Raw genomic sequence first — 57671 nt, forward strand, 5'->3', positions numbered from 1 at the left:
TTTGTGGGCTAGCAACACTTTGGATGAAAGGTATTTTTTCCGTACGAATGACATGAACAACCAGTGTTTGCGTAAATAATCCAACTAAAAACCAACCAGATTGAAACACACTTTGCTGTGCAACTGTATTCGCACTTATCACAAACCACATCACAGCAAAGGTGATAATATCAAAAACACTACTGATTGGCCCAATGAAGAGAGTAAAATGCAACAGATTTTTTATATCAAATCTTACTGGTTTCATGATTTGCTCTTCATCGACATTATCCCATGGCATAGCAAGTTGCGAAATATCATACACTAAATTTTGAATCAACAATTGAATCGATAGCATAGGTAAGAATGGTAGAAACGCACTAGCAACTAAAACGGAAAAAACATTCCCAAAGTTAGAACTAATCGTAATCATGATATACTTCATCATATTTTTAAATACTTTACGTCCTTCTAACACACCATCTTCCAATACAACTAAACTTTTTTCAAGAAGAATGATGGAACTTGCTTCTTTTGTAATATCAGCCGCAGTATCAACTGAAATCCCAACATCTGCCGCTCTTAACGCTGGAGCATCATTGATTCCATCTCCCATAAACCCAACTGTTTCACCTTGATCTTTTAACGTATTAATAATTCTTGCTTTTTGCATTGGGTTTAACTTCGCAAATAGTTGCACGTCATTCACTGCTTGTTTTAATTCGTCATCCTCCATAGCGTCTATATCTGTCCCTATATAGGATTTACCGACTTCAATGCCGACATCACGACACACTTTTCGGGACACAATTTCATTATCTCCTGTTAATACTTTTACGTTAACTCCATGTTGATGCAAGGAAGAAATCGCTGTAACGGCTGATTGTTTTGCTGGATCTAAAAACCCAACAAACCCAACTAGTATCATATCAGATTCATCACTAACAGCATAAGTCGGTGTGTCATGGACGTCTCGTTTATAAGCGACCGTAATCACACGCATCCCTTGTTCATTCATTCGTCTGTTTACATCTGACATTTGTTCAATCAACTCATCAGTGAGTGGAACAATTTCGTCATCAATTTCAACATATGAACAAATGGCCGACATCTCTTCAACGGCTCCTTTAGTTATCATCAATTGATGGCCATCCCTTTTTAGTGCCACTGTCAAACGACGCCTAGAAAAATCAAATGGAATCTCATCTATTTTTTCAATTTTATCTGTTATCATTTTATCTGGATTGGTTTCATAATAATTAATAATGGCATGATCCATTAAATTTTTCCAACCTGTTTGATAGTTTGAATTGAGATAGGCCATGTCTAATACTTTTTGATTTGAATCCCCTAAAGGACTAACATGTTCTACTAATACCACTCGATCTTCTGTAATAGTTCCTGTCTTATCAGTACAAAGAACGGTCATTGACCCTAAGTTTTGAATAGCATTTAATTCTTTTACAATTACTTTTTTCTTAGCTAGTGTTTGTGACCCTTTGGCTAAGTTACTAGTCACAATCATCGGTAACATTTCTGGTGTTAACCCAACTGCAACTGCTATCGCAAAGAAGAACGCCTGTGTCCAATCCCCTTTTGATAAACCATTTATCAAAAATACGACTGGGAACAATACTGTTACCATTTTTAATAATAATTTACTGATACGATTTAGATCACGGTCAAAACTTGTTAACGCGCGGGCCGTACTAGCAGATTCCGCAATATCGCCAAAGAATGTATCTTGACCTGTTCTTAAAATAATGACTTCACCTTGACCACTCAAGATATCTGTCCCCATAAATACTAAATTATTTAGATCAATCGCTGAGGTATCTTCATCCACTTTTACATCGACCTTATCTGACTCAAATTTTTCAACAGGCATTGACTCCCCTGTTAAAGAAGACTGATTAACGAACAAGTCTTTCGTCCAAATAAGAACCCCATCAGCTGGTATCATATCTCCAGCTGATAAGTATACAATGTCTCCAGGTACCACATCTTCCATTGGTCTTTCTTTTATTTCGCCATCTCTTTTAACCGCACTAGTATGTTTCACCAAATTTTGTAATGACAGTGACTCTTTTTGTGCTTTGAAATCTTGAGCAAATCGAATAAATGCACTGATTAAAATCATCGTACTCATCACAAGAACCGCTTCAAAATCTTTTGTCAAAGCAGACACAACCAATAAAGCTGCTAAAACATAAATAAATGGATCCATAAAAGACTCCAGTAATACACGATACCAAGGTTTAGGCTTTTGTACATTTACCTTATTCTCGCCAAATTCATCTAGCCGTTTTTCAGCATCTTCAGAGCTAAGTCCATCAGGTGAAGTGCGAAACTCCATCATTAATTCCCTAGCACTTAAGTTAGATAACTTTTTTAACTCGTCATTCTTTTTATTTACTGATTCTTCTTTTGCCATGTGCATTCCTCCTACAACTAAAGTCTCTCCTTTATCATAACATGCATGAGAATTCTTTTCATTTAATCTGAGTTTTTATAAATAAAGTGTACATTATTTATAAAATAACAATAAAAAAACTTCATAATAAACAATTTATTGTACAAACACTCCTTATAGTATAACGTTTCAATCTATTTCCCCCTTCATATTGTAGCGTTATTAGTATTTTTATTATGTCATACACCTCGTTATTAAATCGTTGTTTATTTGTTGTATAAAAAAACAACCACAATCAATTGACTGTGGGTGTTGGTATTATCTATTCTTCTGTTTGTAATAATGTTTTTGCAATCACTGCAGAGATTAAACCACCTACTAATGGTGCTAAAATGTATAACCATAGTTGACTCATCGCGTCACCTCCAACAAATATTGCTGGCGATAAACTTCTCACAGGGTTTACTGACATGCCTGTTAAAGGAACCCCAATAAAATGTAACATTGTTAAAGTTAAACCAATTGCTAAACCATTATAAGAGGTTTCACCTTTTTTACTTGTCACAGACATAATAACAAATACTAAAATGGCTGTTAGCGTCATTTCAATGATAAATGCGCCTGTTGTTGAAATACCTTGATAAGTTGTTTGAGCTAGGTTATCTACACCTAAATCAGTCATTCCTAAAATCAATCTTAGTAACCCAGTACCAAGTATCGCTCCAATAATTTGTCCAACAACATAAACAATAAAATCTTGGACACCAAGACGTTTATTTACTAAAAAAGCTAGTGTTACAGCTGGATTCAAATGTGCCCCAGAAATTTGTCCGATTGTATTAGCAGCAACCATAATCGCTAAACCAAACCCTAGACCAATCCCCAACGTTCCAACAACATTACCACTTAATACTGCAGTACCTGTACCAATAAAGACTAAAAAGAATGTCCCTATTACTTCTGCTAACCCTTTTTTTATCAAAATACTTCCCCCTATATTTTACACTTACCTTATAATTCTCTCTCTGGACCTCTCCAAAGTGTCAATCATTTCTTTTCCTTCATTGTCCCACTGAATCATTCGATAAAAGGCATCATGATAGAAAATAAATTTATAGTTGTTTTCATAAGCTTCTTTTAATAATTTTTCTTTATTTGCTATCGATGTCATTGGGTAATCATCATAAGCTAGAACCCATAAAGGATTTTGATGAGCATGTGTTGGCATAATATCTGCCATATGAATCATCGTCTCACCTTGTTGTTCAAATTTTATCACAGCATGTCCATTACTATGCCCACCTGTATGAATTATTGTCAAACCTTCTGCTACTTCAATTGATTTGTCATAAGTAACCACTTGATCAACGATTGGTTCCCAATTATAGGCCCAATAAGTACTCTTCGAGCGTATATTAGGATGTTGCATTTCTTCCCACTCAATGGCTTGAACATATATTTTTGCATTTGGAAAGACAGATACATAACCACCATCGTCAGTTGGTTTAGTTAATCCAGTTGCATGGTCAAAGTGCATGTGAGTCATTAACAGAAAGTCAATGTCTTCAAAAGTCAATCCTAATTCTTTTAAAGATGACTCAACTTCAGACTCCCAAGCAACACCGAAAATCTTCTTTTGTTTATCCGTAAATTTTCCATTTCCTACACCAGCGTCAATCAAGTAATTTTTACCTTGATATTGAATTAATATAGGGTCTGTCGGTAACTCAATCTGATTTTTTTCGTTCACTGGATATTTTCTTGTCCAGACTGGTTTTGGTACAACACCAAACATCGCTCCACCATCCAAACAAGTCATTCCACCTTCTAACCAGGTTAATGTCATATCATGAAACGTTAATGTATCCATCTGATTTCCTCCTAGTAGTTGATTACATATAGTTCATTTCTTTAGCTTTTGCTTTTAATTCATCTCTAAATTTAGGATGAGCAATATTGATTAATCTTTCAGTTCGTTCAAAAATTGTACTACCCTTTAATTCTGCACTACCATATTCAGTTACAACTGTATCAATATCATTTTTTGATGTTGCAACAGGAGCACCTTCGAATAAAGTTGGTACGATTGTCGAAATCTCATCATTTTTAGCTGTCGAGTATAAACAAATAATTCCAGTACCACTCTCTGTTAAACGTACCCCTTTCATAAAATCAGATTGGCCGCCTGTCGACGAATAGTAAAGCCCTTTCACTCTTTCTGAATTACATTGACCAAGGAAATCAACTTCAATAGCAGAATTAATCGCAAATAAGTGTTTCATCTGACTAATTGTGTCAAAACTATTTGTGTAGTCACACGGTAACATTAAAATGTCTGGGTTATTATCCATGAATTCATAAAGTCGCTTGCTTCCGATGGCAAAAGTCGCAACTGACTTACCATTATGAATTTCTTTTGCACTATTGTCAATAACACCTTTTTCAGTTAAGTCAACTAATTTTTCAGGAAGCATTTCTGTATGCAATCCTAAATGTTTTTTCTCTGTCAAATATTCCATTACAGCATTAGGCATTGCACCAAAACCAATTTGCAATGTGTCACCATCTTTTACTTTTTTCGCAATTTCACGACCAACAGCTAAATCTTTTTCATTTGGTGTTGGACTAACAAGTTCTGGTAACTCAACATTATTTTCAATTAAAGCATCGACTTGGCTGATGTGAATTGTATTTTTTTCACCAAATGTTCTTGGCATATTTTCGTTCACTTCTAAAACAATTCGTTTAGCACCTTCGACTAATGAGGCAACGTAAGATGGACTAGTACCTAATGAAAAGTTTCCATCTTTATCCATTGGCGATACTGTTGCCATGATGACTAATTTGTCACCTTCACGTTTTTTCAAAATAGAAGGGATGTCAGAAAAATGATTTGGTAGCAAATCAATGTTTCCCGCATTCATTCCTTTTCTATCCATGCCTGATAAAAAGATTGAAATTTGGCGTAATTTTGATTTTTCTACATCAACTATTGGAAAACTAGGTAGCATACGATATAAAGAGTTACCCTCTAATGTATCCATTTCACGAATAGCATCTAATAATGCGGGTGGTTCACCTGGCATAATTGGAAAAATAATAGCATCTCCTGGTTCAATCACGCTGACTGCATCTTTTGCTGACTTAATTTTTTCATTATATAAGTTATCGTAATTCATAGTTAAACTCTCCTTATTATTGTCAGTATTTTCTGAATTTTCAGTTTTTTTCAAACTTGGGTTTACGTTTATTGACGAATGCATCCATACCTTCTGTTTGATCATTCGTTGAAAATAATGAGCCAAATACTTCTGCTTCAAGTCTTACTCCATTAGCTAAACTCATTTCAATACCCGAATCAATTGCTTCTTTACTTAGTTCTACCGCAAGTAGAGCATTTTTTCTAATTTGATTAGCTAAATCCATTGCTTCTGTTTGTAAATCATCAAAACTAACCACTTTATTTACTAATCCTATTCTTAAAGCATCATCAGCTGACACAATTTTACCTGTGAAAATTAATTCTTTTGCTATACCTATTCCCACAAGTCTTGTTAATCGTTGCGTGCCACCAAATCCTGGTATAATCCCTAATCCAACTTCTGGTTGACCGAATTTTGCATTGTCTGAAGCAATTCTCATATCACACGCTAAAGCTAATTCACAACCGCCACCTAAAGCAAATCCATTCACACAAGCAATCGTTGGTTGTCTTAATGTGCTTAGTTTTAAAAAGACATTATTCCCAATTTCTGAAAATGCACGTCCTTCAAACACTGTTTTATCTTTCATCTCTGAAATATCTGCTCCAGCAACAAAAGCTCTTTCACCTGTTCCTGTTACTAATAACACATCGATGTCTTGTCTAGAGCTCACTTCATCAATGGCTTTATCTATTTCTTCTAAAACTCCTGTGCTTAGAGCATTCAACATTTTAGGTCGTTCGATTTTTAATGTCCCAACACCATTTTCAGCAGATAAACTTAAGTATTTATATGTTTTCATTCATGATTCCTCCATTATTTTTTGTAGTTATAAAAACCTTTTCCTGTTTTATTTCCTAACCATCCTGCTTCTACATATTTTTTAAGTAGTGGTGCTGGACGATATTTAGAATCATTAAATCCGTCATATAACACGTTCATAATAGCTAAACACGTATCTAGTCCAATATAGTCTGCTAATGCTAAGGGTCCCATCGGATGGTTTGCGCCGAGTGTCATTGACTCATCAATTTCTTCAGCTGTAGCAACGCCTTCACCTAAAACAAATATTGCTTCATTAATCATTGGAATTAAAATACGGTTTACTGCAAATCCTGGTGAGTCTTTAATATCAATTGATACTTTTCTCATTTTACTTGCTACATCTAAAATAGATTTTGCTGTTTCATCACTTGTTGCCATACCATGGTTAATCTCAACTAATTTCATCAGTGGTACTGGATTAAAGAAATGCATTCCGACTACTTTTTCTGGTCTACTTGTTACTGAAGCGATTTCAGTAATTGATAAAGAAGATGTGTTTGTGGCTAAAATTGTATGTTCTGGTGCAATCGCGTCTAACTGTTTAAAAATATCTAATTTAATTCTTTTATTTTCTGTTGCAGCTTCAATAATCAAATCAACGTGTTTTGCATCATCATAAGATGTTGATAGTGTGATTCTATCTAAAATTTTTGTTACTTCATCTTCTGTTTTAGAGCCACGTTTAACTGATTTTGCTAAAAACCCTTTAATTTTTTCCAAACCGTTTTGTGTTGCTTCTTCCGTTATGTCATTCATATAAACATCGTAGCCAACTGTTGCTAAGACTTGAACAATACCATTTCCCATTTGTCCTGCGCCGACAACCATTACCTTTTTAATCTCCATTTTTATACGTCCTTTACTTTACATTTTATTATCTATCCACGGTTTTGCTATGATACGTCTTAATCGATTAGATGATGATCCATATATCGCTGTAATTTTTGCATCTCGTACAAATCTCTCGATATCATTGTTTCGCATATAACCATAACCACCACTCATATTTATAATACTTTCTGTTGCATCAATTGCTAAGTTAGATGCAGTTAATTTGGTCATCGCGACCATGCGTTCATCTTGTTCTTGCTCAGAATTAATTACCTGTATCAGTAAAGACCTAGCAGAATAAATTCCTGTTTCAATATCTGCTAGCTTAAATTGTGTAGAGGTCATATCGATTAAGCGTTTTCCTAAATTTCTATCATAAGACACATATTTCAATCCTCTATCAAGTGCTCCTCCTGCGATTCCTAAGGATTGTGCTGCAACTGCTAGACGGTTTCGATTTAAAATAGATTGAATCTGAACTAATCCATCTGTTACGCCACCTAATAACTGCTTATCTGATACTTCAACATTTTGTAAGGTCACACTGGCAACAGGGAGTGCTTTAATCCCCATCTTTTCTTCAAGTTCACCGACTTTTATGCCATTGGTCTTTTTATCAATGACAAACACAGCATAGCCTTCATCGCCATCAAGACTCATAGTTTTAGCCGCAATCAGTAACACACTGGCAATAGGAGAATTTGAAATATAATCTTTGTTTCCTGATAATACCCAACCTGTTTCTGTTTGTCTGGCAATCGTATTCATTTCTTCAATTTCGCTACCTGTAATAGGTTCATTTAAAGCAAAACAGCCATAAAACTCACCAGTTAATGCTTTATCTAAGTACTGTTTCTTTTGTTCTTCTGTTCCAAATTGTGAAATAGGCCAAGCACAATGACTTTCTTGTGTGAGCAGAATACTACCAAGTGCTGGAAAATTTTTAGAGACTAGCCGAATAACGCTTAAGTAATCATGATAGGTAAGATTATTTAACTGTTTATATAAACTTGGCAAAATATTCATTTGAAATAAATGTTTCATCTGTTCTTCTGGAAATTTATCTACCGTATCGTAATATCTTGCTACTTTTGCTAATTCTTTATGAGAGTAATTCATCACTTGTTGCACTAGCTCATGTCTTTTTTCCATTGTGCTTACCCCTTTACTTCACTTAATTAACCACGCTTAACAACTAAAGCGATACCTTGTCCGCCACCGATACATAGAGTTGCTAATCCATTTTTCGCATCACGTTTTTTCATTTCATGTAGTAATGTTACTAAGATACGTGCACCACTTGCTCCAATTGGATGTCCTAGAGCAATTGCGCCACCATTAACGTTTGTAATGTCTTCATTTAATCCTAATTCTTGCATCACACTCATTGCTTGAGATGCAAACGCTTCATTTGATTCCACTAAATCTAAATCTTCCACTGTTAAACCAGCTTTTTCTAATGCTTTTTTAGTTGCAGGGATAGGACCTGTTCCCATAATTGTTGGATCAACACCTGCTGAGGCATATGATTCGATTGAAGCTAAAACTTCTAGGCCTAACTCATCTGCTTTTTCACGTGACATTAATACTAGGATTGCTGCACCATCATTCACGCCAGATGCGTTACCCGCTGTAACAGTGCCATCTTTTTTGAAGGCTGGACGTAAGTTTGATAATTTTTCTACAGTAGAACCAAAACGTGGGAATTCATCATCTTTAAAGATAACTGGTTCACCTTTACGTTGTGGAATTTCAATTTCAACGATTTCTTCTTTAAAGCGTCCTGATGTAACAGCTGCTTCTGCTTTATTTTGACTTTTTGCAGCAAATTCATCTTGTTGTTCTCTTGTAAAGCCAAATTTTTCTGCAATGTTTTCTGCAGTGATTCCCATGTGGATTCCGTGGAAAGCATCTACTAAACCATCTGATAACATTGTATCGATTACTTTAGCATCTCCCATACGTTTACCCCAACGTTCACTTTCTAAAACATAAGGTGCTTGACTCATACTTTCAGTCCCACCAGCAACAACAATCTCATTGTCACCTAACATGATAGATTGAGCAGCAAGAACAACTGTTTTTAATCCTGAACCACAAACTTTATTAATAGTGAAGGCTGATTTTTCTTGAGGAATGCCAGCGTTTATTGCGACTTGACGTGAAACGTTTTGTCCTAACCCACCTGATAAAACATTTCCTAAAATCACTTCGTCAACTAATGATGGATCTAAATTAATATCTTTTAAAGATGCTTCTAATACTTTTTTTCCTAATTCAACGGCTGACATATTTTTAAGACTTCCACCAAAACTTCCAATTGGACTTCTTCTAGCTGATACGATTACTACTTCTTTCACTTATATTTCCTCCTATAGCGCCAATTAATAAAGCGCTTCATTTACACTTATTATTTTATATCGAAACATAACAAAAATCTAACAAGTAAATATAATTTATACTATTAGTTAAACTAATAGACTTTAAAAATCTTATTAAACAAGGTTTTTATAGACTCTTTCATTAAATATTAGCATAATAAGTATAATTTTCTTTTAACATTTGATAATTTTATATTTTAATAAAAAAAACATGAATCAAAAAGAGTCATGTTTCTACAAAATTAAATCATTGGTTGATAAAAGTAACTAAGAATGGATTCATATACTTTACTTTCAACTTCAGAATAAGTCGCTTTTATCGGTCTACAAAGTAATACATTAAACGGAATTGGATCCTTAAATGGAATCTCCTTAAACAACGTTTTATCCATTGTTCTCTCAATTGGAGAAGGTAGAATTGTAACAATTTTAGATTCTTGAGTTGCTTCTACTAAATAGTCCCATGAAGAGGATTGAAACATAATTTTTGCTTTACTTTTTATTTTTGCTAATTTATTTCTAACCAATTCATTTGTGGTAAAACTCTCATTGAAAGTTCCAATCGGATAAGGTTCTAAATCTTCCCAGTTCAACATTTTTTTATAAGCAAGCGGATGATCATGATACACAAATGCCGTCATTTCATCAATCTGAATGACATGTTCTTCAAATGCTTTAGGATCTAAACTTGTTGGCTCAATTAAAATAGCATAGTCTAAATCATTTTGAAATAGCATTTTTCTTAATTGGTTACTCCCACCTTCAATGATTTCAATTTGAATATCTGGATTGGCTAGAGTGAATTTCGGGAAAAACGAAGAAAAGAAAATACGTAAAATCAGCGAAGGAAGCCCTATACGAATCGTTCCTTTTTGTTTTGCTGCTTCTTTTCTTACCATATCATTCATTTGCTCATGTAACTTAGTAATTTGTTGAGCGTAAGCATATAATTTCTCTCCACTTGGCGTAAGAGAATCTAAACGACCGTTTTTTCGATAAAACAAAACCAATTCCTCATTGGCTTCAAAATTTATAATCAACTGACTCAATGCAGATTGTGTAATATGAATTTTTTTTGCTGCTAAAGACAAATTACAACCACACTCGACAATATTCATAAAATAATATAACTGTTGAATATCCATGCTGTTAACCCCTTCTAGCTTCTTTCTTTTAAGAATACTCATACGCTAAATAAAAATCAACATAAAAGCGTTTGTCCGACAAAAAAAGCTACTAAATCCATGACTAATTTAGCAGCTTATACTCTATTTAATTCAAAAGTTTGTGATAATTGGAAAATTAATAATTAAAAATTAAACGAAAGCTCCTTGTCCAGTTAAGTAACGCCCAACAATTAGTGCGTTAATTTCGTGAGTTCCTTCATAAGAGTAAATTGCTTCACCATCAGCGAAGAATCGAGCTACGTCAGTTTCTAATGTAATCCCGTTACCACCACATACTTCACGACCTAAAGCAACTGTTTCTCTCATTCTTAAAGCATTATGCATTTTAGCCAATGCAGAGTTTTCTTCTAAGAATTCACCTTGTTCTTGTAAGTTAGCTAATTGTGCAGAGTAAGCTAATGTTGCGACAACGTTTGCTTCCATACGAGCTAATTTTTCTTGAACTAATTGGAATGAAGAAACTTTTTTACCAAATTGGTCACGCTCTTTAACATATTTAAGTGCAGCTTCTAATGAACCATAAGTCATACCCATTGCTAAATGAGCGATGTCCGCACGTGTTGCGCGTAAAATACGAGCAACATCTTTAAATCCATTAACATTTTCTAAGCGAGTGCTGTCGTCAACTTCAACGTTATCTAAATAGATATGACCATTTTGTACTTCTCTTAAAGCAACTTTATTTTGGATAACATCAACTCTAAGTCCTTTTGAACCACCAGGTACGATGAAACACTTAATTTTGTTATCAGCTGTATCACGAGCAAAAATTGGTAAGATATCAGCAGTGTTTGCTCCACCAATCCAACGTTTTTCTCCGTTGATAACCCATTTGTCGCCTTTTTTCTCAGCAGTTGTTGCAAGTCCACCAGCAATATCTGACCCATGATCTGGTTCAGTTAAACCAAAACATCCTTGCCATTCAAATGACGCCACTTTTGGTGCGTAATGAGCGATTTGTTCTTCACTACCACCCATTAAGATTGTGTTGTAGCATAATCCACCATGAACTGTATAGAATGTTGCGATTGAAGCGTCTAATTTAGCAAGTTCTAAATATAAAAAGGCATTATATAATTCACTTGGTTTACGTTTTCCTTCACGTCCTTCAAATAATAATGGACTGTTCATTACACCAACTTTAGCAATTTCACCAAATGCTTCAAATGGGAATTCAGCTTTTTCCCAGTGCTCATTAATAACTGGTTTTACTTTTTCTTCTAGAACTTTTCGTAAATTTTTAAGAACAGTGAATTCACCTTCAGTCAACCCTCTTGAAAAGGCATACAAATCTAACGGATAAAACTCTTTCAATTCTTCTAAATATGACATGTTGTGTTCCTCCAAAAATTTATTTTTTGTTATTTCCTACTTACAATCAAATAATAATCCGTTTTCACGAACATTGCTACTTAACAAAAATTATGTAAACTATTAGTTTTATTAATACTTTTATAAAGCCTTTACATTATTTAGTTTTTGCTCTTTATTCTATGATAAGAGTTGCCTTTTTTTTAGATTATAATAATTATCAAATAATAACAATTAATTGTAAACGGATTATTTTATGTTATGATAGACATATAAAATAGCATTGGAGGAATAGATAATGAGTTTTGATTTTACAGACAGAGGACAAAAACCAGTAGTAGAAAACGTTGAAGAATGGACCTTGGCAAATGACAATTACCGTACAACTGTATGGACAGGCAAAAAAATGCAAATGACTTTAATGTCCATTCTACCTGGGGATGATATTGGTTTAGAAGTCCACCATGGTATTGACCAATTTTTACGTATTGAAGAAGGAAAAGGGTTATGCAAAATGGGAGATACTGAAGATAATTTAACATTTGTTAAAGAAGTTTCTGATGATGATGCCATTTTTGTTCCAGCAGATATGTGGCATAATGTTGAAAACATTGGTGATAAACCATTAAAACTTTATACTTTATACGCTGGTCCAGATCATTTACCTGGAACCGTTCATCCAACTCATCAAGATGCTATTGATGACCCTAATGAAGACTAAATAATATAAAACAAATGCCACAGCGAGCAACTCACTGTGGCGTGTTTTTTATTAATTTTAAGCAAAAAAAAATAGGCTTAACACCTATATAAAATCAGACACATGGTGGCACCAACTTAGTGCTGCTTCCTTCCAGATCTGACACGCTTCATCGGTCCACCATTGTCCTAGCCATAACGGCATGTATTATTGTACAACATTTTTTAATAGATTACTAGTCTTTTTTGCTTCTTTCTTTCTTTTTCTTATTTCTTTAAAAAAATGGGTTAATATTGTACTACATTCCTCTTCTAAAATTCCTTGTTCGACGTAACACTCATGATTAAAGCGACTATCTTGCAATAAATTCATCAAAGAACCTACTGTGCCACCTTTTGGATCCATCGCTCCAAAATAAACGTTTTCTATCCTCGATAAAAGAATTGCTCCGCTACACATTGGGCAAGGTTCAAGAGTGACAAACAAGTGAGCTTTTTCTAATCGCCAGCTCTCCACTTGTCTGTTTGCTTCTCTTATAGCAATCATTTCGGCATGTGTTGTAGCATCTTGTGAAAATTCACGTACATTATGTCCACGCCCTATGATTTTCCCATCCAAAATAACTACCGCTCCAATAGGAACTTCCCCCATCATATTAGCTTTTTTAGCCTCTAATAAGGCTTCATTCATATAATATTTTTTTTCTTGTTCTGATAATTTATTTAACTTCTCTAACATTTTTTAACCCCTCTATAAAAGATGTTTTTAAACTTTAGTTTTATGTTAGAATAACTTTAACATAAAATAAAGGATGATTTAATTTGAATAGACAACTACTTCAAACTCTTTTTCCTAATGGTTATTTCAACTCAGCGTATCACAAAGAATCAACTAAGTTGATAATTCCTATTGATAATGAATTCTTTTACATTTCAAAACAAGACATCTCACCTAGGGAAGAAACCCTACTAACTGAACTATTAATCAAACAACCCTTAACAAAAAAAATTGGCGGTCATCTTTGGTATGATTATTTATTTAATCAAGCTGAAATCCCTACTTCACCTGACTATTATCGTATCATTCAGATTAAAATAAGAAAAGATTCAGTTAATAAAAAATCTTGGCTTACTCATTTGTCAAAGCTATTTGATTCTATCGTTGATTCGTTTTTTATTGATGAAACGTCCGCTATTTTAATTGAAAAACGAACCTCTGTTTCCTATTCTTTTCAAGATATTAAAGCTATGCTTCTAACTTTGGAAAGTGAATTTTTGATACAAACAACAGCTTTTATTGGTCAATTTTATCAGATCTCTCCAGAATTCATTACCTATTTTAAAGAAGAAAAAATAATTTTTAATAAATTTGTTTATAATTATCATCCAAATGATGTTTTCAGTTTTGAAGATGTCGCATTAGAATATCTAACCAAAAAAGCCATTAAGGAAAGCCCCTTAATGACTAAATTATACACATCGACTATTTTTGATAAAGATACTATTCTAATGATTAAAACATTATGGAATGAAAAAGGTAATATTACCTCCAGTGCCAAGAAGCTCTATACTCATCGAAATACTTTACAATATAAACTTGATAAGTTTTCGGAACAAACAGGTATTTCTCTCAAAAATATGACTGAACTAACGCTATGTTACTTATGGATACTGTCGCTCTAGTTTCTATTATTATTTCCAAATAATAAAAATAGACGTAATACTTGTAAGAGTGATGCTACAGCTGCTGCGACATAAGTTAATGCAGCGGCCGTTAGTACTTTTTTTGCCATAACTAATTCATCATCTTCTAAAATATGATTTTCACTCAATATAGCTAATGCTCGCCGTGAAGCATTGAACTCTACCGGTAAGGTCACAACTTGAAAAAGAAAAGTTAAAGCAAAACACCATAACCCTATCGTCACTAATGCTGGTGTGGCACTAAAAAATATGGCACCAATTAAAATTAATGGAATAGATAGTTTAGCGCCAAAGTTAACGACTGGAACCATCGCAATCCTTAATTTTAATGGAGCATAATGTTTTTGATCTTGAACAGCGTGTCCACATTCATGGGCGGCGACACCAATCGCTGCAACTGACCTTGAATCTGCTACAGTTTGTGATAAACTAAGTATTTTCGTACTTGAATTGTAATTATCCGTCAAGTCTCCTGATATCTGTTGTACACCAACATTATGGATACCAGAGTCTTGTAAAATCAAACGAGCAACATCTGTTGCTGTGTACCCTTTTCTATTCATCACTTTGTCAAATTTTCGGTAAGTGCTATTCACATAACTAGATGCTACCATTGATAATAACATACCAATAATCACCAATATATAGGTGCTATCAAAAAATGGATAAAACATATTTCTATACCCCCTTATTATTGTCTCAATAACATTGTAACAGATTTTATAAAAAACATTTATAAAATAAATCAAATTTAGTAGTAGAAATCCTCTACTTAACAGTGTTTTAATAAATTCTTAATATTCTACATGGGTATTTTTGTTAAGTAGATTTTTTATACAAAATAAGGTATCTTTATAAGGTAAGGTTATTTTGAATCCTAATAACCACGTGACTATTATAAATAAAACTCATATGAAAGGAATACATCTATGCGTGAACTTCTAGATACTCCCACTCAGAGACGACTTCACATACTTGAACAACTTAATGAAGTCTCTAATTGGATTAGCTCTAATGAACTGGCAAAAAGTAATAATGCCTCATTAAGAACGATAAATAATGATGTGAGTTATTTAAAAGAAAATTGGTACCCACATCTACTCATTGAAACATCTAAAAAAAATGGGGTGCGTTTACAAACACAACCCAGTAGTCATATTGAGGTAGTTTATCGATACGTCCTAAAAAATTCAGAAGCTTTTCGTTTAATCGAATCTGTTTTTTTTGACACCACACTTAGTATAGAAAAATGGGGTGAAAAGCTATTTATCAGTGAATCTTCCTTGTATAGAATCACAGGGGATGTTTCAAAATCATTAAAAAAATATGGACTTACTCTCGAAAAAAAACCGTGTCGCGTGATTGGGAAAGATGAGTTTTTTGTTCGATTTTTCTATACAAATTATTTTTTCGAAGCATATCAAATTAATGAGTGGCCTTTTCCTTCTGATAAGAAAAAAACCATTCAATTTGTGAAAGATATTGTAGAGTATTTTAATGAAGAGGTCTCCGAAAAAGACCTGCTACTTATTAGTTATCTTCTTTGCATATCACTAACTCGTCAAAGCCAAGAATTTTTTATCGAAGGATATGACAAAAATATCTTTACAAAAGAGATGTATCACTCACTCAATCGCAATGCAAACGACTTAGCTAATATTGCTAAAGACTATGGCTTATTAATTAACGATCAACTCATCTATGATTTGATGTTTTCCTTGTATTACCATTTAATTAATTGGCATTCTGAAGAGGAATATCTACACGTTACAAAAGAAATTAAGCACTTAATGAAAAATATTCGAAATGTGTTTGATTTCACTCTAACCAATCAGTTATCTGATAAAATTGAGAATTCAATGAAACATACTTATTTAAAACATACAATCTATCCCTATCCAAATTATATTATTTTTAATAAAAAATTTTATAACGCTATAGCGATAAAAAAATTATTTCCTACCATGGCACTCGTGATTGAACAAGAATTAATCAAATTAGAAAAATCAACTGACTTCCCATGGTATACTGATTATTTTTATGAAGTACTTTGTACAATTATGATTCAATGGACGGACTTACCAACATTATTAGAAAATAAAAAACAAAAAGCTAAAATTCTTGTTATGAGTAGCCTAGGGTATGACCATTCAGACTTCTTATCTAAAATGATTCAAAAAAACTTTGTTAACAAAGCTATCATTGAAGCATATACACAATCTGTTATTTTTATTGATGATATTCCAAAAGAATATTTTCAATCTTACGATATTATTATTAGTACATTTGACTCTGAAATATTGCCGCAAGATAAATTAGTTGTTATTGATGATATTCCATCAAATTCCGATTGGGGGACAATCCGGCGAGCAATTAACAATACTCATCAACTAGATGAAAAAGTAGTCACTTACTTAAATAATAATTATTACTAGGAGTTTTATACATGTTAGATTTTGTTAATGCTATTTTAATCAACTTGTCTATCATCGTTAGTACTGCATTGACTCTTTATTTCCTATCTGTTAGACAATCTTTGACAGATAATCAAGTTGATTCAGATTTTATGAATCATACCGGTCACCTTTTGCTATCTAAAAACCATCAGATTTTTTTAGGAATCATTGTAGGCATACTCTGTTTTTTTATTTCATTAAACAAAATACCCGTTCCTTTATATGGTGGAATCAGCGTTGATGTTAGATATTTGCCCATCTTTTTTTCTATTTATTATGGTTCAACATTAATAGGAGTATTTAACGGTGGCACACTGATTATTTTAAAACTAATCCAATACAGCCTTAGAAGTGCACATATGTATGAAATTTTTAATAATATTTTTCTGACTATTTCACTCGTTATTTTAGCTACTATCATAAAGAAACAACATTTTTCACAAAAAAAATCAGTATTAATTTTTCTTGTCGTAGCCTTGTCAATTCGATTAGGGACATTTTGTATCCTTTTTTCTCCACCTACGTCGATTAAAGTATTAATTAATGTTTTATCATACATTATGATTTTTTCATTAGTCTTTTTATTTACAGCATGGTTAATTGATTCATCTATCTCAATTTCCAAAACAATTCATGTTTATCGAACGTCATCAATTTATGACCATCTTACAAAGTTATACAATAAAGAATCATTCTATTTTTTCTTAGATCATGTTTACCATGATTTAATTATGAACCAAGCAACTTGTGGAGTTGCCATATTAGATATTGATAATTTTAAACAAATCAACGATCACCATGGTCACTTAGCTGGAGACCAGGTTTTAATTCATATTGCTAATCTATTAACACTAGATAAGCCATCTTTAGAATCTCCTAGAATTTGTCGAATCGGAGGAGATGAATTCGCGATGATCTTTAAATCACCTATAATTCAGCCTGAAGAGTTTATCGAAAAAAAATTAATACAAATAAACCAAACTCCTTGTATTTATGAAAACTTAACGATTCCAATAGAAATATCTTGTGGTTTAGCTATTATTAAAAAAACAAGTATTAAAAATAAAAATTTTAGTACTGAAGATATGTTCAAATTAGCTGATAGCATGCTTTATAAAGCAAAAAAAATTGGAAAAAACCAACTCGTTACAACTTATCGAACTATTTAAAAAGCTTTAAAAATGGGTACTCCAATTTTAAAGCTTTTATATTAACTTAAAAGAGGGAAATTGTATGAATTATTATGACCAACATTTACATACTCATCATTCATTTGACTCGGAAGAATCATTTGAAAATTATTTAAACACTTACTCACCTGACTTTTTCGTTACAACTGAACACCTAGATTTAAAGAACCCCTGTGTCAATGGCAAAGACAGTATTCCTGATTACCACCTATACAATGAAGAAATTAATCGCCTGTCTCTTAACACTCATACCAATCTTCTCAAAGGAATAGAAATAGGTTATGTCAATACTCAAGCTACATTACTTAACGATTTTCTAAAAGGCAAAGAATACGACGTTATTTTACTTAGTATTCACCAAAATGGCGTATTTGATTATATGGATGACGATGTTTTAACATTAGATACAGATGTTTTAATCAGTGATTACTATTCTAGAATGTTAGATGCTGTTAAATCAGCTAAATTTGGTAATATCTTGACACACTTTGATTATGGTGTGAGGCGACTTAATTTATCCGTTAATGAGTTTAGACTAATAGCTGAACCTTATTTAGTTAATATTTTTAAAAACATCATAGAAAAAAATATTGCCTTTGAACTAAATGCTAAAAGTTTTATCAAATATGGTAACAAAGAGCTTTATGAATATGCGATTCCTTTATACATCTCTTTAGGAGGAAAATTATTCACTTTAGGATCTGACGCCCATGTTGCAGAAGATTATGAATTAGGATTTAAAGAAATGAAAAACTTATTAATTAAAAACGGCATCTTTGAATTAGCTGTCTATCAAAAGCAACAACTAATTATGGTAAACATATAAAAAACGGCAAACATTCAAGAACCATATGAATGTTTGCCGTTTCTTCTATTTGTCTTTTCTTGCTCTTAATGCTGATAAAATAGACACAGTATCCACTACTTCTTGCAACATGGCACCGATTAGTGTCGGAATAATTCCTAAACTAGCAATAAGCATCAAGATAACACAAATAAAAATACCAATCAACACTGATTGCTTTGCTATCTTCATTGTGTTTTTGGATATGTCTATCGCATCTGTCACTTTGGACAAATCATCTTTTAAAATAACAGCATCTGCACTTTCACTAGCAGCGCTTGAACCATGAGCCCCCATTGCTATTCCAACATCTGCCATTGCAAGGGCTGGTGCATCATTCATCCCATCTCCTACCATAATAGCTGGAGAATTGGTTTGCGTTAATTCTTTAATAATGTCTATTTTTTCTTGTGGTAAACATTTTGCATGAATTTCTATGATACCCACGATATCCCCAATTTTTTTTGCTATTTGTAGATTATCTCCTGTAATCATTAAAATACGATTGATGCCTAATTGTCTTAATCGTTTAATTGTTTTTTGTGATTCAGGCCGAACAATATCTTCAAATTCGATGTTTCCAACGTATTTATCATCAATAGATACATAAACTGCCGTATTCTCAGTTGTAGAGTGTATAGTGTCAGCTACATAGTTAGCTTTTCCCACTTTAACTAATTGATCCTTTATCTTTCCTTGTACACCTTCACCCGTCACTTCTTTCAATTCTGTCACATCCAACAAATCAATTCCCTGTGATAAAGCATATAATACTAAAGAACGTGCTAAGATATGAGTTGATTCTTGTTCAATACTCGCTGCCAATTGGATAAGTACTTTATCTGATAAAGTATCTTTAATACTTGTAATCCTATAAACATCTAAACTTCCTTCGGTTAATGTCCCAGTTTTATCAAAAGCAATACTTTGCGCATCAGATAATTTTTCAATTGTTGTTCCTGTTTTAACTACAACGCCATGTCGACTTGATCGACTCATACCTGCTACAAGTGCTATAGGTGCTGCTAAAATCAATGGACAAGGTGATGCAACAACCAATACTTGAGCAAATCTTACAGGATCTTTTGAAATAAACCATGCTACACCACCAATTAAATAAGAAATAATTGTAAAAGGAACAGCATATCTATCAGCCAAACGGACAAAATTTGCTGGCTTAGATTCAGATTCTTTGACTAATTTTACAATCGTTTGATACTGACTATCAGCAGCAATCTTTGTCACTTTAAATTTAATTGCCACGTCCCCATTAACAGAACCCGACATAACACTATCATTCACTTTTTTTTCAATGAATCTTGACTCACCTGTCAATGAGGATTCATCAAAAGAGGAGATTCCCTCGATAATTGTTCCATCTACTGGAACAATTTCTCCAGGTTTTACTAAAATCACATCCCCTACCTTCACTTCTTCCACGCGATAATCTACCAACTTATTATTTTCTACTTTATGAGCAATTTGAGGCGTATTATCAAGTAGTGTTTTTAGTTCTTTCCCAGCTTGACCTGCTGCATAATCTTCCAAACTATCCCCACCAGTTAACATCACTAAAACCATTAAACTTGCCCAATATTGCCCAACGGCCAGAGTAGCAACAATAGCAGTAATAGCTAAAATATCCACACCATATTTTCCTGATTTTAGGGTTTTAATCATGCCAATAAACATAGAAATAGTTGTCATACCACCAATAACTATAACAATCCAATATGCTACCATAGACTGATGACATACAAATTCAGCAATCAACGCTATGACACCTGCAAAAATAGTTAATAAAAACTTCCTCAAATTTGTCATATTAATTCTCCTATCATTAGTCTTTTATCATATTTTATCACTAATGTCTTTAATCAAATAAAAATAATACTTAAATGAGAAAAGTAATCATTTAAATGTTGAAAAGCCATAGAATCTTCTTATTTTTTTAGTGATTGAGTGATAATTTTCTTATACAATAACGACTGACTATAAAAAGGAAGTGACACAATGTTAACAAGCTATTCAACCATTCTCGTTCTATTCATCATTATCTCATTAGGTTATTTTCTATCAAAAAAGGGAATTTTTACCAAACAAGTTGGAACAGCCTTATCATTTTTTGTTATTAATTTTGCCTTACCTTTAGAAATATTTCTTCGTATCACTCGTGATTTTACCAAACAAAGACTCCTTTTATTATTCAAAGACTCCTTTTTTCCAGTATTAACGATTAGTTTAGTATTTGTTATCGGATATTTGATTGCTCACCTATTAAACATTGCTAAACATCAAATTGGAGCCTTTACTCTGTGCTTTTCATCTCCTAGTGCAGCATTTATTGGTTTACCAATTATTTTAGGCTTATACGGTGATAAAGGTCTACCTTATGCTTTATTAGCCTATATTGTGACTAGCGTATCTACCTGGACAATTGGCGTGATGTTGCTTAACCACGATAGTAATCTTACCTCGAGTAAACATAATGCTTTTGATATCAAACGAACAGTAAAAGAATTATGCAGTCCTCCAATAATAGCCTTTTTAATCGCCAGTATGTTTGTTTACTTTAATATTCCAATTCCTTCAATCGCTACCTCTTTATTTGGCTATATTGGGGAAACAACTTCTACCTTGGCAATGCTATACATTGGGACAACCATCTATGAAACCGGAATAAAAAATTTAACTTTTTCAAAAGAAACTGTTGGAATTTTAATAGGACGTTTTGTCGTTTCCCCATTAGTAGTCATACTACTAGCAACTTTCTTTCATCTTCCCCCAATAGTGGGAGCAGTTTATTTGATTCAATTTAGTATTCCTGTATCAAATACCGTGGCAATACTAGCTGGTGAAAAACAAATAGATGTCAGTTTTACAGATGCCTCATTAACCTATTCTTTATTTGCTTATCTTTTAGCATTTCCTATCTTAATGAAGTTAGTATCTATCTTTTTTTAATCAAAAAACCAGCTACTTTTATTATAAGTAACTGGTTTTTTATTATTTTTGTACGTATATCGCTAAAGATTGATAGGGCTGAATATCTAACTCTTTTTCTATTGTTTCACATGCCACATTACTAATTAAAATATTTCCAGAAAAAAATTCATCTGGGATAGTCACGTTAATTGGGGCATCAGAAAAATTATTTAGCACAAGCAATGAATCCGTTTCGTAACGACGAATGTATCCATAAATACGACTATTTTCAACCTCAAATGGTTCATAATTTCCCATTGAGATAACCTGATATTCTTTCCTTAATTGAATCAGTTGTTGGTAAAAGGAAAAGATACTGCCATTTTTCAATTCATTTTCAACTGTAATATCATCATATTTACCTATAGATAACCAGGGCTCTTGTTTGCTAAATCCAGCATAGTCCGTACTATCCCACTGCATAGGTGTTCTAGAGTTATCTCTAGACTTATGTTGAATGACTTCGATGGCTTCATCATGACTTAATCCATCTTCTAATAACTGAGTATACGCATTATGGGTTTCAACATCTTGATAAGAAGTCAACTTATCAAATTGAGGATCTAGCATACCAATTTCTTCTCCCATATAAACATAAGGTGTCCCTCGGTTTAAATGAATTGCTGCTGCTAACATTTTTGATCCACGTACACGATATTTTTCCCAATCAACAAAACGATTAATAGCGCGCGGTTGATCATGATTATTCCAAAACAAGGCATTCCAACCATTACCTTTACTCATACCTGTTCCCCATTCATGAAGCGTTGATTTTAGTTCGTTAAAATCATATGGCATGATAGTCCATTTTTTTCCATCTTTATAATCAACTTTCAAATGATGGAAATTGAAAATCATACTTAACTCTTCTCTTTCAGGTACAGTATATAAAATGCCGTTTTCAATAGTAGTTGAACTCATTTCCCCTACAGTAATAATAGATGGATCTTTTCCAAACGTTTCGCGGTTCATTTCATGAATAAAAGTATGCGCGATTGGTTTGTCCGTGTACTCAGCTTTTCCAATCATATCAGTCGCATCTTTTAATACATCATCTTTTCCAATGACATTAATAACATCAAATCGTAACCCTTTTACACCTAAATTTGTCCAGAAATCAACGACTTTATATAATTCTTTTCTAACATTTGGATTTCGCCAATTTAAATCAGCTTGTGTTTTATCATATAAATGTAAAAAGTAATCATCGGTCTGACCAAATCGCGACCAGGCATTTCCACCAAATTTTGACTCCCAATTTGTCGGTTCACTTCTTAATATAAAGAAATCTTGATAATAAGTATCACCATTCACTGCTTTTTTAAACCACTCATGTTCAATTGAAACATGATTTAGTACCATATCAAGCATGATTTCTATATTTCGTTCACGTGCTTTTTTTACTAATTCTTTAAAATCATCTTCTGTTCCAAAAACAGGATCAATCGCAATGTAATTGGAAATGTCATAGCCATTATCCTTTTGTGGACTTGGATAAATAGGGTTCAACCAAATCATATCTATTCCTAACGTTTCTAGATAGGGTAATTTTTCAATAATTCCTTGTAAATCACCCACTCCATCACCATTTTTATCATAAAATGATTTTGGATAAATTTGATAAATTACTTTATCCTTAAAACTCAATGAGGCCACTTCCTTTACTAAATCGATTTTACTTGTAAAATACTGGTGTCTTTATTTACGTAACCATCTTTTATAATTGGATCTACTTGATAACTATCTGAATTTGTAATCACAATTTGTGTTTGGGTTAAGAATCCTGATTCTTTAATGCCCTCAATATCAAAATCTAATAATAAATCACCGACAGTCACTCTATCACCTTGTTTGACATGTGTTTCAAAATATTGACCATTTAAATTGACAGTATCTAATCCCACATGAATTAACATGTCAATGCCATGATCATCTGTAATCCCAATGGCATGTTTACTTGGAAAGACTAAACTAATTGTTCCGCTCATTGGAGCATAAACATGACCTTCACTTGGTTCAATCACAACACCTTGTCCCATCGTACCTTGTGAGAATACTGGATCTTTTGATTCAGTAATTGGTGCCATATCTCCTATCAATGGCGCATAAACTGTTACGACTTCACTGACTACTTTTTCAGGAGCAACCGGCCCACTTAAACTAACGTCTATTGGTGAAATCGCTTCTCCTACTCTATCCAACTGATTAAAAATACCTGCTCTTCTAAAGAACAAGGTTAAGACGAATGGGACTGCCACAGCGATGATCATTCCGATAAAGAATACACCGTAATATTTTGGCACAATCGCTAAAATACCTGGTAATCCACCCACTCCAATTGATAGGGCTCTAACACCAAATAACGTCACAAACAAACCAGCAATTCCACTACCAATCATTGCCGCAACAAATGGGTACATATATTTTAAATTAATCCCAAACATCGCAGGTTCTGTTACACCTAACCAAGCTGAAATAACTGATGGAACAGATACTTGTTCTTCTTTTTTATTTCCTCTATGAGCATAAACAACAGCTAAAACAGCTGCCCCTTGAGCAATATTTGATAAACAAATCATTGGCCAAAGATTGGTTGAGCCAAAATCTGCTACTAGTTGTTGATCAATTGCTAAGGTTGTATGGTGTAATCCTGTAATAACAAGTGGGGCATAAAAAGTACCAAACACCGCTGCAAACAGCCAATTTAATGATGATGTTAAACCTGTATTAACCACTGTTGAAATAGCTGAACCTATTTTCCAACCAATTGGCCCTAAAATTAAATGAGCTGCTAAAATAGTTGGTAATAAAGCAAAAAACGGAACAAATATCATTGAAACAGCTTCTGGAATATGTTTTCTTAAAAATCGTTCCAGATATACTAACATAAATCCTGCTAACATCGCTGGAATAACTTGTGCTTGATACCCAATTTTATCCATTGTAAAGAAACCAAAATCCCAACTCCAATTAGCTGCAATATCTGCCGCACTTGTTGAGTTTACTGCATAGGCATTTAAAAGTTGTGGAGAAACCAATGTAATCCCTAAAACAATCCCTAATATTTCAGTTCCTTTCATTTTTTTAGCAATACTCCATGTAATTCCTACTGGTAAGAAATGGAAAATCGCTTCACCTGGTAACCATAAAAATCCATTAACTCCATTCCAAAAAGTAGATGACTCTGTAATCGTTTTACCATTTAAAAATCCCATCGGAACAGCTTCTAAAATATTTCTAAAACCTAAAATTAATCCTCCAACAATAATTGCTGGCAATAATGGCGTAAAAATTTCCGCTAGAACAGTTACTGCACGTTGTAGCATGTTTTGATTTTGTTTTGCTGCTGATTTAATTTCCTCTTTTGTTCCACCTTGAATACCTGAAATAGACATAAATTCTTGATAAAATGTTGGTACTTCATTCCCAATAATGACTTGGAACTGTCCAGCATTTGTAAAAATCCCTCTCACACAAGAAATATCTTCAATCTTATCTTCCTGTGCTTTTGATGGATCGTTTAACACAAACCTCATACGTGTGGCACAATGTGTGACTGCGGCAATATTTTCTTTACCACCAACATAGTCTAGTAATAATAATGCATCTTGATTAAATTTTCCCATCTTCTTTCTCCTTTCACTTGTACATACAAGTTATCTTAAATAAAATATACACCCTCCTCACCACTTTGTAAAGCGCTAACACATTTTATTTATTTTTCATTATTCCAATTCACATCATTTTGTCATAAAAAATCTAATAAAATAGCTTATTTTCACTATAACTGTACACTTATATAGTCAAATACTAACAAGCTATCAATTTAATGATTGATTTATTAAAATTCTTTCATAATTAAAACGCTTTTATTTTTTTCTTTTATACTAACTTGTATAGTTGTTCATACAAGTTTAATTGAAGGGGAAAATAGGAATGAAAGCATATGAGGTTATTTACCAATCAATAGAAAATAGTATTTTAAGAGGAGAATTTTTACCTGGAGATTATTTACCTAGTGAAAATCAATACGTGAAACAATTTAAAGTATCTAGAGATACTATAAGAAAAGCATTAAATCTTCTTATGACTAACGGTTATATTCAAAAAATACATGGAAAAGGGTCGCTTGTTTTAAAACGAGAACAGTTAAGATTTCCTATATCTGGATTAACAAGCTATAAAGAATTGCAAAATGCTTATGGTTATCAAAGTATTACGAACGTTATTTTCTTAGAAAAAATCATTATTGACAAAAAACTTGAATCACTCACTGGATTTTCTGTAGGAGAACAAGCATGGAAAATGATTCGAACTCGTGAAATTGATAAACAAAAAATTATTTTAGATACGGACTATCTTTTATGTCGATTTATTCCTACTCTCACAAAAGAAATCGGTGAAGACTCTATTTATAAACACATCGAGAAAGACTTAAATTTACAAATTTCATTTGCGGAAAAAGAAATTCGCGTAGTGAAATTAAATCAAGAAGAAAAACAATACCTTGATTTAAATCCTCAAGATACCAATATTGTTTCCATTCAAAGTCGCGTCTTTTTAGCTAATGCAGAACAATTTCAATATACAGACAGCAGGCATCGTGTGGACAAATTTTTATTTTATGACTTTGCTAGAAGAAATCCCTCAACTATATAACAAATCCAAAATCACCCACTAGATAACTCTAATGGGTGATTTTGGATTTTATTCAGATTTTTCTTTTGTTTCTTCTTTTTTCTCTTCTTTAGGTTTTTCAATCATTGCTTTACGTGAAGCATTAACGCGTCCTTGACGGTCAATTTCTGTCACTTTCACAAGGATTTCATCGCCTAATTTAACCACATCTTCTACTTTATTCACACGTTCATGTGAGAATTGAGAAATATGCACTAACGCATCTTTTCCTTTAAATAAGTTAACAAAAGCACCGAATTTTTCAATTCTTACAACTTTAGCTAAGTATACTTGTCCCACTTCAACTTCACGAACTAAGTCTTTAATGATTTCAATCGCACGGTTGATTTTATCTTGATCTTGATGAGCAATACTTACATTACCATCTTGATCGATATCAATTTTAACATCAGTTTCTTCGATAATTTTATTGATGGTTTCGCCACCTTTACCGATAACATCTTTAATTTTTTCAGGTTTGATTTGAATCATTTCAATCTTAGGAGCATATTTACTTAACTCTTTACGAGGTTCAGCAATTGTTGATGTCAATTCAGCTAGTATTTCCATACGTGCTTTTTTCGCTTGAGTTAAAGCTTCTGTTAAGATAGCCTCTGTAATTCCTTCGATTTTAATATCCATTTGTAATGCTGTAATACCATCTTTTGTTCCGGCAACTTTAAAGTCCATGTCACCCAAGTGGTCTTCCATACCTTGTATATCTGTTAAGATAGTGTAGTTATCCCCATCCATTACAAGTCCCATTGCAATACCCGCAACAGGTGCTTTGATTGGAACACCAGCATCCATTAAGGCTAAAATTCCTGCACAGATACTTGCTTGAGAAGAAGATCCATTTGATTCTAATACCTCTGAAACCACACGAATCATATATGGAAATTCTTGTTCATTTGGAATAACTTGTGCCATCGCACGTTCACCTAATGCACCATGTCCGATTTCACGACGACCTGGTGATCTCATTGGTCCAGTTGAACCAACTGAGTATTGTGGGAAGTTATAGTGATGGATGAATCGTTTACTTTCTTCCACACCTAATCCATCAATAATTTGATGTTCGCCAAGTGGTGCTAATGTACAAACTGATAAAGCTTGCGTTTGTCCACGAGTAAATAATCCTGAACCATGAACACGAGGTAAAATTCCTACTTCAGATGATAACGGACGGATTTCGTCAATTTTACGACCATCAGGACGGACTTTTTCAACTGTAATCAGACGACGAACTTCATTTTTTTCCATGTCTTCTAAAATTTGACGTACTTCTTTCATCCATTTAGCAGACTCTTCGTCTTCAGCAAATTTTTCTTCGTAAACAGCAATCACTTCATCTTTTAAAGCTGAAATATTGTCTTCACGAGCTAATTTTTCTTCTGTTTGAATGGCTTGTGTCATACGAGGCATATATGTATCATTGATTTCTGTTTCTAGCTCAGCGTCAACTTGTAATAACTCGATTTCCATTTTTTCTTTGCCAATTTCATTGGCAATTTCTTCTTGGAAAGCCACTAAACGTTTGATTTCTTCATGACCAAATAACAGTGCACCTAACATATCTTCCTCAGATACTTCTTTTGCACCACTTTCAACCATATTAATCGCATCTTTTGTTCCAGCTACTGATAATTCAATCGTTGTTTGTTCTGCTTGTTCAACAGTTGGGTTGATAACATACTCACCGTCAACAAAACCAACTTCAACACCAGCAATTGGGCCATTAAATGGAATATCAGATACACATAGAGCTAAAGATGAGCCTAACATTGCTGCCATTTCAGGTGAGCAATCTTGCTCAACACTCATAACAGTGTTCGTAATTTGAACTTCATTACGGAATCCTTCAGCAAACATTGGACGGATTGGTCTATCAATTAAACGAGCAGTTAATGTTGCTGTTTCACTTGGACGGCCTTCACGTTTAATGAATCCTCCTGGTACTTTTCCAACAGCATACATTTTTTCTTCATAATTAACTGTTAGTGGGAAAAAATCAACATCTTTCGCTTGTTTTGAAGCTACAGCGACACTTAATACCACCGTGTCACCATATCTTACTAACACTGCTCCATTTGCTTGCTTGGCTAATTGTCCGATTTCAACAGATAATGGACGGCCTCCCCAAGTTGTTTCAAAAACACGTTTTTCACTATGCACTATAATTTTTCTCCTTTGCATACTCGAGGTGAACAGACTACTAAACAAATATCAATCATCTCAAAAATTTAAGAAAACTCATATTTGCATAGTAGACAATCAGCTCATCCTCGGTTTTTTATTAAAAGAAAAGCGAGATCAAAACGACCTCACTTATCCTCCTATTTTTGACTCAATTGATTAACGACGTAAGCCTAAACGTTTGATTAATTCACGGTAACGTTGAACATCATTTTTACGTAAGTAAGCTAATAAGTTACGACGGTGACCAACTTTTTTCATTAATCCACGGTATGAATGGTGGTCTTTTTTATGCACGTGTGCATGCTCGTTTAATGCATTAATTTCTGCAGTTAAAACAGCGATTTGTACTTCTGGAGAACCAGTATCTCCTTCGTGACGTGCGTATTCTTTAATGATTTCGTTCTTGCGTTCTTTTGAAATTGCCATGTCTTTCACCTCTTCTATATTATTTCCCCAAAACTGAGTATATCGTTGGTGATTCGATGTACCAAGTAATAGGCATGTGACGATTTATCACACAATGGTACTTTACATGATTTTTAGCATAAAAGCAACTGTTTCATACACTTAATTCTCGTTTTATTTATCTTTTTTGTACCAATCATAATGAAATATTCCGTCTCTATCTTTTCGCTCGTAAGTATGTGCACCAAAATAATCTCTTTGTGCTTGAATAATGTTGGCTGGTAAGTCTTTTGAGCGGTATGAATCATAATAAGAAATCGCCGAAGACAAGCTTGGTACTGGTACACCTAGTTTAACAGCTAAAGAAACAACTTCTCTTATATCACGTTGGTATTCTGATACAATACTTAAAAAGTAGTCATCTAACATTAGATTTTTTAGTGTTGGATTCTTTTCATAAGCATCTGTGATTTTTTGTAAAAATTGTGCACGTATAATACAGCCCTCACGAAATATTTGAGCGATTTCTCCATAGTTTAATGACCAATTGTATTCATTACTTGCCATCATCATTTGTGAGAATCCTTGTGCGTAACTCATAATCTTACTAAAATATAAGGCTCTTCTGACTTTTTCTATCATGACGTTTTTATCTATGTTTTTATCTATGTCTATATCAGCATCTGGTCCTGGTAAAATACGACTTGCCTCGCATCGCTCTTCTTTTAAAGCTGACATAAATCTAGCAAAAACTGCTTCTGTTACAAGAGGTAATGGAACACCTAAATCAAGTGCATTCTGACTGGTCCATTTCCCAGTTCCTTTATTGCCTGCTTTATCTAGTATGTGTGTGACGATGTAATCTTGCGTGTCTAAATCATCTTTCTTCATTAATAGTTCAGATGTAATCGTCATTAAGTAGCTGTTTAGTTCGCCATCATTCCAAGAATTAAAAATTTGAGAAATTTCTTCTATATTAAGACCCAATCCTTTAGATAAAATATCATAACTTTCAGCAATCAGCTGCATATCACCATACTCAATACCGTTATGAACCATTTTAACAAAATGTCCAGCCCCGTCTGGTCCAATATAAGACACACAAGGTTTTCCATCACGAGCTTTAGCTGCGATATCTTCAAACAAAGGTTTAATTAAATCATATGCTTCACGTTGACCACCTGGCATGAGTGATGGTCCGTTTAGTGCCCCCTCTTCTCCACCAGACACACCTGAACCTACAAACTTAATTCCAAACTCTTTCAAGTAATTACTTCGTCTGAGTGTATCAGTATAATGAGTATTTCCTCCATCAATCAGTACATCATCTTTATCTAAATAAGGTACTAACTGCTCAATGATAGTATCTGTTATCTTTCCAGCAGTTACCATCAGCATTATTTTTCGAGGTGTTTCAATTGATTCAATAAAAGAGTCAATTGTTTCAAATCCTTTAATGTTTTTTTCTGGATGATTTTTTAAAAACTCATCTGTTTCATGATAAAAATGACTGTAAACGGACACGCTATATCCTTTCCCTTCACTATTTAAAGCCAAATTTTTTCCCATAACACCTAATCCGACCATACCAAACTGCTGCTTACTCATTTAATCAATTGCCTCCTGTAGCTTTTTCCATTAGTTATAAATCCTTTAAAATAATAACATAACTGATTTAGTTTCTTAGAAAAATATGAAAGTTTTCATCGTTCTATTACCAAATTAAAATAAGTAAAAATAACATTTATTAAGGGTTTAAGCGATTTATTTATTTCTCAAGGTTTTCATTTTATGGTAAAATGAAAAGTACTATATTAGAATAGAAAGGAAGGGATATTGATGATTACAATGGATGATATTATCCGTGAGGGGCATCCTACCCTTCGTGAAGTTGCCAAAGAAGTTGAGTTACCTTTATCAGAAGAAGATATTGAACTAGGTAAACGTATGCAAGAGTTTTTAAAAAACAGTCAAGACCCAGAACTTGCAGAAAAATACAAACTACGTGGTGGTGTTGGACTTGCCGCACCACAATTAAATATTTCAAAACGCATTATTGCAATTGAAATTCCTAGTCAGTCAGAAGAAGATACTGAACCACTTTTAAGCACTGTCATGTACAATCCCAAAATAGTGAGTCACTCAGTTCAACAAGCTGCTCTTGAAGAAGGAGAAGGTTGTTTATCTGTTGACAGACCAGTGCCAGGTTACGTTATTAGAAATGCACGAATTACAGTTACTTATCATGATATAAATGGTGAAGAACATAAAATTCGTTTGAAAAATTACATGGCCATTGTGGTACAACATGAGATTGATCATATCAATGGTATTATGTTCTATGATCATATTAATGAAGAGCATCCAAATTATGCACCAGATGATGTGATTTTTATCCAATAAAAAGCTTGTCATACAAATTGTATGACAAGCTTTTTTGTTTTACTCGATTAATCTAAGTAGTGAACAGATTCATCTTTATTCAACCAAGAATAAGTTAACCCAATAACCAATCCCCCACCAATAAAGTTACCAATGAAAGTAAAAATCAAATTGGTCGCTACTGCACCAACCGTCATCCCAGCAATCATTCCACCTGATGAAAAATAGGCTAATGGGAAGTAAATGAAATTGGCGATAACGTGCTCAAATCCTAAGAAGGTAAAAATAAAAATAACTAGAATGATACCAAATAATCGACCCACATCATCTTTTAATTTCATCGACATCAAAACAGCCAGGTTAACAATCACATTGGCAAAAATCCCTTCTATTAATGTTTGAAGGATTCCCTTTTCAAATTTCCCCTCAACCAGATGCGTTAAAAAATTATCTGCTGGTAATCCTTTAAAAGATCCTGTAAGAGATAACATATAAGCAATAACGAGTGCACCGATTAAATTAAACAGCACACAAACCAGCAATATTTTTAACGCACGACTTGGTGCTAATTTCTTTCGGTAAGTCGCAACTGTCATATACATCATGTTAGATGTTCCAAGTTCTGCATTAAGAAAAATGATTAAAGCTAATCCCAAACCAAACGCCATCGCGTATAAAGCTTTTCCCGCTGCTGGGTCTGTAAATTTCAATCCTAATCCTATTGCAATCGCTGATCCTAAGCTCAGATATAGTGTTGCTAATACCGAACGCATCGCGTATTTCCCAAAATGTTTTTGGATTAATTCATCTTTTTTTTCGATGGACGCATCTAGTTTGGCCATCAATTCTGAATGTTGTGCCATTGTCTTATTCCTTCCTTTGATAACATTGTTATTTTTTGAGCAAACTTTTATTTATAGTAGATACTATATCTTAAAAACTCGTCCAAATCTACTAAAAGTTTAATAAAAATGTGGATAAAATACGTCAAATTTTTCTATTTAAACTTTTCTACAAAACATCAATTAATTCTTGTCTTTTCAAAATTGATAAAGTATAATGGAATTTGTGTAAAATAATGCAGCTAGAAAATAAGTAGCACGTTTATTAGTTTATTGCCTTTATGGGTTCAATTGCGTAACCGCGGCTGCAAAGGTGAAGATTGAAGAATAAACTAAGCGTCTATTAATATTTTCAAGAAATTATTTTACTCCAAATAAAAAATTATATTGGAGGATTTTTAAATGTCTCGTTATACAGGACCAAGTTGGAAATTATCTCGTCGTTTAGGCGTATCTTTATCAGGAACTGGTAAAGAATTAGCTCGTCGTCCATATGCACCAGGACAACACGGACCAAACCAAAGAAGAAACAAATCAGAATATGGTATGCAATTAACTGAAAAACAAAAATTACGCCATATGTACGGTTTAAATGAACGTCAATTCCGTAATCTTTTCATGAGAGCCGGAAAAATTAAAGAAGGTAAACACGGTGTTAACTTTATGGTTCTTTTAGAACAACGTTTAGACAACGTAGTATACCGTCTAGGTTTAGCTACAACTCGTCGTCAAGCACGTCAGTTAGTTAACCATGGTCACGTTTTAGTTGATGGCAAACGTGTTGACATCCCTTCATACGAAGTGGCTATTGGACAAATTATCTCTATCCGTGAAAAATCTAAAGATTTAACAATCATTAAAGATGCTGTTGAATCAACTTTAGGTCGTCCTTCATTTGTAAGCTTTGACGCTGAAAAATTAGAAGGTAGTATCACTCGTTTACCAGAACGTGATGAATTACCACAAGAAGTTGATGAATCTTACGTAGTTGAATTCTACAACAAATTACTATAAGATTTTCAATTATCTTTATGCAAAAAAAGAGATGGTTCCCATCTCTTTTTTTGTTTGTTATTTATTAATAAAAATCAATCATTAGTAGTCTTACCTGATGTGAAACATCGTTCACTATATTATTACAAGAACACCATTCCGTCTGATTATATCGTGATAAAAAGAATTAAGAGAATAACTACTAAAAAGGAATTTTTTTCCGACCACTCATTTTTACTCAATAAGTGATCTAAATATCGCTGCTTCTTATAATTTATTGTTACCTAAACTAAACTATTTGTTTCTATCTCTAAACGACTCTTTTTTGATAATGATTATTTCTTTAAAAATATCTTTATTTTCTTTTATGATTAATAAACATAATTAACCACATAATTAAAACAATAGAAAGTATCACCACATACATCCATTCATAATCAGAAGGAAAACGTGGTAGATCAATATTCATTCCATAAAAACCTGTAATTAATGTTGGAATAGCTAATGCTAAAGACCAAACAGTTAAAAATTTCATGGTATCATTTAAATTATTGTTCATAATACTATCAAAAATACGAGCAATACGGTCCACAATATCTGATTCTAATTCTGTCATATGGGCTACTTGATTTGCTTCAATGAGCGCATCATCTAAACGTTCTAAAGTTTGCTCGTCAAATCGTTGTCCCAATCTAGAACGCTTTATTTGTTCAAGTATTTCTAAATTATTTTCTGAAGCGCTAAGTAAAAATGTTAATGTTTGTTGTAAATAAGACAAACGAACTAAATCTTTATTTTTTACCTTTTCAGTCAACAAATCATCCATTTGATGTCGTTCTTTTGATATTTCTCTTAAAATTGGTAAATATCGATCTATCAATTCTCGAATTAATTCGAAAAGAAATATCATTGGTGTTGAATGAATATCTTGATTAATCGTATTTTTAATCCCATCATAACTTACTATGCTCTCACCCTCATTAAAAGAAAATAACTTATTGCCCTTTACTAAAAAACTAACTGGGCGAGATACATAACGAATCTCTTTTGGTTGTTTTGTTGGAACATGAATAACGATTAATTCCAAATCATTAACTGTATCGGTAATATAGTTACTTCTTTCGTAGATATCCCTTACATATTCTAGCGTTTCTTCTGGTAGATGGTATCGTTCTCTCAATATGTTTTTTTCACTTGATGATAAATGATGTGTCTCAATCCATTCAAACCTTGAATTTATTTGATGTTCAACCAACATAGACATTTCCCCTTTTTTTAATTATCCTAATAAAAAAGAAGCCATTTTATGATGACTTCTTAAGATTTCTATTTTCATTATACACTACCAATAATTAAAGGCATAAATAAACCCGCAATATTAAAATAAATCAACACACTAGTCAAATCACTCAACGTCGTTATAAACGGACCACTAGCAACTGCAGGGTCAAAACCAAGCTTCTCCATTAAAATAGGAATCAAGCTTCCTGCTAAGTTAGCAATCGTAATGGCACAAAGCATGGCTATTCCGATAACAAGTCCAAGTGGAAAATTTTGCTTCCAAAATCCAACTACTAAAAAAATAACTACCCCTGTTACAGCTCCGGTAATAATTCCTGTCAAAATTTCACTCATCACAAGTGAGAAAAAATTTAGTTCTTTATCATCGGATACTGCTAATTTTCTAACTGCCACAGCTAAAGATTGTGTTCCGGCATTCCCCGCAGTTCCTGTAATAAGAGATATAAAAACAGCCAAAATGCTAGCTTCACTAATCAAGACTTCATAATGACTGATTAAGGAGGCAGTAGACATTCCCAAAAAGAGCAACGTCACAAGCCACGGCAGGCGCTTCAAAGCAGCTTGAAATGAACTTTCAGTTGTTGCTTCAACGTCGACACCAGCTAGTCCAGAATAATCACTCGCTGCTTCATCGTCAATAACATCAATAATATCATCTACCGTAATAATCCCAAGTAAATGATTATTATCATCAACAACTGGGATAGCGAGAAAATCATAATCACGAATCATTTTTGCCACTTCTTCTTGATCTTCATTTACATTCACACTAATTACACGTTCACCCATCATGTCTTCAATCATCATATCATCATCACTGACAATTAAATCCCTTAAAGAAATAACTCCCACCAGTTGATTACTTGGACTAACCACATAGACATAATAAATAATTTCTGCTTCCTGTGCTTTCTTCTTTAATAGTGTTAGAGCAGAACGTACCGTTTGATTAGCAACAATGGATACGTATTCTGTTGCCATGATTGAACCAGCTGTTTTGTCCTCATAATGAAGTAGTTTTTTCATATTAACAGAAGTTTCAGGTTTCATTCTGTCTAGATATTTTCGCGCTGTTTCTTCTTCTAGCTGACTTAAAATATCCACCGCGTTATCGGTGTACATACTTTCTAAAATAGCTACAACATAGTTAGGTGACATTTCTGTAATATAGTCAGTCAATCCTTCATGGTCTTCTTCAATCACATCCAGCATATCTGCCATCTCTTTTGGTGAAAGATAAGCATACATTAGATGTCGTTCTTTTTTATCAAGTGATAAATAAAATTGTCCTTGTTCATATAAATGCCAATCTAAGAATTTTTCCCTAAATAATTCCATATCTTGGCGCTGTAAAAGGGACAATAACTCTTTTTCTTGCTCTTCTTTGTTTAACACTTCTGTCATACCAACGACTCCCCTTACTCTATTAACTCTTCCATATCATTTGGTAATGGCAACTCAAATGTTAATTCCTCTCTTGTGAATGGATGTAGGAAAACCAACTTCTGACAATGAAGTGCTTGCCTATTCAATCCTTTTGTTAAGTCCCCACCATATAACTCATCACCGATTAAAGGACAACCAATTGCTGAAAAATGGACACGAATTTGATGTGTCCTTCCTGTATGCAACTGTACAGCAACGTGGGCAATATCGCGATTTATTTCAACTAATTTATATTCCGTAATTGCACGTTGACCATTTTCGATGACACAACGTTTAATAATAGATGTCTCATCTCTTCCAATCGGCAAATCAATGGTTTCATGTTTTTTTAAACGAGACAAATCACCACCAACTAATGCATGATAATATTTTTTTAACTCACCTGATTGGAGTTGCTTGTCCATCATCGCATGGGCAAATCCATGTTTTGCAAACATCATCAAACCTGTTGTATCTCTGTCTAAGCGCGTCACGACATGAATGATACGATTAACATATTGTTGCTGATTGTAATAATATTTAACGTAATTGGCCATCGTACCATTTTTATGATATTGCGATGGAATAGAGGCCACTTCTGTTGGTTTATTAACTATTAGCAAATGCTCATCTTCATACACAATATCTAGTTTGGATTCAAAAGGAAGCATCGTTTCGTGCTCCCCTTCATCTGGAATGATAATCGTCACGACATCATCTAATTTGACTTCAAACTTTGTATTTCTAACTTGCTTATTAACTAAAAGTGTCCCACCTTGAAACTTTATTTTAGCTAAAAGTCGCCTTGATACTCCTTTATTATTTAAAAAACGTTTTAACGTAGTTTTTTCTTCATCTACTGTCCAACTAAATCTCATATTCTCTCGCTACTTTCTTTTGAAGTCCCTATAAAGGCGTTATTCACACGGCGCCAAAAATGGGTATGCCGATACAAGGCAAAATGAATTCTTTTTTCTGACAAACGAAATGTCACTTGTTTAATATTAGAATTAGTTAACGACAAGTTGTCCACATGTAAACTATATGTTTCTCGTTTTTTCATATCCAATTTAATCCATTCATCTGGTGCAATAATCATCGGAGAACCTAATGAACGATAAACTCGATTATTTAGTGAGGCAATTTCATTTAATTGAAGTGTATTTACTCGTGGATGAACAACTGCGCCTCCTAAACTTTTACTATACGCTGTTGAACCAGTTGGCGTTGAAACAGATAAGCCGTCTCCTCTGTAGCATTCAAACAACTCATCTTTTATATAGACATTTGCTACCATAGTTCGTTCCACATTTTTAATCGTCGCTTCATTAAGTGCTAAAAAATGTCTGTTTGCCATATTATTCGTATAAGTTAAACAAACATCTAACAATGGATAACTCACACTATTTTGCTTTTCTTCTTTCAAACTTCGAACTAATTCATCTATCTCATAATCTCGCCAATCAGTATAAAATCCTAGATGTCCCGTGTGAACACCAATAAACCTAACAGTATCTAATTGATTTTCATAAGCATGAAATGCACTTAATAACGTACCATCTCCACCAATCGTTATAACAACATCTGGATTTTTTTTATCTAAAATAAACCCTGCCTTTCGGAGCTTTGACAAAAGTTCTTGCGTAACTTTTCTTGAGGTTGGTTTACGATTAGAATAGACTCTAATTCTCATCATTATCTTCCCTCTTTTCATTGACGTATCTTTCCAAGTGATCCAAGTCTCGATATGAAAAGAGATGTTGGGCTTCTTGAATTTCATCACGTATTTTTGACATTTCTTCATCCAACAAATAGGCAGCTTCTGCTGTTAGCTCTAACCGCTTATTAATTTCTTCTGGAAATTCGCCATCATATTTGTAATTAAGCGAATGTTCAATCGTTGCCCAAAAATTCATTGCTAAGGTACGTATTTGTATTTCAACATAAATATTTTTTTCACCCATAATAAGTTGAACAGGGTATTCTACTACCACATGATAAGATCTGTATCCACTTGCTTTTTTGTTGGTAATATAGTCTCTTTCCTGAATAATTCTAAAATCTGTTCGTTTCCGAAGAAGTGCCACCACTTCATAAATATCTTCAACGAACTGACACATTACACGGAGTCCCGCAATATCTTGCATATCTTCCTCTAATCTATCCAACTCAATACCACGTAATGTTGCTTTCGTTAAAATACTATCTTTAGGCTTTACACGACCTGTGACAAATTCAATTGGAGTATGCAAATTATTTTCTTTATACTGTGTTCGAATATTTCGAAGTTTAACTTTTAATTCTGAAACTGCTTGTTCGTATGGTGCCAAAAATAATTGCCAATTTCTTTCTTCCATCCTATTCGCCACCTTTGTTATCAACATACATGCTATATTTTAACATAATTGTTCTTAAAAAGTTAGCTTACAAATAAGGTCATTATAGTTGTTTTTTTAGAATGATTTCATTACACTATCAACGAGGTGAAGATTGTGTCTAAAGAACTAGAAATCGAATTTAAAAACATGTTAACTAAAATAGAATTTGAACAACTGATAATGAAATATTTTCCAACAACGCCAGCTTTTTCTCAAACAAATTGTTATTTCGATACACCAAATACACAATTAAAAGAGCTATCAATGGGGTTGCGACTTAGAAAACGTGTTGGAAAAAATGAATGCACCTTAAAAATCCCAACTAAAAATGAACATGCTTATCAAGAGATTACCGATAATTTAACCGAGGAGCAAATCACTCATTTAATAAAAGAAAAGCGGATTTATGCACAAGGAGAAGTGGCTCGTTATTTAGAATCAATTAACGTCCCGATAAATGAATTAAATATGATTGGATCATTAACAACTAATAGACGCGAGAAAAAATTAAATAATAATACTCTGCTAGTCGTTGATGAGAACTATTTTGATAAGATGATTGATTTTGAACTTGAAATGGAGGTAACTGTTTCTTCACAAGGAGAACAATTTTTTAATGATTTTTTAATAAAAGAAGAGATAAAAAGGCGTCCTGCTAGCAAAAAAATAGCACGTATGATAGAATATCGAAGTTGATTTTAAAACATTGATATGAAAGACTTTTCCCTTTTATTTTTTGTGAATCTTTGTTACATTATTCGTTAGTAGTAAAACAGTTTTCTTATATAAGGGAGGGGCATAATGGTAGAGATATATTTATTTGTTAATCCGTTAGATGAACTTTGTCTTTTGTCTGAGCAACGCTTTTTAGAAGCCATCGAACACGAAGAGACTAAAGTCTATTTGAAATTAATTCCTATATTAAATCCTTTAATTATCCACCATTACTTGATTGATAATAACTACCCTACAAACGATTTAGTTTTTAGAAATCACTTAATTGAAACAGTTTATTCTGCTTGTTTAGACGTTAAAGCAGCACAACTTCAAGGAAAAAAGATGGGACGAAAGTTCTTATTTCATTTACAAAATTTAGTAGGAAAAGAAAAAATGGCTTATTCAGATGAATTAGTTGATATGATTTTAACTAAGATCAATGCTGATAAAGAGACGTTTAAATTAGATAGACAATCTAAACTAATTAAAGAATTTTTTAAAATAGATCAACAAATAGCAAATGAGATGGGTATCAATCGATTCGCCAAAGCTGTCATTTTTAATTATGACTCAACTCGAAATTTTGGTGTGTTAATTGATGCTTTTTCTTCAACCGATTTAATCAAACAATTATTAAAAGTCGAACACACACAAACAAATTACGCAAAATTATTAGAACACTAAAAAGGAATGCCCTATATGCTAGAGCATTCCTTTTATGTTATTCAAATGACTCAATTAATGTTTCTAATTCATTAAGACGCGCTTCAAATACTTTCATCGTTTCTTCAATATAAGCTGATTGTGTCATATCAACACCAGCGCGTTTCATGACATCAATAGGGTAGTCACTATTTCCTGATTTCAAGAAAGTTAAGTAATTTTCCAAAGCCCCATCTTCTTTACGAATGATTTTATCTGCTAAAGCAGTTGCAGCAGAAAAACCTGTTGCGTATTGATACACATAATAATTATAGTAGAAATGAGGAATACGACTCCATTCATACGCGATTTCTGGATCGCGCTCTACCGAATCACCATAGTATTTCGCATTTAAATCAGCATAGTACTCACTTAAATAATCACTTGTTAATGGTGTTCCCTTCGCATCTTCTGTGTGAATAAAATGTTCAAATTCAGCAAATTGCGTTTGTCTAAAGATTGTGCCTTTTACACCATCCAAGTAATGATTTAAAATAAAGGCCTTAACTTTCGGATCTTTTTCTGTTTTTAACAAATAATCTGTTAGTAAGTTTTCATTAGTTGTTGAGGCAATTTCTGCTAAAAAGATGGAATAATCGCCATACACATAAGGCTGATTTTTTCTTGTATAGTAACTATGAACACTATGTCCCATTTCATGAACTAGCGTAAATAAATGATTTAAACTTTCATGCCAATTTAATAAGATATAAGGTTTTGTGTCATAACTTCCTGAAGAATATGCCCCACTGCGTTTACCTTTGTTTTCAACCACATCAATCCAACGGTCACCATACGCTTCTTGAACGATTTCTAAGTATTCTTCACCTAATGGAGACAACCCTTCAAGTGATTTTAATTTTGCCTCGTCATAAGTGTAACGAATTGGTGCATCACCTAATATTGGTGTATACATATCATACATATGCAACTCACTAACATTTAATAATTTTTTGCGCAATGCAACATAACGATGTAATAATGGTAAATTTTTATGTACCACATCTAACAATGTATCATAGACTGATTCTGGAATATGATTAGCACTTAAAGAAGCTTCTCTAGCAGATTCATAATTTCTAATCTGTGCGTTAAAATTATGTTTTTTCACGTGGGAAGATAACGTGCTTGCAAACGTGTTTCTAAATTGTTTATATACTTTGTACAATCCTTCAAATGCTTCTTTACGAACTTCGCGATTAGTACTTTCCATTAATTGACCATACATTCCTGAAGATAATTGAACTTTTTCACCTTCTTCATCTGTTACAATTGGAAATTCTAAATCAGCATTATTTAGTATAGAAAAAGTATGACTTGATGCTGAGAATATCTCACTTGCCCCAGCTAGTAACGCTTCTTCTTTTTCAGATAAGGTGTGTGCTCTATCTGCCGTAATTTGATTAATAAAATGACGATAGATTTCTAAACCAGATTCTTCTTTAAAATATGCCTCTATTGTCTCATCTGATAATGTTAAAACTTCTGGACCAAACCATGAAACAGCCTCCCCTGCTTTAGCTGCAATCGTGCTAGCTTTTGCATACACGCCTTGGTAAGTCGCATTGCCTGTATCTTGATCATTTTTTAAATGTGAGTACACATAAATTTTTTCTGTCGTACGATGAATAGATAATACATATTCAATCGCTGATAGAAAAGCCTTTGCACCATTTTTTAATGTTCCTTGATACTCGCTTGCTTTTTCTAAATCTGATGTTAATGACTCTAATGCATCGTTAAAGGCATCATCTGATGCAAAAATAGGTGTTAAGTCCCATGTTAAGTCCTCTGGTAGTTCCGAACGATTTGGTAATTGTTTTGTTTCACTCATCTTTAAATAACCCCTTTCTCATTATCACTTAATAATCATATCATATTTTAACGGAAGAGTTAGTCTTTCACTTCTTTTTTTTAAAAATTTTTTCCATTGAGCGTTATTCAATACCTCCTCTTCTTTAACATGAAATACATTTTGAGATATTTCTTCAATGACTGTTAGTTCTTTTAAAAAGTGGAGATATAGAGATAAACAATAATCTATGACTTGATATTTTTCTAAATTAGCGTAATCATCCAACATTTCGTCTGGTATCTCACTTATAATCCTTTCTTTTAATTCAACATAAGACCTCTTTTTTTGATGCTTTAATTCATTAAATATAATCAAACGAACTACTAGCTCTGTCTCTTTAAAGAAAGGATGATATAAACTCGGTAAATACACCACTTCTGGTAAATACAATAAATGATACGATTGTTGATATAAATACTCTTGTAACACTCTTAATGACTTATCTGATTGCAACAAACGCCTGGATAGTCTATCTTTTCTTCGACTCACCTCTTTTAATGGACTTAAAACACTATAACTAGCGATCACACACTGTTTCAATAACAACTCTTTTAAGCTATAATCCTGTAGCGAATAGCTTTTCCTTCGAACAATCATATCTTTACCATTATGGGCTAAATAATGTGTCATAACTAACATCTCTTTATCAATCAACAAACAAAAATCAACATATCCTCTGTCATTATCAAAATAAATAAAATGTTTTTTCAATTCTGTCAAACTGGTCAACTGTCCTAACTTCTGGCCTAAAATCCAGAAAACTTGGTAACCATTTTGTTTATAATGTGTTGTTCTTTCTTTTAACCGTTCAATACTTAATGAACTACATTGAAATTCAATTGCCAGAGTTTTATCAATCAATACATCTGCTCGTTGGTTAATTTCTGGTAAATAGGCCTCAAGTTGGCACTCTGAACCAAATATCTCACAATTTTTAGCAATAAGTAGTTTTCCTGCTACATGCTCAAAAGACTCATTTTCAGTAGCTGTCTGACAAACAGTTGTTTTTTTATGTGCAAAATGTGGGTACTTAATCTCACCTTTTTTTAAAATGACTTCACCATGACAACATGGACAATAATACGTTTCTCTTTTAGTAGCATGTTGACTCATAATCATCTCTTCTTTTTTATTGATTGCAACAAGCATATTTTCACCTCTTTTAAACTACATTCGCAAATAGCAGAAAAAAGCTTGAAATATAAAAAGGTTTGTTTGATACTTAGTAAAGAATCAAACTGGAGGGATAATGCGTTGGATACTCACTTATTAAAACAAAAAATAATTGAAGCAAGTAAAGAAATTGGCATTGATAAGATTGGGTTTACTACTGCTGAACCATTTGATCATTTAAAAGATAGTCTCATCGAACAAAAAGAAAACCATCATACAACAGGCTTTGAACATGGAAACATTGATGAGCGCCTTTTTCCAGAATTAATTTTTGATCAACCGCAATCTATTATTTCAATTGCCCTAGCATACCCAACACGAATGAATAACCGCTTAAAATCTGTCCGAGGTGAAAAACGTGGAAAATTTGCTCGAGCATCTTGGGGGATTGATTACCACGATATTTTAAAAGACAGACTGAATAAACTAATCGACTTTATCAAAGAAGAAGCATCTCAAAACTTAAACGTAACATTTAAACCAATGGTCGATACTGGTGAATTAATAGACGTTGTTGTGGCACAAAGAGCAGGACTTGGTTTTATTGGAAAAAACGGATTATTAATCACAGAAGAGTTTGGGTCCTATGTTTATTTAGGTGAAATTATTACAAATATTCCATTTGAACCAGACATGCCAATTGAAAATCAATGTGGCGATTGTACTAAGTGTATCGATCAATGTCCCACTTCTGCTTTACTAGGAGATGGTAGGATGAATGCTCAAAAATGTTTATCCTATCAAACACAAACAAAAGGATTCATGCCTGAAGAATACCGACCAAAAATCCGGTCAATTATTTATGGATGTGATATTTGCCAAGAAGTCTGTCCTTTTAATAAAGGGAAAAACTTTCATTTTCATAAAGAAATGGAACCAGACCCTGAAATCGTGACGCCTTTACTAAAACCGATATTAACAATCTCCAATCGTGAATTTAAAGAACGCTTTGGTTACCTTGCCGGATCTTGGCGGGGGAAAAAACCAATCCAACGAAATGCCATTATTGCATTAGCAAATGTGAGAGATAAAACAAGTATTCCTAATCTATTAAGCTGTATAGAAAATGACCCTCGTCCTGTTATAAGAGGAACAGCTGCCTGGTCACTCAGTGTAATTGACCCAAACAATCGGGCTATCCTTGACTTTTTAATCGAATACTTTAACAAAGAAACTGACGATGAAGCAAAAGAAGAAATGAGAAAAGCAATCGACAGAATGAGAATTTTAAAAAAAAATAAGATAATAGATGATTTTTAGTAAGAATAGGCTAATAAAAAAGTAATAATTTAATAAACATATTAAAAGAACTGAGTAAATTTACTAACATTTTACTCAGTTCTTTTAATCTATTATCAGAATATTTGATACTATAACTATGGGGTATAACAATGTATTTTAATTTAAGGAGGATTTTTTATGACAAAAGCAACAAAAAAAGTAACCCTGTTCGGTTTAATCTTAATGATTTTTACCTCGGTATTCGGGTTTGGTAATGCTCCAGTCGCCTTTTATCGTATGGGATACGGTGCAATCATTTGGTATATTTTAGCTGCACTCTTTTTCTTTATACCATATGCACTTATGATGGCTGAATATGGGTCTACTTTCAAACATGAAAGTGGTGGGATGTACACTTGGATGGAAAAATCTGTTGGACCAAAATATGCGTTCATTGGGACATTTATGTGGTACACCTCTTATATCATTTGGATGGTTAATGTATCAACTAAGGTATTCATTACGCTATCAACCACTTACTCAGGTTCAGATCACACCAATTATTGGAGTTTATTTGGTCTTGATTCGACTCAAACAATTGGATTACTTGCTATTTTATTTATTATTATTGTCACCTTTTTCGCAGCAAGAGGATTAGATAAAATCACTAAAATCACATCTGTTGGTGGGATTGCTGTAACATTTTTAAATGTTGTATTAATCGTTGTCAGCTTAATTATTTTAGTTTTTAACAAAGGACAAGTCGCTCAACCAATCGAAGGCATGAAAAGTTTTATTGATTCACCTAATCCAGGATTTAATTCTCCACTGGCCATTATTTCATTTTTAGTATTTGCTATTTTTGCTTATGGAGGATTGGAAGCTGTCGGTGGTTTAGTTGATAAAACAGAAAACGCTGAAAAAAACTTTCCTAAAGGAGTTATTCTTTCAGCTATCATCATCTCTATTGGGTATGCATTAACCATTCTTTTATGGGGTGTGTCAACAAACTGGGATTCTGTTTTAAGTGGTAATAATGTCAATCTTGGTAATATCACTTATGTCTTAATGAATAATCTAGGATTTGAATTAGGTCGAGCAATTAATTTATCAACAGATACTGCTTTAGCCATTGGGCATGCATTTGCTAGATTTACAGGTTTATCCATGTTTCTAGCTTACTTAGGTGCTTTCTTTACTTTAATCTATTCGCCATTAAAAACGATTATCGAAGGAACACCAAAAGGACTTTGGCCTGAAAAAATGGTTAGAGAAAATGACAAAGGCATGCCAGCTTTTGCTATGTGGATTCAATGTGTGATTGTTGTTGTCATCTTAGCACTTGTATCATTTGGCGGAAAAGATGCTCAATCTTTCTATAATGTTTTAACCTTAATGGTTAATGTTTCTATGACAATTCCTTATCTATTTTTAACAGGAGCATTTCCAGCATTTAAACAAAAAACAGATATTGATCATTCTATTAATATCTTTAAAACAAAAACACAATATATGGTGAGCACAATAGTCGTCATGGCTGTTATTGGGTTTGCTAATATCTTTACCATTATTGAACCATTATTTAGAGAAGGTGGTCCTGTTTGGGGAGATACGCTATGGCAAATTGCCGGACCCGTATTATTTTCATTAATTGCCCTACTTTTATTCAATCGCTACGAGAAACGTAAAAAAGACTAAATACCAAAACCAAAGTACGCTTATATGCACTTTGGTTTTTTTTATGATTCAACTATGTTATACCAAATATACTAAAAATATAACACTTTATCTTTTGATATTGTTATTTATAAACAGCTATGTTAGGTTTTGTAAGGGGATACATAAATGTCGCCAAAAATCGAAAGGAGAAGTATATCAAATAAAGGTGATATACAACAGATTATGAAAAAAGTTAAATTAGCAACAATCACATTATTAGGGATTGTCGGGTTAGTTGGTTGTACAACTAAAACAAATGAAGACTCTTCTAAGAAAAAAGAGTCAGAACAAAAAGAATTAACCATTTTAGGAACATCTGATATTCACGGTCGGTATATGGCCTGGGATTATACAACAGATGTCGAAAATAAAATCGGTAGTTTTTCTCAAATTGGAACTATCGTAAAAGAAGTTAGAGATAACAATAAGAATACTCTACTTGTTGATGCCGGGGATTTAATTCAAGACAACTCAGCTGAAATTTTTAAAAACGATGATAATCACCCTGCAACAACTGTACTAAAAGCTCTTAAGTACGATGTTTGGACTATGGGAAATCATGAATTTGATTATGGTTTTGATGTTTTAGACAACATCACTGACCAATTTGATGGAGCTGTCCTAGCAGGTAATGTTAAATTAGATAATGATCAACCTTATTTTGATTCTTACAAAGTTATTGAAAAAGATGGGATTAAAGTTGGTTTTATTGGAATGACCACTCCAATGGTTGCGGAATTTAAAAAAGATACTACAATTTTTGATGGAAAAAAACTAACAGACCCAGTCAAAGAAACGATTAACGTTGTAAAAGAGTTGAAAAGTAAAGTCGATGTTTTAGTTGGTGTAGTACATATGGGATTAGATAATGAAAATGATGTACATAATACTGGTGTTGCGGATATGGCTGAAGCCATTCCTGAATTAGATGTGGTTTTTGCCGGACACATGCATAAATTAGTAGAAGAGGAATACATTAATAATGTCTTAATTGTAGAACCTGATAAGTATGGTCGATTTGTCTCACGCGTTGATTTAACATTAGACAAAACAAAAGATGGCTACAAAGTAAAAAATAAAAAAGGATCAGCGATTGAAGTTGCTAAATATAAGGAAGATAAGGAAATCAATGATTTATTAAAATCATCTCATGAAAAAGCGCGTAAAGTCGCGAATACTGTCGTTGGTCAATTAACTGGAATGGACTTAGTTCCTAAAAACGATATTAAAGGGATTTCAAATGCTCAAATAGAAGAAACACCTTTAGTTAACTTCTTTGGTGAAGTGATGCTTCATTATAGTAAAAATGCTGATGTTGTGGCTTTCCAAATCGATACCGATACACCGTCATTAGATATCGGTGACATTAAGAAAAAAGATATTGCCAGAAACTATCAATTTACTGATGGCGAAGTGACAGTCTTTGATATTACCGGAAAAGACTTAAAAGACTACATGGAATGGGGAGCTGATTACTACAATCAAAGCCAACCAGGAGATGTCACCATTAGTTATAATCCAAAAAGAAGAATCAATAAATACAACACAAACGATCGCTTTTACAATGTAAAATACGACATTGATTTATCCCAACCAGCTGGTAAACGCATTACTAATTTAAGACGACTTGATGACACCCCTATTGATTTAAATGAGCCTTTGAAAATTGGAATGAATCAATATCGAATGAATTTCTTAACTTCAGAAGAAGGGCCTTTAGCTGGTAGAAAATTCAACCAAGTATACTCTACCTTTTCTCCTGATGCTTTTGGTGAAGTTGAAGGTCGTATTCGTGAATTATCTGCTCGATATATCAAAGAAGAAAAAAATGGTGTCTATGAAGGTAAGTTACTGAATAATTGGAAAATCGTTGGTACTGATACTGACTCTAAAGCTCATCAAGACGTTGCTGAATTGATTAATGATGATATTATTGAGATTCCAAGTATGGAAGACGGAAAAGTAACCAATATAAAATCAATTAATGTGGATGAAGTTGCCAACGACGATGATATAACAAAACTAAGTAAAAAAGCTAACATTGATAAAACAAAATTAAAAAATGTTAAAACAACTGGAGATTTATATTCCCAAATAAACCAAATTCGAAAAAAATAGTCACTAAAAAGAGGCTGGCCCAAAAGTAATTTATTAAATAAAAATCACCAAACTAATAAAACAGAAATCCCATGAAATCAATATTTTAATAAACTGATTTCACGGGATTTTTTCTATTTTAAGACTTCTGGGTCAGCCTCTTTTTTAAAATGACTCTAACTCCACTGAAGCATGTTCCCAAGATTCTAATAGCGTTTCTTGTTTAGCATAGGTTTCTTGTAATTCTTTATCTAAATCTAAGAGTTGTTCATGATCCTCTAAAATCTCTGGTTGCTCCATCTCTTTTTGGATAGATTCTATTTTTTCTTCTGCTTCTTGCAACTCAGCTTCCAATGAATCAACTAATCGCACCAGTTTACGTTGTTCTTTTTGTCGCTCTTTTGATTCTTCGTAACTTAATTTATCTTTAGTTACTTGATTCACTACATTGTCTTGTGTTTCATTCAATAAAGCTTGTCTTTCTTCTTCTTCTGCTTTTTTCTCGAGGTAGTAATCATAATTCCCATGATAATAAGTACTACCATGTTCTGACAACTCTAAAACGCCTGTTGCGATTCGATTAATAAAGTAACGATCGTGAGAAACAAATAATAATGTTCCATCATACTCGATTAACGCATTCTCCAAAACTTCTTTACTGTCAATATCCAAATGGTTAGTCGGCTCATCAAGAATAAGGAAATTATCTTTTTGCATCGCTAATTTTGCTAATGCTACTCTCGCTTTTTCCCCCCCACTTAATAAGTTAATCGTTTTTTTAACGTCTTCTCCAGAAAATAAAAAACTACCTAAAAGTGTTCTGATATCTTTTTCTGGTGTCGTTGGATGCTCACGCCATAATTCTTCCAACACGCTTTGACTTCCACTAAGTTTTCCTTGTTCTTGGTCATAGTAACCAATATCTACTTTATGGCCAATATCAGCTGTTCCTTTAATAAATGGAATATCTCCAATAATACTCTTTAATAATGTTGATTTACCAACTCCATTTGGGCCAACTAAAGCAATGGATTCTTGTTTACGCAAAGCTAGATTAATAGGTTCACTCAAAATAAGATCATCATACCCCACTGCCACATCATCCAGCGTTAGCACTTCTCTACCTGACGTGCGATTGATTTTAAATAGAAAATGAGCTGATTTCTCATCACCTAAAGGCTTCTCTAATTTTTCCATTTTTTCTAATTGTTTACGACGACTTTGTGCTCGTTTTGTTGTTGATGCGCGTACAATGTTTCGTGCCACAAAGTCCTCTAGTTTTGCAATTTTATCCTGCTGTTTTTCGTATTCTTTTTCTTCTTGTTCTAACCTCTCAGCTTTCATTTCTAAAAACTTCGAATAATTACCTTTATAATGACTAATTTTTCTTCGACTAATATCATATACTTCATTCACAATCTTATCTAAGAAATAACGGTCATGGGATACCATCAAAATAGCCCCACGATAGCCGTGTAAATACCCTTCTAACCAATTTAATGTATCAATATCTAAATGGTTAGTCGGCTCATCTAAAATGAGTAGATTAGGTTTTTCCAATAACAAACGAGCCAATGCTAAACGAGTTTTTTGACCACCTGATAGATTTTGAATTGGGACATCAAAATAGCTTTCATCAAAACGAAATCCATGTAAAACAGATTTTATTTCAGACTCATAACCATACCCATTCATTTCATTAAACTCATGTTGTAATTTATCGTAATCTTTTAGTACTTGTTGATATTTTTCTTCATCATCATGGATATTTGGATCGGCGATGTCTTTTTCTAATTGTCGTAAGTTTTTTTCCATCTCTTGAACATAGTCAAAGACACTAAGCATCTCTTCCCAAATCGTTTTATCTGATTCTAAACCAGTATGTTGGTCTAAATAACCCATTGTTAAATCTCTTGTTTTCGTAACTAAACCTGTATCTGGCTCTTCAATGCCAGCTAATATTTTTAATAATGTCGATTTCCCTGCACCATTACGTCCAACAAGCGCAATTCGACTTTTATCTTGTATATCTAATTGTATATTTTCAAATAATACGTCATCTCCAAATAATCTAGAGACATTGTTAGCTTGTAATAAAATCATGACGTCCTCCATCTTTTAACTTATAAGAACAGTTTATCATAAAACATAAGATATGTTTGGTATATTTATCGTTCAGAATTACTCAAATATAAGCGTAAAAATTGCTTTTATCCCTTAGTAAAGGTATCCTATTAACGTGAACTTTATAACAATGAGGGTATATGAAAAGTGAGGGGAATTATTATGAAAGACACGACTATTCCAAAGGCAACTGCCAAAAGGTTACCTTTGTATTATCGATATTTAAAATTTTTATTTGATTCAGGAAAGAAAAAAGTCTCTTCAACTGAGTTAAGTGAGGCTGTGAAAGTTGACAGTGCTACTATTCGACGTGACTTTTCTTATTTTGGGGAACTAGGTAAACGTGGTTACGGGTATGACGTGGAAAGTTTAATGACTTTTTTTGCTAAAACGTTAAATGAAGATCGTTTAACAAATGTAGCTCTTGTCGGTGTTGGTAATTTAGGACACGCATTATTGAACTACCGTTTCCATCAAAGTGATAGTATTCGTATCAGTGCTGCATTTGATGTTAAACCTGATATTGTTGGTCGCATACTTGATGGCGTTCCTATCTATGATGCTAATGATATGGTCGAACAAATTCGTGCACAACATATTGATGTTGCCATTTTGACTGTCCCACCAGCACATGCACAAGAAAATGCTGACCGTCTAGTTGAAGCCGGAATCAAAGGCATTATGAATTTCACACCAATTCGTATCAACGTTCCAAAGGATGTTCAAATTCAAAATGTTGACCTAACAAATGAAATGCAAACATTAATCTACTTCTTATCTAACTACAAAGAAGACTAAATAAAAAGCTTATCGACCGCTGTCGCTAAGCTTTTTTAATTTAGCCAAAGCACTATCCCATTCATCACCATATGTACCAGAATAGATGTTAAAATACTTCCACTTTTTTTATAAATATATGAAAAAACCATACCCAAACCAAAGTAAATCATCAGATTCCCACTTGTGTGCATCAACATAAAAATCAGCGAACTTACTACAATCCCCACCCAAATCGGTAATTTTTGTCCAATCCAATTGACAAAACTAAACCGAAAAACCAATTCTTCCATGATAGGATTAAATAAAATAGAGACAAGCAAAAATAAATAAGTTGATTGACCTGATATATCTGTGTTGAGATTTAAACTTGGAGAAATCATATTAGTGATAAATAAAAATCCCCATTGGACCATAAAACTTAACAACAGACCTACAACTCCCCACCATGCTATTTTTTTTATAGAAGAAGTTGATTTTGTTAACGTATCTTTTTTTGTCGTTTTAAAATAAATAACTAAAATTAACCATACTATGACACTATAAAGCAACATAGTTTGATTGTTATTTAATGAAAAAAATAAATGACTGTTCAATAAAAATAAATATAGAAAACTTGTATAAATCATATTTCGATTCAATGTCATCTGTGCTTACACCTATCTTTTCTATCGTTGATTTTGATATCTTTTCTTATTGTATCAAAATACTTGCAAAAAAAAACATTTATCTGTATTATAAAAGATGTAATTAGCACTCATTAAACAAGAGTGCTAAAAAATAAAATTATGGAGGGATACACATTGTTAAAACCATTAGGAGATCGTGTTGTTATTAAAGTAAAAGAAGCGGAAGAAAAAACTGCCAGTGGACTAGTTTTAACATCAGCTTCAAAAGAAAAATCTCAAACAGGTGAGGTCATTGCTATTGGTGATGGTCGTACTTTAGAAAATGGGACAAAATTATCCGTATCTGTAAGCGTTGGACAAACTGTCCTATTCGAAAAATATGCCGGTCAAGAAGTCAGTGACTCTGGTGAAGATTACTTAGTACTACACGACAAAGATATAATCGCAATCGTAGAATAAAAATAAAATGATGAGGTGAATAATAAATGGCAAAAGATATTAAATTCTCTGAAGACGCTCGTAGCTCAATGGTACGTGGTGTTGATACATTAGCAAATATTGTAAAAGTAACATTAGGACCTAAAGGACGTAACGTTGTTTTAGATAAATCATTTGGTTCTCCATTAATTACAAACGATGGTGTCACTATCGCTAAAGAAGTCGAACTTGAAGATCGTTTTGAAAACATGGGGGCTCAATTGGTGGCTGAAGTAGCTTCTAAAACAAATGACATCGCAGGTGATGGAACAACGACTGCAACTGTTTTAACTCAAGCAATCGTTCGTGAAGGGCTTAAAAATGTCACTGCGGGTGCTAATCCAATTGGCATTCGTCGTGGGATTGAACTTGCTACTAAAAAAGCTGTTGAAGAATTACATGCTATTTCTAAAAAAATTGACTCTAAAGAATCAATCGCACAAGTAGCTGCTGTTTCTTCTGGTAGTGAAAAAATTGGTGAATTAATCTCTGAAGCAATGGAAAAAGTTGGTAACGACGGCGTTATCACAATCGAAGAATCTAAAGGGATTGAAACTGAATTAGACGTTGTTGAAGGAATGCAATTTGACCGTGGTTATTTATCTCAATACATGGTAACAGACAACGATAAAATGGAAGCTGTTTTAGAAAATCCATACATCTTAATTACAGATAAAAAAATCTCTAATATTCAAGATATTTTACCTTTATTAGAGCAAATTTTACAACAAGGTAAACCATTATTAATCATTGCTGATGATGTTGATGGTGAAGCTTTACCAACATTAGTCTTAAACAAAATCCGTGGTACATTCAATGTGGCTGCTGTTAAAGCTCCTGGCTTTGGTGACCGTCGTAAAGAAATGTTACAAGACATTGCTGCTTTAACTGGCGCAACTGTTATCACTGAAGACTTAGGATTAGATTTAAAAGACACAACAATTGATGCCCTAGGTTCTGCAAGTAAAGTGGTTATCGACAAAGATAACACAACAATTGTTGAAGGAAATGGTGACAAACAAGCAATTGAAAATCGTGTGTCATTAATCCGTTCTCAAATTGCTGAAACAACATCAGATTTTGACCGTGAAAAATTACAAGAACGCTTAGCTAAATTAGCTGGTGGTGTTGCTGTTATTAAAGTTGGTGCTGCAACTGAAACTGAATTAAAAGAATTAAAACTACGTATTGAAGATGCGTTAAACGCAACTCGTGCTGCTGTTGAAGAAGGGATTGTTGCTGGTGGTGGTACGGCATTTGTTAATGTATTACCAAAAGTGGCTGAACTTGATGTAACAGGTGACGAGAAAACTGGTGTGAACATTGTTGTCCGTGCTTTAGAAGAACCAGTTCGTCAAATCGCTGAAAACGCTGGTATGGAGGGCTCAGTTGTTGTTGATAAACTAAAACAAGCTGATGCAGGTGTTGGATACAATGCAAAAGAGGATACTTGGGTTAACATGATTGATGCTGGTATCGTGGATCCAACTAAAGTATCACGTTCAGCTTTACAAAATGCTGCAAGTGTTTCTGCTTTAATCTTAACGACTGAAGGGGTTATTGCTGACAAACCAGAACCAGAATCTGCCGGCATGCCTGGTGGAATGGACCCATCAATGATGGGCGGTATGATGTAAACTCTTTAAAGGAGACATATTGAAATAAAAGGAACCACTTGAGACTTTATGTTTCAAGTGGTTCCTTTTATTTCATCCAAAAATATTTATTCATAACTCTTTTTAAACTTTTTTATATCTTTATATAACATAATATGATAAAACCCTCATATTATGTTAATCTTTCTATTTTTAATACATCATCTTGTAATTCAATTTCAATCAGTTCTTCATAAGGTGTTGGAGATTCCAAACAAAGAACCCCACTACCTTTTATATTTAAATTAAACAATCCTTCGTTTCCCACCATAGCTGATGACATCTTTGAACGCATAATTGCTTTATGTTTTAATCTTGAGTCACAGGCTAAGAATAAACCATCATCAAGTACAATTGAATTGTCCCAGTGTGTTACATCAAATAATAGAATATATTTATACACGTTGGTTCAAGCACTAGTAATCCTTTACCTGTATATTCAGACTTAATCGCAGATTATTTCGTTATAGCACCTCGAACATTGTTACTAAAAAAGTTGCCTACACCTTTTACACCAGTTGTTGCACTGACATCTCCAACTGTCCACTACATAACACTAGCTTGTAAAGTGATATCTGTTTATTCGGCGCCACAAATCACCGCTTTTTTGTCTAAATAATCTTTTATTATTAAGCAAATTTCTCCATCGACCTTCCTCTTACATAAACGCCAACTCTAACAATCTAATTTCTTGTTTCTCACTATCAACTTGTACACGAACCCCATATGGCAATACACATCGTGGCGTCGCATGGCCAAAATTAACATTGTAAACTATTGGCAACTCTTTATTATCAATCACTTTAACTAAAGATTGTTTGTATTCTTCATAAAATACTTCGTCTTGTGGTTTACCAAAAATAACACCATTCACCACATCAAATATACCTTTGTCTTTCAATACTCCCAACATTTTTTCAACTGTTTCTGGCGACTCTTTCACTTCTGACGTTTCAATAAATAAAATCTTTCCTTGCCAATTCGTTAAGTCTGGAAAAATACCGTATCGTTCAACCACTTCTGGTTCATCACTATTTGTAAATGGTGTTAACATATCATACAAACTATCGATACAACCACCTAACAATTCTCCTTCAAATACCGACTTACCTTGTAGCAACTCATAGCCTTTTGTCTCAATATGGCTAATACGTTGTTGCCCTAATGCATTTTTAGAAAAATCCAGCCGTTCATCATACCAAACTTCACTAGGTTTTATTACTTCATATAGCGGACTTTCTGAAAAATAATAACTAAAATACTTTTCAGTATAAGGCAACATACTATCACTAATTTCGCCTAAATCAGGAATAAAAGCCATCCCATAATAAGTGGTTAAACCAAGACAATAAAACATCAAATGATTAATCGTAGAATCAGAAAATCCAGTGAATAATTTTGGTTTAGTTTTGACTAAATTTTTAAATTTTTCATTCTCCATTAGATATGGAAGTGTTCGATAAGTATCATCTCCTCCAATCGCACAAATAATCCCTTTGATAGAGTCATCTTCAAAAGCTTGAATCAAATCCTTGGCCCTTTTTTCTGGATGTCTATCAACAAAATCTATCCCTTTTAAAGCATGTGGCATAAACACAACGTCTAACCCATAATCTTCCAATCTCTTTTTCCCTAAAATAAGGTTATGTTCAACAAATTCTTCTCCCAATAATCCTTTTGATAAGCTGATAATCGCAACTTTATCTCCACGTTTTAATCGTCTTGGTTTAAACATATCTTTCCTCCTAACACTAGTCACTGATTCTACAAATTATACCATAAAAAAATAACTTTGATGTCTCCACCAAAGTTACTGTTTAATCATATTCAACAGACTCTTCTACTTGTTTTGAGTGCAAGAGTACCGTTACTTTACGAGAGATTACTGCTAACCCCTATCCGACCACATCCCCGATAAACGTCATCAAGAAACACATCCTGCTACTGTAAATAATTGATCAAAATGCTAAGTATAGACTATAAACACACATAGTCATTGCAGTAATACCAAAAATCACTATGCCATATAGAAAACCTTCTTTTTTAGTCATTAGTAATCTTTTTCCCTCTTTTTTCAACTTAAAAATCAGCAAAAAAAGGGTAGGAATTATCCTTTCAGATAGTTCCTCCCCTTAATGGAATCTTCACTGCATAAAAATACTGACATATTTTGTAAAAAAATATCAAATATGACTGTTATCATAAGGCCACTCTTATTAAAAATAGTTTAAATATATTAGAAAACCATCTCTTACTTTTTTAAAAACAAAAAAATCTGTTATGATAGAATGGTGAATTATGACTTAGTACGAAAGGAGAGCCATGTATGTCAAAAGATAAAAAAATTGTTGCCCCTTTTTTGAAGCCTATTGCTATTTTCAGTATTGCTTTGGGGATTAGTGCAACAACTGCTGTTGTAGATGGAAGTAACTATAAAACCAAAAAAACAGACACTTCTACAACACAAACTACAACACATACAACTCAAAATCAAACAGACACAACAAAAGAAAGTAACGATTCAGATACAACGAGCAATAGCCCTATTCAACAAACAGATAGCTCAACATCTGAAAATCAAAATAAAACGAGAAATAGTAAAGAAACCAAGCAAAATCAAACACAAGATGAACAATCTTCGGTTGAAAATACCACTCCTTCTTCTGATGTTCAGGAGTCAATGAACAATCAAAATGATATGGAAAAAACAGAAGAAACCGTAACACCAGATGTTCAAACAAAACAAGTTTCTCCTAAAACAAATGAAAATAAAACAGTCACTGGGGGAAATAATTAGATGGATGCAATACTAACCTTGATTTTAAGCAATATTACTAAATTTTTAAATTATTTAAATATTAATCCAAGACTACAAAATAAAATATTAACCGTTGTGAGTGTCTTTCCAACACTTTATATTTTACGAATTGTTAAAGGATATTTTCAAAATGGAAATTACTTAAGAATGAGTTTATATTTACTAATATTTATTGTATTAGCTTATTTTATAGTTTTAAACTTTATCTATTATTTTAAAAATCAAAAAGTTAAATGGGACGTCACTAACTTGATAGAAAATATCGTCCCCGAAGATGCAACGTTTGATGAGACTGTCCAAACCTCATCAACAACTCCTAAAATACAAGGTAAATTGCTTACTTTAACATTAATAGATAATAGTGATCAAGTCATTGATACTGTTATTCATAATCTACTTGATAAAAATTACATTCAAGCAAAAAAATTAAATGACTATGCTTACGAGCTAGAAGATTATACATTGATTCCATTTTATAAAATATCAAAAGGGGAATTATTTATTGGTAGTAGCTATAAAGACTTAACCAAAGTTGCCACCATTAAAATTAATGATGAGGCTGATTCTTTAATCCCACTTGGTGTTTTTGTTAATGGTGGTTCTTATGAAAAAGATGGTATTATTTACAAAGAACCTTATACTTTGGAATTACGGGTTAAAGACAATGATGAACATATCATCCCTCAATCTAGTCAGAATAAGTCTTCTAAAGAGGTATCACATATGAGTCGACGCAAAAAAAGTCAGAAGAAATAATTCAATTCTTCTGACTTTTTTATTAATCCATGTCTACATTGTGGAAGATTTGTTGAACATCTTCTAATTCATCTAACGCATCAATCATCTTTTCAAATTGAGCTAAATCTTCTTCTGATAATTCTACTTCATTTTGAGCAAGCATTTGGATTTCAGCTACTGAAAATTCTGTAATTCCTTTTTCTTTTAATGCTTCTTGAATCGCGTGGAAATCACTTGATTCACCGTAAACGATGATTTGGTCTTCTTCTTCGAACACATCTTTGACTTCAATATCTTTTTCTAATAGATACTCAAAAATTTCATCCACGTCTTCGCCTTTAAAACCAAAAATCGCTGT

50 protein-coding genes and 1 other RNA gene (2 of these 51 only partly in view) are annotated in these 57671 nt (G+C 33.2%); 19 read left to right on the plus strand and 32 right to left on the minus strand.

Features of this window, described 5'->3' with window-relative positions; genetic code table 11:
* The 10 genes from mgtA to fadE all read right to left on the minus strand — a co-directional run.
* Positions 1–2413 carry the 5' portion of a magnesium-translocating P-type ATPase gene (mgtA, locus tag MN187_RS07515; RefSeq protein ID WP_233519183.1) on the minus strand. The gene continues 194 nt to the left of window position 1, outside the view, so only the first 2413 of its 2607 coding nucleotides appear in the window; its start codon is at positions 2411–2413; the stop codon falls past the left edge of the window.
* 301 nt (positions 2414–2714) lie between these two features.
* Positions 2715–3371, minus strand: a complete 657-nt coding sequence (locus tag MN187_RS07520) for an MIP/aquaporin family protein (protein ID WP_117973429.1) — start codon at positions 3369–3371, stop codon at positions 2715–2717.
* A gap of 27 nt (positions 3372–3398) precedes the next feature.
* Positions 3399–4262, minus strand: coding sequence for a YtnP family quorum-quenching lactonase (locus tag MN187_RS07525; protein WP_117973219.1), 864 nt, complete (start codon positions 4260–4262; stop codon positions 3399–3401).
* 22 nt (positions 4263–4284) lie between these two features.
* Entirely contained in the window at positions 4285–5571 is a 1287-nt protein-coding gene (locus tag MN187_RS07530; protein ID WP_117973220.1) for an acetyl-CoA hydrolase/transferase family protein, read from the minus strand.
* Positions 5572–5611: 40 nt separating this feature from the next.
* Positions 5612–6397, minus strand: a complete 786-nt coding sequence (locus tag MN187_RS07535; RefSeq protein WP_117973221.1) for an enoyl-CoA hydratase-related protein — start codon at positions 6395–6397, stop codon at positions 5612–5614.
* Positions 6398–6411: 14 nt separating this feature from the next.
* A complete protein-coding gene (locus MN187_RS07540) occupies positions 6412–7266 on the minus strand; it encodes a 3-hydroxybutyryl-CoA dehydrogenase (protein ID WP_117973222.1) in 855 nt (284 codons plus the stop codon).
* 18 nt (positions 7267–7284) lie between these two features.
* Entirely contained in the window at positions 7285–8403 is a 1119-nt protein-coding gene (locus tag MN187_RS07545) for an acyl-CoA dehydrogenase family protein (protein WP_241699412.1), read from the minus strand.
* A 26-nt stretch (positions 8404–8429) separates the two neighbouring features.
* A complete protein-coding gene (locus tag MN187_RS07550; protein ID WP_242093736.1) occupies positions 8430–9611 on the minus strand; it encodes an acetyl-CoA C-acetyltransferase in 1182 nt (393 codons plus the stop codon).
* Positions 9612–9874: 263 nt separating this feature from the next.
* Entirely contained in the window at positions 9875–10777 is a 903-nt protein-coding gene (locus MN187_RS07555; RefSeq protein WP_117973225.1) for a LysR family transcriptional regulator, read from the minus strand.
* A gap of 171 nt (positions 10778–10948) precedes the next feature.
* Entirely contained in the window at positions 10949–12151 is a 1203-nt protein-coding gene (gene fadE / locus MN187_RS07560) for an acyl-CoA dehydrogenase FadE (RefSeq protein ID WP_117973226.1), read from the minus strand.
* A 277-nt stretch (positions 12152–12428) separates the two neighbouring features.
* Here fadE and MN187_RS07565 point away from each other — a divergent pair, with 277 nt between their 5' ends.
* Positions 12429–12851: a cupin domain-containing protein gene (locus MN187_RS07565; RefSeq protein WP_117973227.1), complete on the plus strand. Its 423-nt coding sequence runs from the start codon at positions 12429–12431 to the stop codon at positions 12849–12851.
* Positions 12852–12930: 79 nt separating this feature from the next.
* Here MN187_RS07565 and ffs read toward each other — a convergent pair.
* Together ffs and tadA are read right to left on the minus strand one after the other, a co-directional pair.
* Positions 12931–13030: signal recognition particle sRNA small type (gene ffs / locus MN187_RS07570), an RNA gene on the minus strand.
* A gap of 7 nt (positions 13031–13037) precedes the next feature.
* A complete protein-coding gene (gene tadA / locus MN187_RS07575) occupies positions 13038–13568 on the minus strand; it encodes a tRNA adenosine(34) deaminase TadA (RefSeq protein ID WP_117973228.1) in 531 nt (176 codons plus the stop codon).
* Between the two features lie 83 nt (positions 13569–13651).
* Between tadA and MN187_RS07580 the strand changes: the two genes are divergently transcribed.
* Complete coding sequence (locus tag MN187_RS07580) at positions 13652–14512, plus strand: helix-turn-helix domain-containing protein (RefSeq protein ID WP_117973229.1); 861 nt, start codon at positions 13652–13654, stop codon at positions 14510–14512.
* Here MN187_RS07580 and MN187_RS07585 read toward each other — a convergent pair.
* The gene (locus MN187_RS07585) at positions 14509–15207 is read right to left on the minus strand and encodes a zinc metallopeptidase (RefSeq protein ID WP_242093738.1); all 699 of its coding nucleotides are present in this window, start codon (positions 15205–15207) and stop codon (positions 14509–14511) included. The two genes, MN187_RS07580 and MN187_RS07585, sit on opposite strands and share 4 nt — an antisense overlap.
* A gap of 255 nt (positions 15208–15462) precedes the next feature.
* Here MN187_RS07585 and MN187_RS07590 point away from each other — a divergent pair, with 255 nt between their 5' ends.
* The 3 genes from MN187_RS07590 (at position 15463) to MN187_RS07600 (ending at position 19005) form a co-directional block, all read left to right on the plus strand.
* Positions 15463–16968: an AcpB/EbpR/MafR family transcriptional regulator gene (locus MN187_RS07590; RefSeq protein WP_117973231.1), complete on the plus strand. Its 1506-nt coding sequence runs from the start codon at positions 15463–15465 to the stop codon at positions 16966–16968.
* An 11-nt stretch (positions 16969–16979) separates the two neighbouring features.
* A complete protein-coding gene (locus MN187_RS07595) occupies positions 16980–18158 on the plus strand; it encodes a GGDEF domain-containing protein (protein ID WP_241699413.1) in 1179 nt (392 codons plus the stop codon).
* Between the two features lie 64 nt (positions 18159–18222).
* Complete coding sequence (locus tag MN187_RS07600) at positions 18223–19005, plus strand: PHP domain-containing protein (RefSeq protein WP_241699414.1); 783 nt, start codon at positions 18223–18225, stop codon at positions 19003–19005.
* A gap of 45 nt (positions 19006–19050) precedes the next feature.
* Here MN187_RS07600 and MN187_RS07605 read toward each other — a convergent pair whose 3' ends face one another.
* Entirely contained in the window at positions 19051–20847 is a 1797-nt protein-coding gene (locus MN187_RS07605; protein WP_242093740.1) for a heavy metal translocating P-type ATPase, read from the minus strand.
* A 189-nt stretch (positions 20848–21036) separates the two neighbouring features.
* Here MN187_RS07605 and MN187_RS07610 point away from each other — a divergent pair, with 189 nt between their 5' ends.
* Complete coding sequence (locus MN187_RS07610; protein WP_241699416.1) at positions 21037–21987, plus strand: AEC family transporter; 951 nt, start codon at positions 21037–21039, stop codon at positions 21985–21987.
* Positions 21988–22029: 42 nt separating this feature from the next.
* Here the strand turns inward: MN187_RS07610 and treC are convergent, their stop codons facing one another.
* Together treC and treP are read right to left on the minus strand one after the other, a co-directional pair.
* On the minus strand, positions 22030–23655 hold the full coding sequence (treC, locus tag MN187_RS07615; RefSeq protein ID WP_241699417.1) for an alpha,alpha-phosphotrehalase: 1626 nt from the start codon (positions 23653–23655) through the stop codon (positions 22030–22032).
* Positions 23656–23672: 17 nt separating this feature from the next.
* Positions 23673–25634, minus strand: coding sequence for a PTS system trehalose-specific EIIBC component (gene treP, locus MN187_RS07620; RefSeq protein WP_241699418.1), 1962 nt, complete (start codon positions 25632–25634; stop codon positions 23673–23675).
* 310 nt (positions 25635–25944) lie between these two features.
* Here treP and treR point away from each other — a divergent pair, with 310 nt between their 5' ends.
* Entirely contained in the window at positions 25945–26667 is a 723-nt protein-coding gene (gene treR, locus MN187_RS07625; protein WP_117973238.1) for a trehalose operon repressor, read from the plus strand.
* A gap of 48 nt (positions 26668–26715) precedes the next feature.
* Here the strand turns inward: treR and pnp are convergent, their stop codons facing one another.
* From pnp to gnd, 3 genes are all read right to left on the minus strand, one after another.
* Positions 26716–28881, minus strand: coding sequence for a polyribonucleotide nucleotidyltransferase (gene pnp, locus MN187_RS07630; RefSeq protein ID WP_241699419.1), 2166 nt, complete (start codon positions 28879–28881; stop codon positions 26716–26718).
* Positions 28882–29040: 159 nt separating this feature from the next.
* Positions 29041–29310, minus strand: a complete 270-nt coding sequence (rpsO, locus tag MN187_RS07635) for a 30S ribosomal protein S15 (RefSeq protein ID WP_071457431.1) — start codon at positions 29308–29310, stop codon at positions 29041–29043.
* 153 nt (positions 29311–29463) lie between these two features.
* Positions 29464–30897, minus strand: coding sequence for an NADP-dependent phosphogluconate dehydrogenase (gene gnd / locus MN187_RS07640; protein WP_241699420.1), 1434 nt, complete (start codon positions 30895–30897; stop codon positions 29464–29466).
* 231 nt (positions 30898–31128) lie between these two features.
* Between gnd and def the strand changes: the two genes are divergently transcribed.
* Positions 31129–31692: a peptide deformylase gene (def, locus tag MN187_RS07645; protein WP_071457433.1), complete on the plus strand. Its 564-nt coding sequence runs from the start codon at positions 31129–31131 to the stop codon at positions 31690–31692.
* Between the two features lie 47 nt (positions 31693–31739).
* Here def and MN187_RS07650 read toward each other — a convergent pair whose 3' ends face one another.
* The gene (locus MN187_RS07650; protein ID WP_117973241.1) at positions 31740–32534 is read right to left on the minus strand and encodes a formate/nitrite transporter family protein; all 795 of its coding nucleotides are present in this window, start codon (positions 32532–32534) and stop codon (positions 31740–31742) included.
* Positions 32535–32915: 381 nt separating this feature from the next.
* Between MN187_RS07650 and rpsD the strand changes: the two genes are divergently transcribed.
* A complete protein-coding gene (gene rpsD / locus MN187_RS07655) occupies positions 32916–33527 on the plus strand; it encodes a 30S ribosomal protein S4 (protein ID WP_242093742.1) in 612 nt (203 codons plus the stop codon).
* A 334-nt stretch (positions 33528–33861) separates the two neighbouring features.
* Here the strand turns inward: rpsD and MN187_RS07660 are convergent, their stop codons facing one another.
* From MN187_RS07660 to yjbM, 5 genes are all read right to left on the minus strand, one after another.
* A complete protein-coding gene (locus MN187_RS07660) occupies positions 33862–34764 on the minus strand; it encodes a magnesium transporter CorA family protein (protein WP_241699421.1) in 903 nt (300 codons plus the stop codon).
* Positions 34765–34841: 77 nt separating this feature from the next.
* Positions 34842–36212, minus strand: a complete 1371-nt coding sequence (mgtE, locus tag MN187_RS07665; protein ID WP_241699422.1) for a magnesium transporter — start codon at positions 36210–36212, stop codon at positions 34842–34844.
* Between the two features lie 14 nt (positions 36213–36226).
* Positions 36227–37111 carry an RluA family pseudouridine synthase gene (locus MN187_RS07670; RefSeq protein WP_241699423.1) on the minus strand — a complete coding sequence of 295 codons (885 nt, stop codon included), beginning with the start codon at positions 37109–37111 and terminating at the stop codon, positions 36227–36229.
* Positions 37108–37926: an NAD kinase gene (locus tag MN187_RS07675; RefSeq protein WP_117973430.1), complete on the minus strand. Its 819-nt coding sequence runs from the start codon at positions 37924–37926 to the stop codon at positions 37108–37110. The genes MN187_RS07670 and MN187_RS07675 overlap by 4 nt, the downstream gene beginning before the upstream one ends.
* Positions 37916–38590 carry a GTP diphosphokinase gene (gene yjbM / locus MN187_RS07680; RefSeq protein ID WP_147590036.1) on the minus strand — a complete coding sequence of 225 codons (675 nt, stop codon included), beginning with the start codon at positions 38588–38590 and terminating at the stop codon, positions 37916–37918. The genes MN187_RS07675 and yjbM overlap by 11 nt, the downstream gene beginning before the upstream one ends.
* A 135-nt stretch (positions 38591–38725) precedes the next feature.
* On the opposite strand from yjbM, the gene MN187_RS07685 reads away from it, so the two are divergent.
* Positions 38726–39307, plus strand: coding sequence for a CYTH domain-containing protein (locus MN187_RS07685; protein ID WP_117973247.1), 582 nt, complete (start codon positions 38726–38728; stop codon positions 39305–39307).
* 105 nt (positions 39308–39412) lie between these two features.
* On the plus strand, positions 39413–40012 hold the full coding sequence (locus MN187_RS07690; protein WP_117973248.1) for a DsbA family protein: 600 nt from the start codon (positions 39413–39415) through the stop codon (positions 40010–40012).
* 37 nt (positions 40013–40049) lie between these two features.
* On the opposite strand, the gene pepF is transcribed toward MN187_RS07690, so the two are convergent.
* Both pepF and MN187_RS07700 read right to left on the minus strand, forming a co-directional pair.
* Entirely contained in the window at positions 40050–41864 is a 1815-nt protein-coding gene (gene pepF / locus MN187_RS07695) for an oligoendopeptidase F (RefSeq protein WP_241699425.1), read from the minus strand.
* 24 nt (positions 41865–41888) lie between these two features.
* Positions 41889–43034: a competence protein CoiA gene (locus MN187_RS07700; protein WP_242093745.1), complete on the minus strand. Its 1146-nt coding sequence runs from the start codon at positions 43032–43034 to the stop codon at positions 41889–41891.
* Between the two features lie 105 nt (positions 43035–43139).
* Between MN187_RS07700 and queG the strand changes: the two genes are divergently transcribed.
* From queG to MN187_RS07715, 3 genes are all read left to right on the plus strand, one after another.
* Positions 43140–44318 carry a tRNA epoxyqueuosine(34) reductase QueG gene (gene queG / locus MN187_RS07705; RefSeq protein WP_241699427.1) on the plus strand — a complete coding sequence of 393 codons (1179 nt, stop codon included), beginning with the start codon at positions 43140–43142 and terminating at the stop codon, positions 44316–44318.
* Between the two features lie 159 nt (positions 44319–44477).
* A complete protein-coding gene (gene yjeM / locus MN187_RS07710) occupies positions 44478–45977 on the plus strand; it encodes a glutamate/gamma-aminobutyrate family transporter YjeM (protein WP_242093747.1) in 1500 nt (499 codons plus the stop codon).
* Between the two features lie 147 nt (positions 45978–46124).
* Positions 46125–48116, plus strand: a complete 1992-nt coding sequence (locus MN187_RS07715; RefSeq protein WP_233519185.1) for a bifunctional metallophosphatase/5'-nucleotidase — start codon at positions 46125–46127, stop codon at positions 48114–48116.
* Between the two features lie 144 nt (positions 48117–48260).
* On the opposite strand, the gene MN187_RS07720 is transcribed toward MN187_RS07715, so the two are convergent.
* Positions 48261–50198: an ABC transporter ATP-binding protein gene (locus tag MN187_RS07720; RefSeq protein ID WP_242093749.1), complete on the minus strand. Its 1938-nt coding sequence runs from the start codon at positions 50196–50198 to the stop codon at positions 48261–48263.
* 183 nt (positions 50199–50381) lie between these two features.
* Here MN187_RS07720 and MN187_RS07725 point away from each other — a divergent pair, with 183 nt between their 5' ends.
* Positions 50382–51017, plus strand: a complete 636-nt coding sequence (locus MN187_RS07725) for a redox-sensing transcriptional repressor Rex (RefSeq protein WP_071457448.1) — start codon at positions 50382–50384, stop codon at positions 51015–51017.
* 35 nt (positions 51018–51052) lie between these two features.
* Here the strand turns inward: MN187_RS07725 and MN187_RS07730 are convergent, their stop codons facing one another.
* The gene (locus tag MN187_RS07730; RefSeq protein ID WP_117973254.1) at positions 51053–51643 is read right to left on the minus strand and encodes a CPBP family intramembrane glutamic endopeptidase; all 591 of its coding nucleotides are present in this window, start codon (positions 51641–51643) and stop codon (positions 51053–51055) included.
* A 156-nt stretch (positions 51644–51799) separates the two neighbouring features.
* Between MN187_RS07730 and groES the strand changes: the two genes are divergently transcribed.
* Together groES and groL are read left to right on the plus strand one after the other, a co-directional pair.
* Entirely contained in the window at positions 51800–52084 is a 285-nt protein-coding gene (gene groES, locus MN187_RS07735) for a co-chaperone GroES (RefSeq protein WP_117973255.1), read from the plus strand.
* A 26-nt stretch (positions 52085–52110) separates the two neighbouring features.
* Positions 52111–53739, plus strand: a complete 1629-nt coding sequence (groL, locus tag MN187_RS07740; RefSeq protein ID WP_241699430.1) for a chaperonin GroEL — start codon at positions 52111–52113, stop codon at positions 53737–53739.
* 151 nt (positions 53740–53890) lie between these two features.
* Here the strand turns inward: groL and MN187_RS07745 are convergent, their stop codons facing one another.
* Positions 53891–54160 (minus strand): AIM24 family protein, encoded by a 270-nt coding sequence (locus MN187_RS07745; protein ID WP_241699431.1) that lies wholly within the window; start codon positions 54158–54160, stop codon positions 53891–53893.
* A gap of 255 nt (positions 54161–54415) precedes the next feature.
* On the minus strand, positions 54416–55492 hold the full coding sequence (locus MN187_RS07750) for a S66 family peptidase (RefSeq protein WP_117973257.1): 1077 nt from the start codon (positions 55490–55492) through the stop codon (positions 54416–54418).
* A gap of 591 nt (positions 55493–56083) precedes the next feature.
* Here MN187_RS07750 and MN187_RS07755 point away from each other — a divergent pair.
* Together MN187_RS07755 and MN187_RS07760 are read left to right on the plus strand one after the other, a co-directional pair.
* Positions 56084–56554: a hypothetical protein gene (locus MN187_RS07755; protein WP_241699432.1), complete on the plus strand. Its 471-nt coding sequence runs from the start codon at positions 56084–56086 to the stop codon at positions 56552–56554.
* Positions 56555–57331, plus strand: coding sequence for a DUF6681 family protein (locus MN187_RS07760; protein WP_117973259.1), 777 nt, complete (start codon positions 56555–56557; stop codon positions 57329–57331).
* A 22-nt stretch (positions 57332–57353) separates the two neighbouring features.
* Here MN187_RS07760 and MN187_RS07765 read toward each other — a convergent pair whose 3' ends face one another.
* On the minus strand, positions 57354–57671 hold the end of the coding sequence (locus tag MN187_RS07765) for a YebC/PmpR family DNA-binding transcriptional regulator (RefSeq protein ID WP_117973260.1). 399 nt of this gene lie beyond the right edge of the window; 318 of the gene's 717 nt are visible here — the last part of the coding sequence; the start codon falls outside the window, past its right edge — the gene reads right to left on this strand; its stop codon occupies positions 57354–57356.

The sequence above is a fragment of the Vagococcus sp. CY52-2 genome, from assembly GCF_022655055.1.
GTDB lineage: Bacteria > Bacillota > Bacilli > Lactobacillales > Vagococcaceae > Vagococcus.

What these genes read in the sequence shown, in the direction of transcription:
- MN187_RS07675 (WP_117973430.1), bottom strand. Translation starts at nt 37,926, where the DNA reads ATGAGAATTAGAGTCTATTCTAATCGTAAACCAACCTCAAGAAAAGTT.
- yjbM (WP_147590036.1), bottom strand. Translation starts at nt 38,590, where the DNA reads ATGGAAGAAAGAAATTGGCAATTATTTTTGGCACCATACGAACAAGCA.
- MN187_RS07565 (WP_117973227.1), top strand. Translation starts at nt 12,429, where the DNA reads ATGAGTTTTGATTTTACAGACAGAGGACAAAAACCAGTAGTAGAAAAC.
- MN187_RS07750 (WP_117973257.1), bottom strand. Translation starts at nt 55,492, where the DNA reads ATGTTTAAACCAAGACGATTAAAACGTGGAGATAAAGTTGCGATTATC.
- pepF (WP_241699425.1), bottom strand. Translation starts at nt 41,864, where the DNA reads ATGAGTGAAACAAAACAATTACCAAATCGTTCGGAACTACCAGAGGAC.
- fadE (WP_117973226.1), bottom strand. Translation starts at nt 12,151, where the DNA reads ATGTCATATTTAGAAGAATTGAAAGAGTTTTATCCGTTAGATTTGTAT.
- MN187_RS07755 (WP_241699432.1), top strand. Translation starts at nt 56,084, where the DNA reads ATGTCAAAAGATAAAAAAATTGTTGCCCCTTTTTTGAAGCCTATTGCT.
- MN187_RS07700 (WP_242093745.1), bottom strand. Translation starts at nt 43,034, where the DNA reads ATGCTTGTTGCAATCAATAAAAAAGAAGAGATGATTATGAGTCAACAT.
- MN187_RS07585 (WP_242093738.1), bottom strand. Translation starts at nt 15,207, where the DNA reads ATGTTTTATCCATTTTTTGATAGCACCTATATATTGGTGATTATTGGT.
- gnd (WP_241699420.1), bottom strand. Translation starts at nt 30,897, where the DNA reads ATGAGTAAGCAGCAGTTTGGTATGGTCGGATTAGGTGTTATGGGAAAA.
- treR (WP_117973238.1), top strand. Translation starts at nt 25,945, where the DNA reads ATGAAAGCATATGAGGTTATTTACCAATCAATAGAAAATAGTATTTTA.
- MN187_RS07720 (WP_242093749.1), bottom strand. Translation starts at nt 50,198, where the DNA reads ATGATTTTATTACAAGCTAACAATGTCTCTAGATTATTTGGAGATGAC.
- MN187_RS07535 (WP_117973221.1), bottom strand. Translation starts at nt 6,397, where the DNA reads ATGAAAACATATAAATACTTAAGTTTATCTGCTGAAAATGGTGTTGGG.
- treP (WP_241699418.1), bottom strand. Translation starts at nt 25,634, where the DNA reads ATGGGAAAATTTAATCAAGATGCATTATTATTACTAGACTATGTTGGT.
- mgtE (WP_241699422.1), bottom strand. Translation starts at nt 36,212, where the DNA reads ATGACAGAAGTGTTAAACAAAGAAGAGCAAGAAAAAGAGTTATTGTCC.
- pnp (WP_241699419.1), bottom strand. Translation starts at nt 28,881, where the DNA reads ATGCAAAGGAGAAAAATTATAGTGCATAGTGAAAAACGTGTTTTTGAA.
- def (WP_071457433.1), top strand. Translation starts at nt 31,129, where the DNA reads ATGATTACAATGGATGATATTATCCGTGAGGGGCATCCTACCCTTCGT.
- MN187_RS07690 (WP_117973248.1), top strand. Translation starts at nt 39,413, where the DNA reads ATGGTAGAGATATATTTATTTGTTAATCCGTTAGATGAACTTTGTCTT.
- MN187_RS07760 (WP_117973259.1), top strand. Translation starts at nt 56,555, where the DNA reads ATGGATGCAATACTAACCTTGATTTTAAGCAATATTACTAAATTTTTA.
- MN187_RS07555 (WP_117973225.1), bottom strand. Translation starts at nt 10,777, where the DNA reads ATGGATATTCAACAGTTATATTATTTTATGAATATTGTCGAGTGTGGT.
- MN187_RS07610 (WP_241699416.1), top strand. Translation starts at nt 21,037, where the DNA reads ATGTTAACAAGCTATTCAACCATTCTCGTTCTATTCATCATTATCTCA.
- MN187_RS07590 (WP_117973231.1), top strand. Translation starts at nt 15,463, where the DNA reads ATGCGTGAACTTCTAGATACTCCCACTCAGAGACGACTTCACATACTT.
- MN187_RS07595 (WP_241699413.1), top strand. Translation starts at nt 16,980, where the DNA reads ATGTTAGATTTTGTTAATGCTATTTTAATCAACTTGTCTATCATCGTT.
- yjeM (WP_242093747.1), top strand. Translation starts at nt 44,478, where the DNA reads ATGACAAAAGCAACAAAAAAAGTAACCCTGTTCGGTTTAATCTTAATG.
- tadA (WP_117973228.1), bottom strand. Translation starts at nt 13,568, where the DNA reads ATGTTAGAGAAGTTAAATAAATTATCAGAACAAGAAAAAAAATATTAT.
- MN187_RS07540 (WP_117973222.1), bottom strand. Translation starts at nt 7,266, where the DNA reads ATGGAGATTAAAAAGGTAATGGTTGTCGGCGCAGGACAAATGGGAAAT.
- MN187_RS07670 (WP_241699423.1), bottom strand. Translation starts at nt 37,111, where the DNA reads ATGAGATTTAGTTGGACAGTAGATGAAGAAAAAACTACGTTAAAACGT.
- MN187_RS07715 (WP_233519185.1), top strand. Translation starts at nt 46,125, where the DNA reads ATGTCGCCAAAAATCGAAAGGAGAAGTATATCAAATAAAGGTGATATA.
- MN187_RS07545 (WP_241699412.1), bottom strand. Translation starts at nt 8,403, where the DNA reads ATGGAAAAAAGACATGAGCTAGTGCAACAAGTGATGAATTACTCTCAT.
- MN187_RS07730 (WP_117973254.1), bottom strand. Translation starts at nt 51,643, where the DNA reads ATGACATTGAATCGAAATATGATTTATACAAGTTTTCTATATTTATTT.
- rpsO (WP_071457431.1), bottom strand. Translation starts at nt 29,310, where the DNA reads ATGGCAATTTCAAAAGAACGCAAGAACGAAATCATTAAAGAATACGCA.
- MN187_RS07525 (WP_117973219.1), bottom strand. Translation starts at nt 4,262, where the DNA reads ATGGATACATTAACGTTTCATGATATGACATTAACCTGGTTAGAAGGT.
- MN187_RS07660 (WP_241699421.1), bottom strand. Translation starts at nt 34,764, where the DNA reads ATGTTGGTTGAACATCAAATAAATTCAAGGTTTGAATGGATTGAGACA.
- MN187_RS07725 (WP_071457448.1), top strand. Translation starts at nt 50,382, where the DNA reads ATGAAAGACACGACTATTCCAAAGGCAACTGCCAAAAGGTTACCTTTG.
- groL (WP_241699430.1), top strand. Translation starts at nt 52,111, where the DNA reads ATGGCAAAAGATATTAAATTCTCTGAAGACGCTCGTAGCTCAATGGTA.
- rpsD (WP_242093742.1), top strand. Translation starts at nt 32,916, where the DNA reads ATGTCTCGTTATACAGGACCAAGTTGGAAATTATCTCGTCGTTTAGGC.
- MN187_RS07605 (WP_242093740.1), bottom strand. Translation starts at nt 20,847, where the DNA reads ATGACAAATTTGAGGAAGTTTTTATTAACTATTTTTGCAGGTGTCATA.
- MN187_RS07650 (WP_117973241.1), bottom strand. Translation starts at nt 32,534, where the DNA reads ATGGCACAACATTCAGAATTGATGGCCAAACTAGATGCGTCCATCGAA.
- MN187_RS07530 (WP_117973220.1), bottom strand. Translation starts at nt 5,571, where the DNA reads ATGAATTACGATAACTTATATAATGAAAAAATTAAGTCAGCAAAAGAT.
- MN187_RS07600 (WP_241699414.1), top strand. Translation starts at nt 18,223, where the DNA reads ATGAATTATTATGACCAACATTTACATACTCATCATTCATTTGACTCG.